Here is a 55,687-nt window from a genome sequence, read left to right on the forward strand (position 1 = left end):
ACAAGTCAGTCAAATGAAAAGCCGGATATATGTCAGCAACCAATACCTCATCATTGTTTACCCTTGCAATCTGGGAGGTGTTCATATATGTCCCGCAGATTGATTTTATTCCTTTGATATAATTGCTTGAATTTATTGCTAAATAATTCGAAGGAAAAATGAAACAGATGCAAATATTATATTGATTACATACGCTGAGTGCCTGCTTTCTCGTATATTGAGTTAAATTTACTTTTCGGTATTATTGAATATAAACAATATTTGGAATACTCTTCGCTAAATCGAGATAAAAAACAGACGCGCTAGTATTTAATTCAGGTTGCGTCAGAATCAACTGTTAGGCTAAAAAGGAACTTCAATGAAATATTTGACCGTAGTGGTAATGGTGTTGATTTCATTAAACGCTAACGCAGAGTCAGTTGGAGACTGTAAAGGAACTCCGAGTTCAGCAGTAACGTCTTTGCCAGAGCCGCTAAATAAGTGGGGACAAATAGTCTGCACACCATACGGCCACATCATAACAAACAAAGAGGGTTGGATTTGGTCAAATCCTGGAAGCTATAGCCCTGTAATGATTCCATCTCAAATGGTCCGCGATAATCCAGAACCACTCGCTAACGAATCATACTTTATCAAGATAGAAATGGGCGAATTATCAGGTAAAGAGGCTCAAGAATCAGTGAATCTATTTGAAAAGGGTTTTGATACATCCGAGAGCAAGCCCAGTGTTTACTCCCTTAATGTCACTTCTAGTTCAGGTAAGTCGCTTGATTTTAAGTTCTTTGATTATGGTAATTCTCAGTGGGGTATGTGGTGCAACAAAGAGTGCGATCCAAATTCGAAGTTCATGCTATTAAATATGGCCAAAGAGCCTAACCAGTAAAGGCACAGGACGCAGCAAAACTGCGTCCGTGCTTTAGACGTTAGGCATTAAGAGGAGTATCGATGTTCGTTCTGAAGCATCAAGATGGAGATATAGAATTTGAAACCAAAAAGGGTGGTTTTGCCGAAGTTGATTCAAAACTATATCTGTCGGTTGAGACGCAAGTGATTGGTGAGGATGCTTTTCCCGATTGCTATATGTTTGTACTTGATGGCTTTCCATTAGATGGTTCGCTTGAAAACTCTAATATTGATATTTCAACTAATCCCAATGATGAGCCGCCAAATGTTTATGTATACACAACATTTCACGCTTGTGAAGTTAAAGCAGACTTAACAATTAAAGTTCTATCCGAAGACGAAATTTCAGTAAAACTAAATGTTATTTCTGAAGATGTAAATTATTACAATGAGAAGGCGAAATCGAACCTATTTACAGGTGAAGTAAATTTGCAGCGGAAAGCTATAGGTGAAATGTGGATACCGTCATAAAGCCTAACCAAGCGTGGCAAGACGACAAATTTTTCGCTAAGTCGCTCGCAATTTTCGTTTGCACTTGGCGTTAAGGCTCAATAATGAGACACATTGCACTTTGTTTAATAGTCCTATATCAGAAATATATTTCGCCAAAGAAAGGGTATCGTTGTGCGCATAGAGTTCTGCATAATGGTCCTTCTTGTTCGAGTTATTGTGCAGATAATCTACGTAGACATGGATTTATCAAGAGTATTGCTAAAATGCGGTGGAGATTTCGCGAGTGCAATGAGGCTGCGATGGAGCTTAATGAACGAAAGAAAAATCCGCGAGAGAAAAGAAAGCAAGACGATGACGCTGACAAAGCATGCTGGATTGCAGAGGGTCTAAGTTATGCCTGTTGTTTTTCGCTTAGCTAGCCTTAACAAGGCCAGTCAGTTTGACCTCCATAAATTGCTGGCGGCGTTATGTTCGTGAAGGGAGTATATGGATAGCCTTGATAAAATAAATTCAAGTATTGAGAAAATGGTAGAACGGCTAACTTCTCAAATTGGGCATTATCTTTCGGATGATAAATTAAGTTTAAGTAAACTAGCCTCTAATTTAGAGTGGTTTTTAACTTGGCGTATTAAGCTTGAAGATCTAGAAGATAGAATGTGGTGTGACGGTGTAATAGATCTTGAAGTATCTAAGTCGGGAAGGCACTCTATCAACCTGAAAGGTCGCGCATATGTCGGCCCTGAAAGTGATGTCATGACTATTTATAAGTGTAGTCTTGAAGGTCAGATCGAATTATCAACAAAACACGATTTCATAGAGTATTATAACTTCAAAGCTGATGTAAATGGAAAGCTCTTTGAAATCGTCAAATGAACATAACCAATCAAGGCAGCATATGCTAACTACGCCATTCTGCTTGAGGCGTTAGAAACTTATGAAGCAAGAAAGTATTTCATCATTATTGGTTAGGTTGAAAAAGGCTCCTAAATGGGATTATAAGTCTCTGATTGTACAAAGCTCTAAAAGATATGCAGATCTCACTTTAGTCTTAAAAGAGGGTTATATACAACTGCAGTATTCTGATCCAAGATTTCTTGGCTTTATAAAAAATAGTAAGTTTAAAAAGTTTTGTTATACAGAAGGAATTGGTTGTAAGAAGGAAAGTAGTGGAATGATTAGCGAAGGATTGCCATGTTCTAATCCTGACAAACTACAAGCCCTAGTGTGCCGCTACTTTTCTAGTGTACATAACTTAAATGGTAATTTTCCTGTTGTTTTAACAGGAATAAATATATAGATTTCTAACAAAGCGTTGTTAAACACCTCAAAAGGCGCGGTCAACTGAATTTACAGAGAAAATTAAACATCCATAACTTAGTGCATTTCATTTTAGAAAATGCGATGAGTTATACATTTCTCAAAAACATAGCATCGAATTAATAAATAATTGAAGGAATAAAGATGTTTGAATCGAAAGATCCAAATAAATCAGATAACAACTCAAATATAGGCCTAGGTATTGGGTTGGGAATGAGCATTGGCAGTGGAGTGGGTACTGCACTTGGAGTAGCAATGGACAATATTGCAATGGGCCTTCCAATAGGTATTGGTTTTGGTATTGCCATCGGTGTGGCTTTTACTAAATCAAAAGAAAAGCGCTAATATTCAAAGTTATATGCCAAAATCAAACATTCTGTTGTGCGGCTGGCTATAAAAAAACAGTGTTGTTTGTCTTCAGCTGTGACAGCCATTTTGTTGAAATATTGAATCTAATATTATTGGTTGAATAAGTGATGCATGATCTATTAAATTAACTTCTATTAAATACGCTTTCTCTCCACCTTAATCGTTAATTCAGCAGGAGCGCGACGCAATGAAAGACATCTCCGGGATCGATGAAGACGGTAATCCTAAGAATGGCCCTTTTAAACTCTTCTTCAAGAACGGTCTTATCTCTTGTCAGGGTGAGTTCGACAACGGAAAGAAATCAGGAAAGTGGAAGTATTTTCTCAATAATGGCCAGATGCAGTCCTCTGGCAGTTTTAAGGATGGAAAGATTGTTGGTCGGTGGAAATGGTTCTACAAGACTGGCGAACCACGGGCGACCGGTGGCTTCGACGATGAAGAGCAGAAGCATGGTGCATGGAAGCGTTATCATCCCAATGGTCAACTCTGGGACGAAGGACGTTTTATACACGGCAAGAAGAGTGGTGTTTGGAAAGTTTACGATGAGGCAGGTGAGCTTCTAAAGGCGCAAACTTTCAAGTAGCGGACTCTAGGAGCGTGGCTTTAATTGTGCTTGCTTCAAGATAAGGTGCGGTCAACCCTCTGTGTCGTCTTGGTTGTTTACTTAAGTCCCATTGTTCCATGAGTTCCATTGCTTAATTATTCCCCGTGGGTGCTTAAAGTTGAGGGTGACCGCAATCTGTTGAATCATTGTTTTGTTCGTTATCTGAATTTTTAATAGAGCACCCTAACAAGAGCGCTCTAATTAAATTCAAACTTCTGAGTTAGTGGGTTATTAGCGCGCCTACCACAATACCAAAGGCGACTTCTTCCCAACCCGCTCGATAGTGCCAGTGCGGGCAATAATGATCGTGGTAGTGATCGTCTAAGTAATCGTAGTAGTAGTCGTAAACCCATAATGGATAATGCGCGACCAGTCGAATGTAATGATTACGGTACGGACGATAGTAATAGCCATTGTGATGATAATGACGATACGCATGCCCACGATGGTATTTTTTACGCCAGTGACTTAACCGATCCCGGTGCCAGCCATGACGTTTCTTATCAAACTTTCGATATTGTTTAACCGCATGACGTTGATGTTTCTTTTTCCATTCACGTCGATGATTTCTATCCTGCGCAATTTGATTGGAACGGCTGTGTCTTACTTTTCTGCCATCATCATGGCGATTGTGCCGATTATTAACTGTACTGTGTCGTCGGTTGTGTTTGTCCTTGTCTGCACCGCGTTCATTTCGAGTGGTGTGGTTTCTGCGCTGCGAATGGGTATCGTTGCTGCTGCGAACATTGCTGTCTCGAAAGTCTGAACGTCTATCATCCGACATTCGGTTAAACGGCTTTCTGTCGTCTCGGTCGGCACGGTGAACATGGCGCTGCTCACGTTGATTAACGCGGTGCGCAGGTTTGGTTCGGTGCTGCCGAGCATTGGAGTGCTTTTGCCCTTGAGATGAGCGTACTTTGCGCTCCCGATCACCAGAGTCTCGGGCTTCAACAGTTGGTATGGAGAGCGCTAGACCCAGCAGAGCGCTCAGCAACAGTGGCAGGGTTTTCATCAGTTGTTACCTCTTTATTTCCACGATGTGGATCATATTAGGCAAAGTAAACTGAATTGAGGCTGAATTGGCGTACTCAAAGCCAAAAAACTCTCAGTTTGCCATTTATGTGCATTGGCTAGTAACTAACAGCTATTTAAAAGTGGCTGCTAAATAGCTAATAATATTAAAAAATACATCTGAAGCTATTGGCTCAACAGAATAGAGTGAATTAGCCTGTTTCTATTGATAACAATACCCCATTAAGCGAAGAATAATTGTTCGAACAAGCGTTTATGGGGCAGAGCCAGAATTTATGGCGCAAGAATTTCGCAGCAAATATTATGGAGCAAACGTATATGGAACAATTGATTAATGAACAAGAGTTCCCACGAATCAAACGATTACCCCCTTACGTCTTTAACGTTATTGGTGAGTTAAAGCAGGCCGCGCGAGCTCGTGGTGAAGACATTATTGATTTGAGTATGGGTAATCCGGATCAGGCGACCCCGCAGCATATTGTCGATAAGATGATTGAAGTGACGGCGGATCCTCGCACCCACCGTTATTCACAGTCGCGCGGCATTCCGCGCCTGCGCCGCGCTATCACCAACTGGTATCAGCAACACTTTAATGTTGATCTGGATCCCGAGTCAGAAGCCATTGTGACCATTGGCTCGAAAGAGGGCCTGGCGCATCTGGCGCTGGCGACTATGGAGCGCGGCGATTCGGTGATTGTGCCGAACCCTGCCTACCCGATTCATCCTTACGGTTTTGTGATTGCCGGTGCTGAAATATTGCACGTGCCATTGACCGATCACGAATCTTTTTTTGAAGGCGTAGAGCAAACCCTTCGAATGACCTGGCCAAAGCCAAAAATGTTATTGCTGAATTTTCCGGCCAACCCAACCACCGATGTGGTGGATCTGGCCTTTTTTGAACGCGTTGTCGCGATAGCTCAGCAGCATAAAATATGGGTGGTACACGACCTGGCTTATCACGACATTGTGTTTGATGGCTATAAAGCGCCCTCCATATTGCAAGTGCCCGGAGCGAAAGACGTGGCCGTGGAATTCTATTCGTTATCGAAAAGTTACAATATGGCCGGCTGGCGACTCGGTTTTTGTTGCGGTAATCCAACACTGATCAAAGCCCTTGCAAGATTAAAGTCGTATCTTGATTACGGTATTTTTACACCCATTCAGGTTGCTGGTATCGCCGCCTTGGAAGGCCCACAGGATTGTGTTGAAGAAATACGACTGCGCTACAAATCACGGCGTGATGTGCTGTGTGATGGATTAAATAAAATCGGTTGGCCAGTGAAAAAACCGAAAGCCACCATGTTTGTCTGGGCGCAAATTCCAGAAGCCTATCGTAAAATGGGCTCACTGGAATTTTCTAAATGGTTGTTAAAAGAAGCCAAGGTGGCAGTATCGCCAGGCATAGGTTTTGGCGAGTATGGTGATGAGTATGTGCGTCTGGCGTTAATTGAAAATGAGCAACGATTAAAGCAGGCATTAAAAGGCATACAACGTGCGTTTAAATCATAATTAAAAAGCTTTAAGCTTTAAGCTTTAAGTTTTAAGTCTTAAGTTATAGGATTTAAGTTGTAAGTCTCAGTAAATAATTCAATGTCTGTAATTCTATTGGGGGCGTGCCATTCTATAGGGATGAAAATAGGGGGGGACTCTTCCTTGAGTCAGAGAGGTAACTCCTTGGTTGATCGGCGATGAGCATCGCACTTGGTTGAGGTTTATTATTGATAAAAAACTGATAAAAGATTGATTAAAAACGTTTATCGGTTGCTCGACGAGTCTGTAACTTCTGCACTCTGCTTGGTTGGATCAGCCGATAACAACTCAATTTCAACGCGACGATTTTTTCGCTGCATCAGTTCGCTTGAGCTGTTAACAATTGGTCGGGTTTCACCATAAGCGTGCAAGTTAATCGTAATAGGGTTGTTCAGCAGTTCATTTAATTTGGCTTCAACCGCTTTTGCCCGTCTTTTCGATAAATCAAAGTTATAGTTTTCGCTGCCCACTTCATCGGCATGGCCATGCAACGCAATTTCCTGTGCATTAACTTTATTTAAATAGTCGATCCATTCGGCCAGTTTTTCCGCTTCCATGCTGCTGATTTCAGTGGAATCAAACGCAAACTGAATTTTACTGGTTGGGCCTTGTACCGGTTTTGAAACTTTCACAGGTTCAGGCTGTTGAGTTTCTACCGGACGGGTTTCGGTGATCGCCGAAGACGTTTGAGAGTCGGTAGACGAACACCCGGTGATCAGTAAGGCTGTCATCGTTAAAGTGAGAGAGATAGTTTTCATTATAATTTCCTTAGTTGATAGTCAATGCGTGTTGACGATTATTATTTGCTGATGGAATGCATTTTATTTTGATTATTAAAAAAGTGATGCGCTCTATGCAGAGTGTCGTGATAAATAACCTGACTGCTGGCAGCATTTTGTTGTGTGTTATTGGTTATGGTGACAAGAACATCATCGTCCGACTCTTCAGAAGGTCGTCGTTGAGTAATAAATTTTTCCAAAGGACGAAACGGTGAAATCACACATAAATAATTTCTTATGGAGTCCACTCCGTCGAATTTTTTAACAGTGCTATTAACCTGCTTTTTTTGTTTTTCGTGAAATACAATGCCAGAGATAATGGCGGTTGAGCCTTTTATTTCTACCCTTACATAAGGGCGCCCCGTTGCTGTTAATATTCGACTGTTCATAATAGTGTACCTCGCATAAAAATTGAGTAAGGGCACCCAGGGTGCCCTTTGCGCTCGAACGATTATTTGATTTCTTTAACGAACTGAGCGTATTCTTCTTTGCTGATTTTTTTGTTGTTGTCTTTGTCAAACTCTGCAAACATTGCCTGAAGTTGTGGCAATACTTGAGCTTCTTGTGCAGAGATAGAGCCATCGACATTCTTGTCAATTGTTTTAAAGCTTGGCGCTTTAGATTTTGCGTTCTTGCCAGAAGCCAGATCACCAGCATTGGCTACAACAGAAACAGATAGAAATAAGCTTGTCAGTAGTAATGTTTTCATGGATTTCTCCTATTCATTTATTTAAGTGAACTTAACAATGGTTCACCTTGGTTATTACAGATACCGTGCCAACTTTGAAAAATATTTAATTATCAATAAGTTAAGTTTGTTTTACTGGTGAGTTAGAAAAATTATTTAGAAAAAAGCCAGAAAACTGGGATGGGGTTACTGTTTTCGTTGCAAAAAGGCAACTAGAATGGCTGCAATTATTAAAACCCTATGTAAATCAATCATCTAAGGTGTTGCCAAATAGCAACCGGCAATCCAATTCAGCATCGGGTTAACCGTGAGGGCGTATGAGTAAAGGGAAGATTGGTCGATTATCCATTTTGCAACGTTGGGCAATTTCGTTGGTGTTGTCGCTGTTACCGTTTACTGCAACCGTTGCTTATGCCATCTGGACCATCGACAGTCAGAGCCGCAGTCAGTATCGCAGTACTCAGGAAGTATTGGCGTTAAAGCAGGCCAGTTATCAGCTATCGGAGCAGCTTAACGGTCTGGAGCGAACCGCACGGCAATACGTGGTGTTAAAAGACGAGAAAATACTGCAACTGTTAAATACCCGATTGACCGCGTTTGTTGAAACGCAGAATCGCTTGTTAGCCAACCCGCTGATTGAGCCCAAGGTTAAAGTGAGCATGACGCAGCTATTAACCTATTTAAACCAGCAGCTTCGGGCAATGACAGAGAATAGTCATTCGGCATTGTCGGAAAACAGCAATAACAACCAGCAAGTAAAAACTAACGGCAAGAATGGCGAGCCATCAAACAGTAAGCAAAATAATAAAAACAAGTCCGCCTCTGAAACAGAAAATAAGACAAATGAAAAAGCGATAGCCGACTCAAAGCTATCGACGCATAAATCTTTTATTGAAAACAAAGACAGGTCAGGAAACAAAGACCCGGTGTCTGGAAATAATGATCGGGTTTCTGGAAACAAGGGCTCTGCCAGTAACACGGAATCTCAAAGGTCGAATGTTTCAGAATCCGCTAATACAAAAACTTCGTTAAATGAGCAAACAAAACAGACGCCATCGGTCGAAGCGCTTTTTAAAGATTATTTCAAAAAGCTGGCGGTGATTGATGTGCTGGTTCAAGACACCATTACCAATCACCTTCAACAAACCGAGCGACATCTTAAAGATGCGGAGCAACTGATTTTATTGTTAGGCGGGCTGATTATTCCACTTTCAATTCTGTTGTTTATGATCAGTTCCCGCACCATTATCCGGCCGATTCATGCGCTAAGTAATGCGATTAATCAACTGGGACGAGGCCGCTGGCAGCAAAGCATTAATATTGAAGGCCCCATTGATTTGATGGTACTGGGGCAGCGGCTGGAGTGGATGCGCCGAAAACTGAACAGTACCGATCGGCAAAAGCAGTTGTTTTTGCAACACGTTACGCACGAATTAAAAACGCCCCTGTCAGCCATTATTGAAGCCGCATCGTTATTATCCGATGGTGTCCCAGGCGAGATAAATGAGCGACAGTCAAAAGTATTGTCCATTTTGATGAACAATACCGAGACCTTGAACACCCTTATCCAGCAGCTGCTCAATTACAATGCTGTGGTTACCAAACATCCGGTTCAGTTTACAGAAACCAATATTAATCAGTTAACCGATAAGGTGGTAAGCCAATTATCTTTTGAACGTAAAACGGTTACCTGGAACTTGCCTTCGGAGCAAACGACGGTGTTAACCGATCAGCAAAGAATAGAAATGGTACTGAAAAACTTATTGTCCAATGCGGTTTATTATTCCGGGAATGACGTCACCATTGATATTAAAGTGGAAATTAATGCGTCGTCCTGGTGTCTTATTGTTGAAGACAATGGGTTTGGCATTGAAGAGGATGAAGTAAAACAAATATTTGAACCTTTCTTTCAGGGCCGTTCAAAAAGAACGGGGCCGATTAAAGGTACCGGTATTGGCCTTGCCATTGTGAAAGAATGTGTAAACTCGTTGCACGGAAAAATTAGCGTTGACTCTAAACCCGGTCAAGGCACTCGATTTGAATTAACTTTTCCTGAAAAAGGAAGCTATATATGAATGCGATAAAAATAATGCTAATACTGAGTATTCTGGTATTAACCGCCTGTCAGTCACAGCGAAACAACAGTGGTAATCACTTTGCAACGCCGTTAATGCAAAGCGAACAATCACTGCCAGAACTCTCCGAGGTCTTGTTGTATCGCAGTCAGATATGTCAGAGCGATGCTGATAAACAGGAACAATGGTTGCAACAATATCGAACCATTGAAAAGCGCTGGGCCGAACTGGAACGACTTATTATTGCCAGTTGTCGGCCGGATATGACGCCAGGCATATTAAAAAATCAACTGGTTAAATTAAAAAAGCAGGATAAATGGCCGAGCGATTATAAAGCTTTGTTTGCACTGATGAGTGCGCAGCTTAATGCATTAAACAACAGTGTTGAGCAAAAGCAGCAAACCATCGATCAACTCAATAAAACCATTGAAGCACTAACCCGAATTGAACAGGACCTTGAGTCCCGAGAACGATAAAGCCCCGTTAGGAAAATGAATATGTCGCAATCCGATACAGTCGATCCATTATCCAGTCAGATAACTAAGAAAGCATCGAAGACTTCATCGTCTCAAAATGGCACGTCAGGAAAATCGGTGCTGGTAGTGGATGATGACAGAGGCTTATTGCAATTAATTGAAATGCGCTTGCAGGCCGAAGGTTATCAGGTGCACTGCGCCGAGTCGGGCGAACAGGCTCTGGATATGTTGGAGCAAATTTCGCCGGCTGCGGTTATCAGCGATTTAAAAATGGATGGTATGGATGGCCTGGCCTTACTGGAAAAAATTCATCAGGTTCGCCCGGTGTTACCGGTTATTATTTTAACCGCGCACGGTTCTATTCCCGATGCCGTTTTAGCCGCACAAAAAGGAGTGTTTGCGTTTCTCACCAAACCCATTAATAAGCAGGAGTTGTTTTCCAGTCTTGAGCAGGCTTGCAAAATTAATGGTAACGAGCAGGAGGAGCAATCAACCTGGTGCGATTCGATAATTACCCGAAGCGCGAAAATGTTTGAGTTAATGGAACAGGCGCAATTGGTCGCAAACAGTGATGTTAGTGTGCTGGTGCTGGGTGAAAGTGGCACCGGTAAAGAACTTGTCGCCGAAGCCATCCACAACAGTAGCCCTCGCTGCGAAGGTCCATTTGTGCCCATTAACTGCGGTGCAATTCCGGCGGAATTATTGGAGTCGGAATTGTTCGGTTATCGCAAAGGTGCATTTACCGGAGCGACAAAAGATTACGATGGTTTATTTGTGCAGTCGAACGGCGGCACGTTATTTCTGGATGAAATTGGCGATATGCCGATGTCGCTGCAAGTAAAATTATTACGAGTGTTGCAGGAAGAAAAAGTCAGGCCTCTGGGCAGTGGTCAACAAATTAGTGTTAATCTTCGCGTTATCGCAGCGACCCATCAAAAACTTGAGCAATCGATTGCCGACGGAAAGTTTCGGGAAGATCTCTATTATCGATTAAATGTAGTGAGTTTACAGTTACCACCTTTAAGTGAACGAAAAGAAGACATTCCTTTATTGATTAACCACTTCTTAAAAAATATTGCCAATAAAACAGACAAGCCGTTAAAAAAATTCGCAACGGAAGCTATGAAACTCGCCATGCAATATCACTGGCCGGGCAATATTCGGCAACTGCAAAATTTGGTGGAAAAAACGGTTGCGCTTTGCCCCGGTCAGGTGATTTCAGAAACGCTGGTTGCCAATAGTTTGCCGACACAATCGCAACAAGTGTCGCCGTTAACGGAAGCCAAACAACACTTCGAAAAAGACTACGTGAAACACCTGTTAAAACTTACCGATGGCAATATCCCGGAAGCTGCCGAAATTGCCGGAAGAAATCGCTCCGACTTTTATAAAATAGTTAAACGACATGGTATTGATGTCGATCGGTATAAGTTTTCATCGGATGAAAGTTGACAGCTTGTGTCATTAAATGTTGCGATGATAATAACGCTAGGTACAAAAAGTATTTAAATCTAACAGGAGTAACATATGTCAAAAGTTATGTTAATTACCGGTGCATCCAGTGGTATTGGAGAGGCGACCGCTCGAAAAGCGGCGGAGCAAAACTATAAGCTGATTTTGACTGCTCGGCGTGAAAAGGTACTGCAGCAAATGGTTTCTGAGTTTGGGGATGACAATGCGATTGCTATAGCCGCAGATGTTACCGATTTTGAAGCGTTAAAAAAGGTTGTGGAGTCAGGGGTTAATAAGTTTGGTCGCCTTGATGTTGCATTTGCCAATGCTGGTGCGGGCGTATCACAACCCGGTACAGAGCAAGGCGATGTCAAAGAGTGGGATGACATGATTAACTTAAATATAAACGCTCTGTTATACACTGCTAAATTAACCTTGCCGTATTTACGCAACAGCACCGGTCATTTTATGATGATGGGATCGGCTGCCGGACGCAACACCATAAAAGGTTCCATTTATGGGGCAACCAAGTGGTTTGTACACGGATTTGCCAATAATTTAGCGGAAGAAATGAAAGAATGGAATGGACGCTGCACCACGATTGCTCCAGGTATGGTTAACACACCTTTTTTCGATGAGCCTAAGACCGATAAGCTTGATCCTGATGATGTTGCTGAAGCGGTGCTCTATGCTGCGAGTGCAAATCCGCGAAATACTGTAAGAGAAATTTATTTAATGCCATCTTATTAAAATACTTTTTACGATGGGTTGGTAGCGGTGTAAAAAATATTTATTAGCAAAGTCATTATTAGCAAAGTATTAATTATTAAAGTATTAAAGCCTATTGGCTGATTAACTGATGTAAGCTGAGTTTGAAAATAAAAAGCCAGAGCTTCAATATTAGAAGCTCTGGCTTTAACCGCAATTAAGCAACTGTTGTTGTGGTTAAATTTATATTCCCGCGCTTGATTATTTATCGCATGGAGCTGGATTTACCGACATCTTGAACCAGCGTTATTATTCTATCGGCGACAATTTCTTTCTCTTCAAACACATCGTAATCCATTTCGCCGGAAACTTTAACCACATCGCCAGTATCGAGGCGCTGGAAGCCTTTGTTGTCCAGCGGGTTGTAACTCAGTTTGCGGGTATCTACGGTGATATCGGACTTACCCATGTCAACGGTAAATTCACGGCCGTTCACTTCGGTTATTTCACCGGTCACTTCGATATCTGGCGCTACGCTGGTCGGGTATACCAGATTAAAGTTGAGTGACTCTTCATCGGCTGCGCTGGCGTAAAAGTAAGTGTTGAGTCCTTCTACGTAAACGCTATCGGCTTCAATGGTTTTGGCTTCATATAACCCATCATCGACAATGCCGTTAACGGTTACATAATCGCCAACCAAAATAGTTTTACCTTCTTTAAACCAATCCCAGTCATCCATTTCGACTCGAATTTTTCCATCACCATAGTCGAGTAAAAATGTATTGGGCGTGGTTGATGTCACTTTACCATTTATGGTGATCCAGCTGTCATCGGGGCGTATTTCTGGATCGGCTGCTATGGCACTGACTGCAAAACTGCCAGCAATAGCTGCGGTTAATATTTTGAATGTAGATGTAGGGTTAAAGTGTTTTTTATATCGTTGCATTGTCATGGTTCACTCCTTCTCATTGTTAACGAAAATATGAACTGTGACCGACAAACAAAGTAATAAAACACATTGACTTACTTTGGTCGTGAATACAAACCTTTTACAAGTAATATTTAAAAGATTGTATTCATCGCATAACCCTTTAGTGACAGGCTTAATCAATGGTTTTAAAATCATGTTCAAACCAGAGTAGTGCTAACTTAAGGGTTTTGCTAATCAGCTGAATGTGTCAGCTGTTCACTCTGAACTCTCTGTTCACTGAGAGCTCTCTATCTGAGTCAGAGCAATCAAAATGCCAATGTAGAAACCTGCTGTAAGTGGCTAAGCCAGGTAAGTGAATATGAATGGCTTTAATCTGTTTTGGTGCAAATCCACAGAATAAACCGTTGATTTAAACCGCTTGTTTTATTGTCACATTTGCAGTTTAAAGCAGTGATTAATGCATCTGCCGATTAGTTTGATGGTGTAGTATTCGCACAATTATTTTTTAACCCAGCAATCGTTATCATTTTTTTCGTAGCTTTGTTTTACCGCCGACCAGGCAACTTTATGCGCCACGGTTTCGCGGCTGTCATCGCCTTTGCGATCATCCTTATCTTTATATTCATCCCAGGCGCTGTTAAAGGCTTCTTTATAAATTTCCTGCGCGTGTTTCGGCAGGTTGTCACTAACGGAGTCAGGCAATTCGCTGAGTGATTGATAAGGCATATAAAATATCCTCCTGATTTATTTGTCCGGTGGATTGTCTGTGTGCTCGGCCAATACTTCATTGGTGGTTAATACTTTGGCGTAGCGACCTTTAGTGGTCAGAATGGTGGCTCTATGAAGTTCTGGCGAAATTGCGGCGGTTGCATCGGACACCAGCGTTACTGAATAACCCAGGTCGCTCGCACCACGTACTGCACTGCTGACGCACTCATTGGTATAAACGCCTGCGACCACTAAATCGCTAATACCGAGGTTTTGCAGAACATAATGAATATTGGAAGCCGCAAAAATACCACTGGCGGTTTTATTGATAATGATTTCATCATTGATTGGTGCAACATCAGGTAGAAAGCTTGCCAGTTTTGAGCCTGGCGCAGCGTGCAAACCAAGCCGTTTATGTTCCGGGCTTCTGTCCCGGCCATCGTCGGTGAGTGATTGTATGCGCGCGTGGATAACTTCCCAGCCTTTTTGCCGGTAAAACTGTTGCATTTTTTTTACATTAGGAATAACGGTTTTCCAGACCCGATCTAGGTAATACTCGATGGCGTCTTCCGAGATACCGGATTTTCGATGATTTTCAAAAATACCGTATCCTTCAATAGCACCAAGGTACTGAAGATCGATACTCAGCAGGGCGGATTTTTTATTCATAACCTGTATGTTTTTAATCTCCAGAGATATTGTGTCGGTCAATTATTATTTTTTATCGAGCATTGATGAATTAAGTTATCAACAAACAATTTTTGTGCCAGCATTAAAATTCATCATTTTATCCAGTTCATCCAACGAGCCAATTACAGCAGGTTGCTGGCGTTGTTTAACAAACCGGATTGCAGCAGCTATTTTGGGTGCCATGGTGCCAGACTCAAATTGCATGGCTTGTAACTGTTTAATGGTAATGTTTTTTATTTTTTCTGATGTTTCACTTTGCCAGTTACGATAAACGCCATCGGTTTTGGTGGCAATGATAAAACGATCCACCTTCAGTTTAATGGCCAGTAGCGCACTGGTTTTATCTTTATCGATAACCGCCTCTACGCCAATAAGGCCATTGTCGCTACGGCTGACGGGAATACCGCCACCGCCGGAACAAATAACCACGGTATCATTTAGCAGTAAGGTTTCTATCGCCGGTGATTGCAATATATCTTCTGGCTCTGGCGAGGGTACAACTCGTTGCCATTCATTATCTTTCGATTTAAACGACCAGTTGTTTTTATCTTCTAACGACTGTTTTTGCTCAAACTGATAACTGGGACCAACAGGCTTGTCCGGTTCAGAAAAAGCCTTGTCGTTAGCATCGACCTGCACCATGGTTAACAATGACGCCGTACGCCGGTTTTCAGGTAATTGATTGATCAACTCCTGCTCAATTAAATAACCGATCATGCCTTCGGTTTCTGCGTTTAATACATCCAGTGGAAAGGGCGCTTTAGTAGATTGGTTAGATTGATCGGATGATTGATTAGCAAGACTTTGTTGTGCCAATAGGCCCACTTGAGGGCCATTACCGTGGGTAATAATTAATTCATGCTGCTGTGCAATCTTTGCCAAAGGCGCCACGGCCTGTTTGACACGCTTACGTTGATTTTGCGCGGTAATAGGTTCATTTTTTAAACTGAGAGCATTGCCGCCAAGCGCGACCAGCACCCGCATAATTACCTCCTTATTGAATGTTAAGGATAGAAAAGTTTATTGAAAATTGCGAATGATGATTAAGACTTTACATTTGTGTCGGTTCGCACAAAAAAGCCGTGCAAACCCTACATGGGATGATTTGGTAGGGTGCGCATGTTGCGCACCGAATTTAAATAGAAATAGTTAAGGTTTAACAATCGTATTGGTTCGCACAAAAAGTCGTGCAAATCCTACGTAAGATGATTTGGTAGGGTGCGCATGTTGCGCACCGAATTTAAATAGAGATAGTTAAGGTTTTTCAATCATTTTGGTTCGCACAAAAAGCTGTGCAAACCCTACGTGGGATGATTTGGTAGGGTGCGCATGTTGCGCAGCGAATTTAAATAGAGATAGTTAAGGTTTTACAATCATTTTTGTCCGCACAAAAAGCTGTGCAAACCCTACGTGAGATGATTTGGTAGGGTGCGCATTTTGCGCACCGAGGAAATTACAAGTTAAGTGCAAATGAAATGATTGTCACACATGAGGCTTTGCCCGTTGAATAATAGCATTGAAGTCGGTGTTATCATCAAGACAACCAAGCATTAAGTTGGTGTTTTGCAATCGGTTATTGCAGAATGCTTTAGCAACATCGTTTGTGGAATACTGTATTAGTGTTGACGCCTGCCACAGTTTCGCCATGGACTCGGTCAGTCGTCGCAGTTGAGATTCATCAAACTGAACACTGTCTTGTTTAATCGTCAGTTGTTGTTTTAAGTTTTTAAGTTGTGAATCAAATATGTCGTATTGACTGGTTGCTTTTTCAAGCTCGTGATAAAAGCTGTTGATAATTTCAGGCTCTTTAATAATAGCCCGTGCCACATCGAGGCATTGAATATTGCCGGACCCTTCCCAGATTGCATTAACCGGTGACTCGCGATAAAGGCGCGCAAGGACATTGTCTTCCACCACGGCGACACCGCCAATGCATTCCATGGCTTCTGCGGTATGTTGCGCGGCGCGTTTACAAATCCAGTATTTTCCGAGTGCTGTGCCCAGTCGAAATAGATTTTTTTCATGTGTTTCGTTGATATTTTCTAACGCTTTACTTAAGCGAAAACTTATCGCCAGCGCTGCTTCCGATTCTATTGCCAGATCCGCAAGTACATTTTGCATCAATGGCTGTTCGTGTAATGATTTGCCGAAAGCTTCGCGGCCGCCAGTGTGATGAATCGCCTGTGCAGTGGCCAGCCCCATAATTGAGGCTGAACCAATCATGCAATCGTAGCGCGTCATGGCGACCATTTCTAAAATGGTTCGAACACCCCGCCCAGGCTCGCCTATCATCCAGGCAAATGCCGAGCGAAATTCAACTTCCGAAGACGCATTGGAAACATTTCCCATTTTGTTTTTTAGCCGCTGAATAAACATGGTGTTTTTATCGCCATCGGGTCGCCAGCGTGGCAGCAAAAAGCAAGACAAGCCCTGTTCTGTTTGCGCCAGCACCAAAAAGGCATCGCACATGGGCGCGGAGCAAAACCATTTATGACCGGTAATTTCATATTCTTGTCCGGCACCGGGCTTTGATATTGGTATAGCGCGCGTAGTATTCGCGCGAACATCGGAGCCGCCCTGTTTTTCGGTCATTGCCATGCCAATGGTGACGCCGGATTTTTCATAGTAGGGCACATTACGTCCGTCATATTGATTGCTTAATATTTTTGGTAGCCAGACTTTGGCAATTTCTGGCTGCTGTTTTATGGCCGGTACCGAGGCAAAGGTCATGGTTAGTGGGCAGCCTGACCCGGGATCGGCCTGAGTGTGCAGGTATTCAACGGCGGCACGTATGACCTGTGCGCCCGATGCTGTATTTTGCCATGGCAGGGCATGATGACCGGCAGCAATGGCTGACGACATCAACTGATGATACGCCGGATGATAATTCACCTGATCGATACGATGACCAAAGCGGTCGTGGGTTTGCAGCTCGGGTTTATTGGCATTGGCGGCGAAGCCTGCGGTTAATAATTCACCCCCCACTAAGGCCCCATAATTTGATAGTATGTCTTTATTGGGATCACCCCCGAACACCGCCACATAATGTTGCAGCACCTTGTCCGACCGGTAAGCATTATGGTTTTCTAGCGGCGTAGGTTGATTAAACACCCGATGGGTTTCAGCGTTATTAGACTCACTATTGGATGCTCCATTGGGCGAGTCGTTGTGCGAATGTGAATGTGCCATAATAAAAACCTTAGCGTCATTGTGTCGATGGGTGATGGGTTGTAAGTTTCGCTCAGAATTCTGTAGTACTCGTTTATTATTGTAGTGATAGATATAGGGTAATAACTTAAGTATTTTAGTGACGAGTAAACCCGTTATTAAAGCATTTAGTCCGTATATCTATTGAAAAGTAATTTAAAAGTAAAGTCCAGTTGATTTAGTGGTCGATCGTTATTATGGATAAATTTAAAAAAGCCGAACAAGCTCAAACATCACAGTATTCAACCGATACTAATCATGCTGATTGTGATCCTAGTGATAAAAATAAAAGCGGACAAAATAACTGCGATCAAGCTAATAGTAAACAATCTAAAAGCGATCGCACAACAACAGTAGAGCAACTGAAACGGCTGGGTGTGTTTCAAATAAAGCTGGGCCTGGATGCTTTACGGGATATTTTATTAAGCCCTTTATCAATATTATTTACGCTTATGGACTTGGCGGAAAAAAACAAACCAGAAGACAGTCATTTTAATAAGTTACTCGCCTTTGGCCGTAGAACGGAACGAAGAATTAATTTATTTAATCAGCACGATGATGATATTGAGCAGGCAGAAGCCAAGCAAAAGGTGCAAACGGTAGACACACTGGTCACACAGATCGAAGACATCATCAAAAAAGAGTATAAGCAAGGTGAGCTGTCGATGCGGGCAAAAAGTGCATTGGAGAAAACGGTAAAAATTGCTCGCCGAAAAAATGCCGCCAAATCAGAAGAGTAGTTTCTAATTAATAATAATGTGTGAGTGACCGCCATGATCCGAGCTGCACAACCTGACGATGCCGAATCAATCGCTAATATTTACAATCATTATATAGCGAATACGCTGGTTACTTTTGAAGAAGAGCCTGTATCCGGTGCCGAAATGCTATCGCGCATTGAAGACGTCACACAGCAATCGTTGCCCTGGTTTGTCTACGTGCACAATAATGATATTTCAGGGTTTGCTTACGCCAGCAAATGGAAAGGACGATGTGCCTATCGCTATTCAGTTGAAGTCACCGTTTACCTGTCACCAAACGTTATTGGAAAAGGCCTTGGTACACAACTTTATCAGGCGTTATTCGAACAATTAAAACAACAGTCCTTCCACACGGTTATCGCCGGGATCTCTTTACCCAATGAAGCCAGTGTTGCCCTGCATAAAAAGTTTGGGATGAAACAGGTGGCTCTGTTTGAACAGGTGGGGTATAAGTTTGATCGCTGGGTTGATGTGGGCTATTGGCAAAAAGTGCTTTAAATACAAATAATTACGATCATTAGGTTGAGTGGTGTCAACCATAGTTATCACCTTTCCATCCCGTTAAATATGCCTTTATTAGTTAATTCTAATTGTTTTGTATAATTTATATTGACAACTGTAGAGATCGAAAGTAGGCTTAACGCAACTATATCGACAAGTGTAGATTTATGAGGCTTTCAGAGTTTGAATTAGAAGTGATGCAATTATTTTGGGTCTGTGCACAGTTATCTGCACCGGAAGCGCATCAGGAAATTATAAAAAACAAGGATGTTACTTATTCAACGGTCAAGACGATCATTGATCGGCTTGAAAAGAAAGGTGCTATAAAACGCACCAGTCAGAAAGGGCGAACTATTTTTTATGGCGCAGCAATACAGTCTGATGACATTAAGCAACCACTTATAAGTTCATTTATTAAAAAAGTGTTTGGTGGTGAAACCCGTCCTTTATTTAATCATCTGGTTAATGAAGAAAAACTTTCAAGAGATGACATAGCTTATCTTGAAGAGTTGTTGGAAAAGAAAAAGAAAGAGTTGGATTAGTTATGAAACTATACTTTTTTATAAATGGACTTATTTCATTAACCTGCATTATTGCTGTGTACTCGATGAGTAATGCACCACACAGGACTCGCTTTTATTTATGTGCACTGGCGTTAGCAGCCTGGTGTATACCTTGGCAAGTGTTCAATATATTTGAAGTTACTCCGCCTAATAATATTGTATTTAATTCGATTCAACCGGTTATTCAGGCGCTGACCAAACCGGTTGTTATAACGGAAGCCAAAGTGTTAGACGTTCAGAGTATTTGGAAACCAGAGTTACTTGATATTTTAATTATATTGTCTTCACTTGGGGTGATATGGCTTTGCCGTGATTTACTTCAGCATTTTTCCCAACTAAAAACATTAAAGAAGTATGCAAAGGGTAAGCGTAGTGTTGTTAGTGGAAAGCGCAGTATCGATATTTATGCTTCTCAAAAAATACAAGGGGCATTGTCATATGGCGTTTTTCGACCTGTTATTTTTATCTCTGATAACTTGAGACATTCCCATCGAAATGTTGTATTAGAGCATGAGCTAACCCATGTGGAACAGTACGATCCAGTATGGCTATTACTCATTCATAGTGTTAGTCGAATTTTTCTGTGGAATCCGATTGTTTGGTTTACAGCTAGACGAGCAAAAGAACTGTTAGAGTTAAGTTGCGATGATAAATGCAAGTATAAACTTGGCGAAAAACACTATCAGACAACGTTAGCTGAGCTTGCACTAAAAGTTAAAGGAGCTCAGATATTACCTATGGTTTCGCACTTTATTTTTGAAGGAAAGAACTTTGATATTAAACGTATAAAATTATTAAACATGGAGCTTAGTATGACATTTAAAAATAAAACATTTCTTTTCGTCGCAATTCTTTTACTTTCTTCGATTGCTGTATTGCCAATTTACAGTGGGCAGGGTGACAGTACCAGTCATGCAACAAAAGCCCGAGAAAATATAATAAGCCCTTTAGGCGATGGTAGCTTTCGGGTTAAAGTCGACAATATGCCCTATAGAAGTCTTGGTATTTTATTGATTGATGCATTTAATGCGTCTGCAGTAAAAATAGAAAGTAGTCTATTAAATAAATTTTACTCAATCGATCTTGAAAAAGTTAATCTATCGCAACTGATAACAACGATTAATAACAAAGGAGAGGTTCGCATATTTAATGAAGGTGAATACTATTTAATTGCTAACGCTAATACCTCATCTGCTGATGAAGTCGACTCCGACAATTTAATCTCTATTGAGCGTCAAACACGAACGAAATTAACCATATTAGATGGTGAAAAAGTAGTGTTTGATAATGTTCTATACCATACCAATCAACACTGGACAGGACTTCATATTAATGGTTATGAGCTACAGTTTCTTTCGACACACGCTATGCCCCATGTGAGTTACAAGTTTAGAATACTAGACGAAGATGGTAGAGGCAGTGTTAAGTCGCCAGAAATAAGAACACTCATGAAAAAGGAAGCCGCCATAGAGTTATCGGTGAAGGATAAAAAACTGACGATTCAGGTTACACCAGAGAACATGCGAGCAGTGAATATTTAACATACCTAACGTACCTGATAAAAGATGCTGTTTATTGTTGTACGGCATCTTTTATATTTGAAGTATACAGCGGCTAAAGTAATGCTTATAACGAAAAATCTTATTTAATAGCGCCACGTGCCCATAATATATATTTATCCCGATCCAATGGATTAATCCCCCGATATTCTGCCGTTTTACCGTCTTCAATAGCACAGGGAGCGTATCCCGCCAGTCGTGTTATCAGTTTGGCGTTGCCATTGCTGGTTGATGCTAATTGAATCGGATATTCAATTGAGGTTGCTGCCGGTACGGTGCCACGGAGAATAACCCGGTTGCCTGAAAATTCGGGGCTATTAAATTGGCCGCGCATTTTTGTGATGTCGCTGGTGATGGTGCCGAGTAATTCAGCATCGGCATTAATCTGAAAGTCCAGAATCGGTTCCAGTAATTCGGTATCGCTTTTTACAAGACCGTTCATAATCGCCATAGGTGTTGCGATAATAAAATCACCGGAGCGACTGTGAATATTATGATCGGAGCCTTCAATTAAGGTGATTTTTATATCGGTAAGCTGCCAACCTTTAATGCCTTGTTTTAATGCGGTATTAATCGTGGCTTCTATTTCATTTTGATACTTGGCAGCAATGTCATTGACGCCAACTTTCGATTGATAAACAACACCACTGCCGCGAGTACCGGGTTCGATTAAAAACTTTACAATCGCCCAACAGGGTTTTGGCATCCAGTAGCGTTCGTATCCTTCAGCGGAATTTTTTGGCGTTTCTTTATAGATAATGCTCGGTTGTTCAAAGGTTGCTTTAAGGTTAAAGCGATCGGCTAAAATGGTTTCCAATATTTCAACCTGTATCCATCCACAAATATTAATGTGCAGTTCGCGTTGCTCGGTTAGCCACTCCAGATTTAATAGCGGATCTTCATCGGCCAGTTGCTTTAATGCATTGGCAAGGTTGGCGTAGTCTTTTTCTTCAACCGGTTTTACCTGCACGGTTAAAAGCGGCATCGATAATCGATAGGCATTGGGCACTTTGGAATCGTCGCCCAGCACATCGCCCACTTTGGCAATGGACAGGCCACTAACCACACCAATCTCTCCGGCGCTTATTATATCTATGTCCTGATACTTACCGTTGTAAACCCGTTTTATCTGGCTGACTTTTTCTTCAACGGTCTGCTTATCAGTACTTCGTGTGGAGTTAACGATTTTATCACGGGCTTTAATTTGACCATTAAAAACGCGGATGTATGCGGTTTTGCCTAAGGTTTTATCGTGTTCAATTTTAAAGATAACCGCTGACAATGGTTGCTCAGTATCACCTTGTGCGCAAGGCAGGTAGTTTGTTATTGCGGTTAACAGTTGCTCAATGCCTAAAGCGTTTTTCGCAACACCGGTAACGACAGGGTACAAACGTGCTTCGTGAATGCTTTGTGTCAGCTGAGTATTGAATGTTTCAAATGAAATGGTTTTGCCATCAATTACCTGTTCAAGTAATTCGTCGTTGTATTCGGTGAGCTTTTCAATCACAGGTTCAATAAACATTGTGCTGTCGGATGGATCTGTTTGATGTTGGTTAAAAGATGAGGCATTCCAGTCGCAGGCGATGTTAGCATCGCTGCTTTCACCAACGTTTATCGTGTGTTGCAACAACACGCAATCACGGCTGAGCTCTTGATGGATTTCTGTAAGTACCGCATTAACATTAGCGCCCATGCGATCCAGTTTATTAATAAAAATAATGGTGGGGATCCGTAGCGTGTTTAAGGCTTCAAAAATACCACTGGTATTGGCTTGTACACCTTCTACCGCACTGATCACTAGAATCGCGCAATCCAGCGCTCGTAACGATCGCTCAACTTCAGCACTAAAGTCCAGATGCCCCGGCGTGTCGATTAAGTTGATTTGACAGCCTTGCCAGTCAAAGGTTTCCGTTGCGAGTCGTACAGAAATACCGCGTTCACGCTCCACCGCTAAGGAATCGGTGGCTGAGGTACCATCGTCAACACTGCCTGCAGAACGAGTGGCTCCCGCTACATAGAGAAGCTGTTCGGTAAGCGTGGTTTTGCCTGCGTCTACGTGCGCAACAATGCCTATGTTTCTGGTTGATAAAGTCAATGCTATTCCAGAGTTGGAAAGTTGTTTTAATAAAGGCGAGTCATTTTACAGGGTTAAGACGAATAACTCTAATCGCACTGGATTTTGATCGTGATCATCGCATAGACTACTGCATAGTAGATTCAAAGAATGTTAAATTAAGGCAGTTATATTTTCATTTATGTATAACCGATAGATCGTATTTTTAGCAACAGTAGTTCCTAAATCAACAATGGAGTGACGTTTAATGGATAGTATAGTCATAATTATTTTTATAATTTTAGCCGCATTAATTATTTATGGTCTGATTTCAAAAAAGGGCAAAGAGTTAATGTTTGGCGGAAAAATAATCAAGACAATGGAAAACACACCTAAAGGTGAAAAAATAAGGCTCGTTTCATCAGGCGTTAAAGTTCATGTTGTGGAAGTGGCACCACAATTAAAGAATGTTGGATTGGAAATATCTCAACATGGCCTCTTTAATTTTTCAATGGTTCCTGTTTCGTTATCTTTCAGTGATGCCAAGCTGCTGGCTGACACCATTTATGATGCAATTGGGCATAATGAAAAAAGAACAGTGGAAGACTAACAGAGTTTTGGAATCATAAGGATTGGGGAACTTTTGGGTTCCCTATGCCGGTGAGCAAGAAACGGATGAAGGAACCCAAACTAATTTTCTGGAAGGATCCCATAGAGAGCTTCAAGTATTGCGAAAGAAATTTTCGAGTAAACAATTTTCGAGTAAACAATGGAATATGATGATTCGCATTAGCGCTATTTATCAAGAAGAGAAGTATGGTGCTGAGATATTTTATCCAGAAAAAGCGGTGGATACGGATAAGTCAACCTGGGCTACTTTTTCATTTTCTGAAAAAAACTGATAAGGTTGGTTTACCACTGAGTAACCAGCCTGACTGCGGAGTCGCAAGTGAATATTGACTACAAGATTAATCAAGCTATTTCTGCGGAGCAGTTTGCTGACCTACTAAGACGCTCCACGCTCGGTGAGCGTCGACCGGTTGACGATGCCGAGTGTATTAAAGGTATGATCACAAACAGTAATTTAGTGATTACAGCCTGGGATGACGAAACATTGGTGGGTATATCGCGCAGCGTTACCGACTTTCACTTCTGTTGTTATCTTTCCGATTTGGCCGTTGACTTAAGTTATCAAAACCTTGGTATTGGAAAACAGTTGCAAATCAAAACACAAGCGCAATTAGGCCCTAAGTGCATGCTCATATTGCTGGCGGCGCCTGCTGCAAATTCATACTATGAGCATATTGGGTTTAAACAAAATGATCGCTGCTGGGTGCTCAATCGAAGCGAAAAAATTAAAATATAGCGATTTGCTGTACCAAAGTTATTCGAAACTATCTCAAAAATTCTACACTTGAAGATATGGCGTTAAACTTCGACTCAAAATGCTTATTTACTGTGTGTAAACAGTGATTTCTCGCCAAAACTTTCCTTGTCTCACCGTCGCTCGCTATTTTTGAGATGGCTTCTAAATAAAAAACTATGGATTTAAATTTACTTTGAGCAACTGTTCATTAACAAGGTGTTTCGCGTGGTCAAAGTCAACTTGTTCAATGGTATCTATTGACTGGGTTAATTCTTTTAAAATTGCCTTCTGAGTTTCGCCACGTTGTTGTGCATCTCTATAAGGCAGGCGATGAAACATCACCATGGAATAGCGGGGGACAAATTGATCCGGCCAGCGTTTTTCCAGTTCAAACGCCAACTCTTTTTGAAGCACAAATTTTGGATCGTTAACCGAGTCGCGCATTTCAATGTAATTTTCAATCGCCATGTCGGCTATGGCATTGCCATTGGGTTGGCGAAGTTTGTCGGTTTCTGAGAACACCGCTTGCCAATTAAATTGAGCGGTCTGACAATTGTTATGCTGATCAATTTGTGCCATTAACTCGGTAATGTCTTCAAAGCCACAGTTCATCCCCTGCCCATGAAATGGCACTATGGCGTGAGCCGCATCGCCAATCAGTAACGCTAAATCTTGATAGTGCCACGGATTGCATCTTACGGTAGCCAATCGACCTGTTGGATTATTAAAGTATTCGGTTTCAAGATTGGGCAGCAGAGGAATTAAATCGGAAAACTGCTGTTTAAAAAACTGTTGCAAGCGGTTTTTATTATCAATGCTATCAAAACTTAACTCACCTTCGTTCGGCATAAACAGGGTAACGGTAAAGCTGGCATCTTTATTGGGCAGAGCAATGATCATATAGCCGCCCCGTGGCCAAATGTGTAATGCCTCCGGTTCCATTTGAAAGTTGCCTTCGCTGTCGGGGGGAATGCTAAGCTCTTTGTAACCATGACCCAGTGGCTCAACAATGTTTTGTTGACTGTGGCGTGCGTGAATCGCATTGCGAACGGAAGATGCACTGCCATCGGTTCCAATCACCTGTTCAAAACTATGTTGCTCGTTTTGTTCGGTTAACTCGTTATAAATAGTGAGTTGTTGTTTATCAAAATCAATCGCATCACAGCGGCTATTAAAATGAATGGTTACATTGCCGTAAGCTTCTGCGGCGGTCATACAAAGTTTATTTAAATCACCACGGGATACCGAATAGATAACTTCTTCTGCGCGTTGTCCGTAGGGTTGTAAATGTTGTTCACCGTTTAAGTCGTGGATCATTCGACCACGCATGGGCGTTAACATGGGCTCAACCTGATCCATCAAATCTGCCTGTTTTAATGTATGAATGCCACGATTCGATAAGGCCAAGTTTATCGAGCGACCTGCTGACATGGATTGCTCGCGCATGTCAGCACGACGTTCAAAAATAACGACGTTATAACCGCGTTTGGCCAATAATACCGCGCATAAACTGCCCACCAGTCCGGCACCAATTAAAGTAATCGTTGGTGCCTGGTTTTTTTCAGCGACTTGATGAGACGATGATTGTTGATTGGTTTGAGTCATAAATGGCTCCGCGACTCGTCGCTAATGCAACGAGGCTTGATCAATTAATTTATTGTTGCAGGCTTTGTTTTAAAATTTGCACAAAGTGATAACAATCTTCGAAACTGTTGTATTGAGGCACCGGAGCCACCCGGATCACATTGGGGTAACGCCAGTCGCCAGTCACGCCTGCCTTTTCAATGCGCTCAAACACCACTTTGCCGTCGAGACCATGGGTATCCACTGTAAGACTTAACTGGCAACCGTGCTCAGCTTCATTTTCCGGCGTGAGAATTTTAATATCGTCACCCAGTTCCTGATTCAGTAAAAAACGAAGGTAGCCGGTTAACAACAAGGATTTTTTACGCAGTGCAGAAATTCCGCCTGCCTGTTTTATGGTATCGAGAGAAGCGCGAATCGCCGCCAAGGATAAAATGGGCGGGTTGGACAATTGCCAGGCTTCTACGCTCTCGGTGGGATCGAACTGGTTGTCCATTTTAAAGCGAGTTTGTTTGTTATGTCCCCACCAGCCAGCAAAACGTGGCAAGTCTTTATTTTTATGGTGAGTTTCGTGAACAAAACAACCGGCAACGGAGCCTGCTCCCGAGTTTAAATATTTATAATTACACCAGCAGGCAAAATCCACCTGCCAGTCGTGCAGTTGCATTTCAATATTGCCACTGGCATGGGCCAAATCAAAACCCACCTGACAGCCTTTATCGTGACCGGCTTTTGTGATGGCCTGCATATCAAACACCTGACCGGTGTAATATTGAACGCCTGGCAACAGAATAAGTGCAATGCTGTCACCCTGTTCTTCAATCACTTTTAATATGTCTTCCGTTCGAAAAGTGCTTTCACCTTCACGAGGCTTGATTAACAGCATGGACTGTTCCGGATCAAAACCATGGAACTTGATCTGCGATTCAACGGCGTAGTGATCCGATGGAAATGCGTGATCTTCAATGAGTATTTTATGTCGCTTTTGGGTGGGGCGATAAAAACTGACCATCATAAAGTGTAGGTTGGCAGTTAATGAATTCATTGCTACCACTTCGCTGTTTTTTGCGCCAACCAGTTCGGCAAAGCCTTCGGTTAAAAACTCGTGATAGGGCATCCAGGGATAGTCGCCACTAAAATGCCCTTTAACGCCCAGTTTTTGCCACTGACTTAATTCGTAACTCAGGTATTGTTCGGTACGTTTTGGTTGCAAGCCCAGTGAGTTACCGCAGAGATAAATTTCATCTTCGCCGTTAGATTGTTTGGGAATGTGGTATTCGTTGCGAATTGCACTTAATGGATCCTGCTCATCCATTTGTTTTGCAAAAGCTAATGAGTTTTCAAACCTGTGTGTCATAGTGATTTCTCGAATAAGGGTTTTAGTGGCTAATAGTAATCGGTGTCTAAATGCTCAACACTCTCTAACGGATAAAGCACTGGCCGCGAAGGCGCAGCATCCAGATGAAAATGGGCAATGTTTAAGCTCAACAGGTAATGACCATCTATCACATTGTCGGGAACATAAATCATTTCGGTAATGGTTTTATGCCGAGCAGTTTTGTCGTTTAACTGATGCGACAGTTGCTCAACATTCCAGAAGTAATGATGATTCGACAGCTTGCCTTCGTCGTACATTTTATCGATGGAAGGAATGTCGACCAGTAAATGGTCGACGCCTTTATCCACCAGATACTGAATAGCCTGATGAGTAAAAAACGGCGGTTCAATTTGATCCGGTTCACTGCCGTACTGTTGAAACTGTTTTTCTTTCGGGTTTGGCAAGGTTCTGATCACCAGCGCTTTTACCATGTCCGGTTCAATGCTGGATAACTCGGCGACTAGGCAGTGTTTACTGATCACTCTGTCGTTTGCTTGCAGTGCCGGGGTGTAACTGTCCGGTGATTGTTCACCACTTTCGGGGCGCACACTAATAACTGTCGCCGGTAAAAGATCAACCGCCAAATTCCCTACAGCAACTAGCGGATCAACAATGTGCGAAATCGATTCGGTATGAGTGCCATTGCAGTGAGGTGTCAGAGTAATGGTGGAAACATTGCAGCTTCCACCCTGTTTGGTGTCACCAATAAAATCGCCGGCACGGACAACTTCTGATTTGGCATTATTGACACCAAAATGATTCGGTTGCTTACCAGTAAACTGCAACGGAATTGCCAGAGAAACCGACTGATCCGTTATAAGCCGAAACGTCTGATTGGCGAGAGTAACAGTGATGTTCACTGTTCGAACTCGTATTTATTGTGCGGCATAACGGTGCCGCATTTATCACAGGTGCGTTTTTCTTCGCTGGATAAAAAGCGGTTAAATACCGCACCAAAATCGTTTTCAATATCCCGTAGTGGGAAATACTCTTCATAAAGTTTATGGTTGCAGTTTTCGCAAAACCACATTAGGCCATCGGTTTCTTCCGGGCGTCTTACCTGCTCTATAACCAGACCAATGGAATTGGCAAATCTTACCGGCGAATGAGGGATTTTTGGTGGCAATAAAAAGACTTCACCCGCTTTAATGGGGTAATCGATGACTTCATTATTTTGCTGGGTACGCAATAGCATTTCGCCTTCGAGTTGATAGAAAAACTCGGGCCCTTCGTTGTAATGAAAGTCTTTACGACCGTTTGGTCCGCCCACCACCATAATGATCATATCGCCTTCGCGATAGACTTCTTTATTGCACACGGGTGGTTTTAGTTTATCGCGATTTTCATCGATCCACTTTTGAAAATTAATGACCTGCATTGGTGCACTCATAATCGCCTCCTGATGAGTAATTGTGATGGCATCAGCCGAACTAGTCGATGGTTGCCACACATTTTAATTCTATTGCAATGGGCGTTGGTAACGCAGTGATTTCTATGGTGGTTCGACAAGGCTGGTTATCTTTAAAATATTCTGCGTAAACCTCGTTATAGGTTTTAAAGTCGTCTTTCATATTGGTTAAAAAGACTTGAACATCCACCAGTTGATCCCAGCTGGAGCCAGACTCTTCCAATATCCAGCGCACATTATCAAACACGCTGCGGCACTGCTCGGCAATGTCGTAATCGGTAATATTGCCGTTTTCGTCCAACGTTACGCCGGGTATCGATTTGCTGCCGCGTTGACGTGGTCCCACACCCGATAAGAATAATAGATTACCCACACGACGTGCGTGAGGATAAAGGCCAACTGGCTCTGGCGCTTTTTTTGAGTCTACTCGTTGGCTGGTTGTTGGGTTATTGGCCGTCATATTTGAACTCCTGAATCTGAGCGATGTATTGAGTAAAGTGGAGTGATTTAAACTTAAATTACACAATACGGGGTTAAAACTGTCTGAAATAATCGAGAAAGACGAGCATAGAGCTCAAGGCAAATGCGAAAGACGATTTGCCGAATGGTTCCTGCTAGGCCAGTACGCTTTTGCAGCCATTGCGGCTGGCAAAAATAGCCCCGGAAGATATTTGTTTTATGGAAATGCAGTTCATGGGGGTATTTATACGATGGTTGGAGGCGATTGTAAATAGGAGGAATCAGACCTTGTAAGTAAAGTTAAATACACAAAGCAATGCCTTGTTTTGTGAAAGAGTACCGAAAAAACCGAAATTAAGTGTGCGCCAGTTCAAAAAGAGCTAGTATCTCGCTTCTTCGGCCCCGAGTATGCTGGCATAATCCTGCCGAAAAAATAACCAGCCTTTTTGTCAGGTCTTGATTTAAGACTGTTAGGCGTAATAACAAACCAGTTTCGGGGAATTCATTCACCATGAAGGGTAGTTTACGTTCGATCCTGCAATGTCTGTTTTGGGCGGTTGCTTTATACAGTTTATCCGGTGTCGTTATTTATCTGGCAGTGAATTACACCTATACGGTGGACGACTCTATGGCGTCGGTACGGTTATTTATTTTCTGCCTGTTGTTGCCAATTGCGGTTAAGTTTTTAATTCAACTGTTGTCGTCACCCTTGTATGGCGTGGTTGAGCGGGTGCGTCGACGCGGGCAAACGTCGGCTGATAATCCTTCGGTGTCGGTGTTGATCCCTGCCTGGAACGAAGAAGTGGGGATATTAAAAACCCTTAAATCTGTGGTTGAGGCCAATTATCAGCGATTGGAAGTGATTGTTATCAACGATGGCTCCACCGATAAAACCCACCAATTGCTAAACAACTTTATTAAACAGCATAATCGCTCTCGTTCTACTGAATTAACAAAACATTCCATTTCAAAGCTTTCAAACTCAAAAGGCTTAAACTCACATTCAAAAGCCTCTGTTTCACGCTCACTACACAGTGAAAATAAAGCAGTAATTAAATACCTGAAGCTGCCAAATGGTGGTAAAGCAAAAGCCATGAATCAGGGGCTGGCTATGGCCAGTGGGGAGTTTATAGTCACTATTGATGCCGACAGTGTGATGGATCCTGAAGCGGTTACTCAGCTGATTAAACGATTTACCGACGATAAGGTCGCTGCCGTTGCTGGCAATGTGGTAGTTGGTAACCGCCGCAAGCCTATTGAGTTGATGCAGCAGCTGGAGTATCTGTATGGCTTTTTCTTTAAGCGTGCGGATTCAATTTTTAATTCTGTGTACATTATTGGCGGTGCTGCCGCGGCCTATCGAAAACAGGCGTTACTCGATGTGGGCGGTTTTGATGAATCGATCATTACTGAAGATATCGAAATGTCGACCCGGTTATTACGATACGGTTATAAAACTCGTTACGCGACGGATGCTGTTATTTATACCGAAGGCCCATCGGACTGGAAAGCGCTGTGCAAACAACGACTGCGCTGGAAATACGGTAGAGTTTTAACATTTATAAAACATTCCAGTCTGTTTTTCAGTTTGCATAAATCGCACTCCAAGTATTTAACCTGCCTGTTATTGCCCTTGGCGGTTTACGCGGAATTTTTATTGTTAATGGAAGGGGTGTTGCTGACCATTTTTTACGGTTACACCATTATCACTTTCGATTATGTGCCGCTGGTGTTTGTGATTCTGTTTTTAACCTCGATCATTGCCATGCAGATAATGTCGGATCCCAAAGCTAAATTTCATTTAAATCTATTATTAGTTGCCCCTGTTGCCTGGCTGATCTTCTACATTGTCGATATTGTTGAGTTTCAAGCTCTGTTTCGCAGCCTTAAACGCCTGATCAAGCGTGAGCAGTTGCAGTGGCAGTCCTGGTCACGTGTCGGTATTGCATCGTCCTCGCTTCAATAGTTCGATTCCTTAAGCTGGGACTTGACGCTGGCGGTGTTTATCGCGATATTGATGCCCTAAATATGACATCAGACCCGACAATAAATACTTCAGGAGCTATCGATGCCGGACAAGAATTCCCCTGAGCATGATTCTAATAGAGAAGCATCTAATAAAGAAACGTCTAATCAAGAGATCTCTAATCAAGAAGCGTCTAACCAAGAATCCTCGAATATAGAATCTTCCAATCAGGAATCCTCTAATCAGCAACAGACAAACCAGCAGCCTGGTGGATCGAATAATCCTTACCAGTCCCCCGATTCCAGCCTGGATGTTGAGCCAGAAGGGGCGTCTCTTAATATGTTGGCTGCGCCACGAGCGGTTTCATTTGGTCGCTGTGTTGGCTGGATAGGCGATGGATTTGGTTATTTTAAACAAAGTCCGGGTCAGTGGATCCTTATCTTGTTTTTGGGGCTCGCCATTATGATTGGCCTGAGTATGTTGCCATTGATAGGTCAACTGATAATGGGCTTAACATCCTATGTCTGGTTTGCCGGGTTAATGCTTGGCTGTAAAGCTTTGTATCAGGGACGGGAGTTTTCGGTTAATTACCTGTTTGCCGGATTTAAAGAACCACTGGTTAAACTGATTCTATTATCGATTATTACCGGTGTGCTGAATGCGCTGATTATGTATTCGGTTATGGGGGATTTTTATCTGGAACTGTTAAAGTCGAGTGCCGACGCTCAGCAACAGCAAAGTCTGATTATGGAAGATCCGGGCCGTTTTTGGCAGCTGTTTTTCTTTGGAATGCTGGCGATGATACCGGTAATGATGGCGTCCATTTTTGCTCCGGCATTAATTGCCATTCATGACATTTCAATTCTAAAGGCGATGCAGTTTAGTTTTCTTGGCTGCGTAAAGAACATACTGCCACTGTTTGTTTTCGCCGTAATTATGCTGCTGCTTTATATTGTTTCGGTGATCCCAATATTCCTGGGTTTACTGGTGTTTATGCCCACCGCTTTTGCTGCAATATTTTCTGCTTACAAAGATATTTTTACCGAGCCCCATGCCGCTAACGATCGGCTGGAGCTGTAACTTTTAAGTGCAAGTGGTTAAGTTTTTCTGTTTAAGATTTAAATCATGCACTTAAAAAATAAGCTAAAAACAAAAAAGCCTGATCATTGGTCAGGCTTTTTTATGAACGCTGTATTGAAATAAACCTTTCAATGAATCGCTGTAATATCTAGCCACTGATAAGTGATGGCTGACCAATCAGGATCAGTGCCGTATTTAAAATCACCACAGATACACCATACAGAGCCCAGTAACGCTCTCTGGTTTTATGCCAGGTTAATGCGCAGCCAAGAGCCTGTGAAATAGCGATCAACACCATGACCCACAGAGCCGCCTGTGTCATTTGTCCCCAGTGAGTCACTAATACGGTTATCTGTACCAGCAGCATGGCGATTAAATAATAGAGTGCAATATCGGGTCGGCCTTTTAAGGTTAATATGGCAAGTGGCGAGGCCAGTAATAGAACTGGAATCGCTAAGATACTGATAAGTAAAAATATTTCCATAGTAATTGGCCTGGCCTGAGTTTATGATTTAATGAATTTCGACCGCGAGTCTACATAAGGGTCAGGCGATAGTCTAAAAAATTTAAATAAATAGGGAATAAATGGACGATGGCAACGTTATACCCTCAGTGGTTAATTAAATGACGAGAATACGAGTGGTTAATCAACTTATTCAGCAACACTCTCAGGGGGCGTACGCCATGGCGGTGCAAATGCTTCGCTGTAAAGACGACGCCCAGGATGTTATGCAGGATGCCTGCTACGCGTTACTGCGTCAGGCGCGGTTGCCAAAAGATTCCAGTCAATTTCGTATGTTGCTGTTTAAAGTGGTGCGCAACAAGGTTATTGACCGGGTGCGTGCGCAAAAAGTCAGACGCAGTGAATCATGGAATGAAGAGAGTGTGGCGGCTAATGAGCAACAAAATCCAGAGACTTACTGGCAACAACAACAGGCTCAAACTTCAATAAAAAAAGCATTGGCAGCCCTGTCTCTGGAGCATCGGGATATTATTTTATTAAAAGACTGGCAAGGTTTCAGTTACGCAGAGATTGCCAATATTCTTGAGATAGAAGCCGGAACCGTTATGTCGCGATTGCATCGGGCAAGACTCGCTCTGCGTCAACAAATGAAATTAAGTGAAGGTGAATCATGACTGAGCTATGCAGCAGTATTGAAGCTAAGTTATCGGGTTATCTGGATGGCGAGTTAACCCAACAGGAGTCGCAACGTGTGCATAATCATTTGCAGCAATGTGAGCAGTGCAACCAGTTATACCGCGACTTAAAGTCCATGCAACAGGACGTTGCCCAATTGGAGAAAAAGACCATGAGTGAAGAACAACTGGAAACCTTAATGACGGATAAACCGGCAAAAACATTTGAGTGGGCCGGCTGGTTGTTATTGATAGGTGGGATAGCCGTGATTGTTGGCTACCTGGCGTATCAATTTTTTACCCAGGACACTACCGCGCTTTGGTTAAAATTAACCATCAGTGCCATATACGGTGGCGTAGCCTTTTTATTATTAACTGTATTGCGGCAACGATTGATTGCCCGAAAAACCGATCGCTATAAAGGAGTGGATTTATGAGTCATATTATTGTTTCAACGTCGGACGAATTACCGGGTTACACGGTTGAGAAAACCTTGGGTTTGGTGCGGGGCAATACCATAAGGGCCCGACATATTGGCCGAGATATTTTGGCCGGCTTGCGCGGAATAGTGGGTGGTGAAGTTCATGAGTACACCAAGTTATTGGCAGAAAGTCGCGAGCAGGCGTTAGACAGAATGATTGAAGAAGCGCGCAGCATGGGTGCCGATGCAATCGTCGGATTGCGCTTTTCTACCAGCTTAATGGCTCAGGGCGCTGCCGAGTTATTGGCCTATGGCACCGCGGTTAAGTTAGCGAAATAAAGCTGTAAGGACTACAGTCAATATTCTTTCCGTTCAATAGCGGAAAGAATATATTGTTAACTTTGCAAGAGGATTTTAGCAAGTGGCTTTTAGTGAAAATGGATTTGAAATTGTAGAAAACATTCTTTCGATGGATGACATTGAAACGATTAAACGTGAACTAACCACTTTAGAGCTTAAAGGCGGTGGAATTCGTAATGCTGAGAAAAAGCTGATATCCGTCGCAACTTTAGTAAAAAGCCATTGGCTATTAGATCTAGCGTCTGATTATCTGAATGGAAAAGCCAAGTTTGTCCGCTCCATAGTTTTTATCAAATCTATTTCTAATAACTGGCTTGTCAGTTGGCATCAGGATAAAACAGTTTCAGTCTCTAAGAATATTAATAGATTAGGTTGGAGCAACTGGACTGAGAAAGATGGCGTTTTGAATGTACAGCCTCCTATTGAAGTATTAGAGAATATGATAACTTTTCGAATTCATCTAGACGAAGCAACGGAAGAAAACGGCTGTCTAAAAGTGATTCCAAATAGTCATAAAGAAGGGGTTTTGTCGCAACAATCAATTACTCACTATACAGAGCATCATAAAAGTATTCACTGTAAGGCACCTGCTGGCTCTGCTTTAGTTATGCGTCCGCATGTTTTACATGCATCAAACAAATCAACATCGACACAGCCCAGAAGGGTGCTACACATAGAATTTAGCTGTTATCAACTGCCTGATGGTGTGAAGTGGGCGTAGAAAATGTTAAGTTACTTTAATAGTAAAGACAGGATAGTTAACAAGACAGAGTGCTTGTATAAAAATAGGAGAAGGTTTTGAAGTCAATTCATTATTTAGGGTTAATTGTTCGACTTTTTGCAATAGCTTTATTTGCTTTTGGTGTTAAAAACGCAACATTTTTTCTTGAAACTTTATTTTATTATTCTGAAGATGCCGTGAGGTCGACAACACTTTTTATGGCATTATCGGCATTGGCGCCCTTGATTATTTCTGTAGTACTTTGGTTTTTCCCAATGACAGCAGCCAGCAAAATTATGACTGATAAAGAAGCGTCGGTAGAGGTGTTATCTTCTGTACAGCTGTTATCTATTATAATCGTTGGAATTGGTTTTTATACGCTTTACTATGCATTAGTTGATGCTGTGTTTTGGTTGTCTTTTAAAAATATGGCTTCAAATGGAATGGCATCAACAATAAATGGGTTTGATAGCAGCCCCCAAGATAAAGCAAATATGATCGCAACTGCTGTGGCTTTCCTGCTTTCCCTTATACTGATATTTAAAAGTAAGACTATTGCCACATTCATTTCCCGAACGGTGAGATGATGAAGTCTTTATTAAACTGAGTATTGAGGGATAATTCCTTTCTCTGGCCACTTGCTGGATAGTTTTCTTTTATTAGAGTCCATAAAGGTACTATCAAATTTTAGCTATAGATTTTTGCAGTAACTGAGCAGATTAAGAACTAGTTCAGAAACAGAAGTAAACCTGACTTAGGATATAAGTTAGTCATAATAGGTACTGCAATAAAGCCATTACAAAAGCCTTACCTTTCTTGATAAAGGAGTGCTAAGTACTTTTGTTGCCATTAAAATGTCTATGAAATTAGCCGCAGGTAATGATTTTTACGTTGCTTGGGCTTAATTTAACCTTCAAAAATCAAAGTTTTTTCTATAATTTAACGACTTTTCGCCGCTGATTATCCCAGTTTGGGCTGGTTTTGGGTATAATTGCCGGCTATCGAAACAATGAATTTACAAAAAGCGAGTCGATTGGGCGATCGTCTCGCTTTTTATGCCTTTGGTAAAGGGCTTTAACCGTGGTGCTCGGGTCAAGGGGTTAACTTGGCTCGAATCCATCCATGATTCATTCAATATCATCCGCGCCAAAACGTATTTCCATTTGGCGTGTTGATGAGAAACATCAATTGACATTCTCTTGGCCCAATCAGTAAGTCGGGGCTTTTAATCACCAGGAGTACAGAAATGAAGCAAGTAGAAGTAGGCATAATAATGGGGTCACAGTCAGATTGGCCAACGATGCAACGGGCTACCGAAGTGTTGGATGCGCTGGGTATCGCTTATGAGTCCAAAGTGGTTTCTGCACACAGAACACCAGACCGGCTGGTTGCTTATGCTAAAGGTGCTTCTGAACGTGGTTTAAAAGTGATTATAGCTGGCGCTGGTGGTGCTGCGCATTTGCCGGGGATGGCTGCGTCCATGACCGAGTTGCCGGTGATAGCCGTACCTGTACAAAGCAAGGCGTTAAAAGGTATGGACAGTTTGTTATCTATAGTGCAAATGCCGAAAGGTGTCGCGGTTGCCACACAAGCAATTGGTGAGTCAGGCGCTTTTAATGCCGGACTGATGGCTTCTCAAATTATTGCACTGTCAAACAATGACGTGAAACAACGTCTGATCGAGTGGCGCAGCAATCAAACCGACTCAGTATCTGAGGAGGTTGAGTAATGCATATCGGGATCTACGGTACTGGCCAGTTAGCCCGGATGATGGCGCACGATGGAAAAAAGCTTGGCGCAACCTTCAGCTTTATTGCTGAGCCGAACGATGATGTGTCTGCCATTAAAGGCCTGGGTGAACAGGTTATGTTTTCGGGGAGTGAGTCTGCCGAAGCGATCTTTAAAGCGCTGGGCGAGCCTGAAGTAATCACCGTAGAAAAAGAAGCGGTGGATGTGCCGTTGCTGCGCGATCTGCAAAAGCTTTGCCGGGTGTCCCCCAATCCTGACGTGCTTGAAATTACCCAGCACCGTTTAAGAGAAAAAAACTTTCTTAATAAAATTGGCATTCCTACTGCCGGTTACGCTGAAGCAAACAGCGCAAGTGATGTAACAAAAGCAATTGAAGCGTTAGGGATCCCGGTTGCCGTAAAATCCATTGAGCAAGGTTACGATGGTAAAAACCAGTGGCATTTAAAAACCGAAGCCGATGTTGAAAAGTTTTTAGAAACCTACAACAGCAGCCCGTTAATTATCGAGCAATGGGTGCCGTTTGAAGCCGAAGTGTCTTTAATTGCAGCGCGTTCCTTGGCCGGTGATATTGCCTTTTATGCAATGGCGTACAATGAACATCGTGGCGGCATTCTTATTAGCTCAATTGTTCCTGCGAAAAACTACCAAGAAAAGTTTACCAAGCGTGCGCAAGAATATTTGAGAAAAATACTGACTGAATCGGACTACGTTGGCGTTCTCTCAATGGAATGTTTTGTGAAAGGCGATGAGTTATTGGTTAATGAGTTAGCACCAAGAGTTCACAATAGCGGTCATTGGTCACAGGCGGGCACCGCTTGCAGTCAGTTTGAAAACGCCATTCGTGCGGTTATGGGTATTGAGTTAGGCAATACAGAATTAAACGGGCCTACCGCCATGCTTAATTTGCTGGGAAAGGAAGTGGCTCAGTCTGACATTACTATTCCAAACGCTCAGTTGCACTGGTACGACAAACAATGCAAACCCAAGCGAAAAGTTGGTCACATTAATTTTCAGCACGAGGATTATGCCGAGTTGGAAAAAAATCTGGCAGCGCTTGAAAAGCAGGTTTATCAGGACAATTAATATTTAGTGATGTTGAATCTGATTCTTTAGACAGCCTTTCTATTAGTTAGATAAAAAGGCTTATTCGATATCTGTTGAAAAATATTTTTTGCCTATTGGGACTTTAAATACAGGCTTGATACTTCTACGTACGATTTGACGTACGTAAAAGTATGGCATAAACTGTTTGTAAATTGAGCAGTTCAGAGGTGTTATATGAGCGGCATTACAGCAACAGAGGCTCGAAGCAATCTTTATCGGTTGATAGATGAAACCGCAGAGTCCCATAAACCAATAATCATTAGTGGTAAGCGAAATAAGGCGGTTTTACTCTCTGAAGAAGATTGGACTGCCATTCAGGAAACCTTGTTTTTACTGTCTGTACCAGGTATGCGAGAGTCAATTCGTGACGGAATGGAGACTTCCATTGACGATTGCGACGAGGAGCTCGACTGGTGACATGGAAATTGGTTTATACCAGGCAAGCTCAAAAAGATGCCAGAAAGCTTGCCTCTAGTGGACTAAAATCAAAAGCACAAAAACTGCTATCTATAATTTCAGAAGATCCCTTCCAAAAGCCCCCTCCATTTGAGAAACTCATTGGCGATCTTGCTGGTGCTTACTCTCGACGAATTAATATTCAGCATCGTTTAGTTTATCAAGTACTTGAAGAACAGCGTGTCGTGAAAGTTCTCAGGCTTTGGAGTCATTACGAGTAACAGGTTTGAATTGATGACCAAAAAACGATCCGCAACTCTCTCCGATGCCAGGCAATTATCTGAGCTGGCGGAGCAAACCTTTCGAGACGCCTTTACTGAAGCCAATAACGCAGAGGATATGGCGATGCATTGTGCATCGACCTATGGCGAGTCGATTCAAACCGCGGAGCTATCCGATCCCAATTACGATACCATTGTGGTTGAAGATGATGGTCAATTGGTGGCTTACGCGCAGCTCCGGCAGGGGCATTATCCTGAATGCGTAACAGCGATTTCACCCGGTGAAATTCAGCGTCTTTATGTGGACAAACAATGGCATGGAAAAGGATTAGCGCAAGCATTAATGACTGAGTGTTTAAGTCGGCTGCGCGAAAAAAATAATGATGTAGTGTGGCTTGGTGTATGGGAGCATAACCCAAGAGCCATCGCTTTCTATAAAAAATTAGATTTTCAACCGGTTGGTAAGCATGTCTTTAAATTAGGCAATGATCCTCAAACCGACATTATCATGATGCGCAGGATTAAAGCTGAATAAACAATTAGAAGATAAGTAAATGGACTACTCAAATTATAAGTACAACGAGCTCTTAGAAGCATTAAGCTCTATAGATAAAGAGCTTTACCCTGAAAATTATAAGAAGTTAAAGGCTGCAATAGATAACTACTGTCCTGACAGATTTCGAAAAGAAGAGTTTCTTAAAAATATTGCTAGTATCTCTGTTGAAAAGCTGGAAGAAATTTATAAAAACACTGACGATTCTTCTGTTAAAGCTCTCTGCAAAAGTTACATTACTAAAAAAAAGAAAAATAAAATTTGGCGTAAGTATGCTATTCCATGGGTCCTTTTTAGCGTATCAATTGTTCCTAGACTTGATGTTGAAAAATATTATTCAATTATTTTAATTCTTGCTGTGTCAGGGATTTGCGCCGCTTTAGTAATGAAGGAAATAAACAGGTTAACTAAAAATAGTAATCAATAAGTGTTAGTAGCTCCTTTGGTTCTGTATCTACACTTTGTATGATTAAATATTTGATATTACTTGATTAATCGAATCCATAATCGCTTTCCAGGGTTGGTTTTTCGGTTGTGAGACGTGGGTACATAAGTAAATGTCTCGTCGCATCACTGGCGCATCTTCAACCTGAAATAACCTCGAAGAACACGCATCAACCAATCGGCTGGGCAAAAAGGCAAAGCCGCCTATGGTTGATAAGTAACTCATCGCCATATTCCAGTCACTGGCGTGAAAGCGCGGTGAGCGTATCTGCGGTAAATACTTTGCGTGCAACGCAGAAAAACTCTGTCCGGCATCCACCAGCACATAATCCTGTTCATTTAAATCGCTCACTTGTTTGTTCTGCTCAGAGCTGTACAGCTGTAAGTCGAGGGTTAGGACTTTTTTAGCCGAAATCTCGTCAACCTTGGGTGCATCAAAGGTAAAGCCGATATCCAGTGTTCGTTCTTGTAAGCGGCGTAGGGTTGTGGCGGCGTCGAGAGATTCGGTGCGGACCACTATATCGTTATTCGATTGTTGCAAACTCACCGGTAATGACGACAGGCAAGCCTGCCAGATAGGCTGAGAGGCACCAAGTGTCAGTTGTGCCGAAATGCCCGGACGAGAGACATCTTGCAAGGCTGTTGACCAGGTTGCCAGCATTTGCTCGGCATGAGGGATCAGCCGTTCACCCTGTGGCGTGAGCTGTAAGTTATTGCGGAATCGTTGAAACAGCGGAACGCCTAAAATATCTTCCAGTTGCCGAATACGAGCACTCACCGCAGACTGCGTTAAATAAAGGTTCTCAGCGGTTTTACCAAAGTGCCGGGTATGGGTTAGCGACAGAAAGGTTCTGAGTAAACTGATGTCGAGGTTATGCAAATTTTTTTCTCGTTAAGAGTAAATTATTTCGTTTTATCTTAACTGATTATTCGGTCAGTATGCTATCGCATTTAACTTGAGGAGATGCATTAGATGAAGCGTTATCCATTATTGACGGCCAGTTTATTGACTGTTTTCACATTGTGTTCCGTGGCTAAGGCTGACGACGGTAGCCGCTTAAATGAAGGGTCTACCGATGTGACACAGGTTTGTCATAATTCAGGTGTAAAAACAGGGTTAGAAGGTGATGCCCTGGCGTTTTTTGCCGATGTTTGCAGCGATGCATTGGACGGACTGACATTTGCCAGTGAAGATCCTTTGAGCGATGATGAAGCCGCCGACATTGAACAGAAGTGTGCCGAAGAAGCGCAGGACAGCAGCGACTTTGATGCCAGTTTTGAACAATGTGTGTCGCGTGATCTAATCGATGCGTTGAAACAAAAAAGTCAGTAATCAGTTGTATCTGTTAAACCAGAAACCAAACCGGAGAAACAAATAATGATGCAATCACGAGATTATTATTTAAGCCGTCGTTTTTTTGATGACAAGCATTACCCATACGGGTTTTCCCGTTCTGGCGACTTTACCTTGTCCGAGGTGCAAGCGTTAGAAAAGCACGGTGTACTGTTTCAAGCGTTAATGGAAGCTAAGGTATTGGACACCAATGAAGAGGATAAACTTTTCATTAAGGTGATGAAAGGCAAAAAGCAGCCACAAACATTGGCGCAAAAAGCCTGGTTAAAATACCTGAAGTGTAGCAAGCGTGCACCGGTTTGGTTAACGACTCGAAAACTTGGTGCGAGTAATGATCAGTTATACAGCGTTGATGATGATTTCGATTTAGAAGATGCTATTTAGCTTATCGATAAGTTAAACGACCGCCGCGTATTTAAATCTACAGTGAATTTATGCGGCGGACTTTCTTTACGCTTTTTGTTTTTTATTGTCTTCACTAACCGAATCAGAAAGAACATACTCAAGCTCCGGATCAATCAATAAGCGACCGGCCATGGCTTCACGGCCAAGCAACATTAAATATGTCATACCCGAACGATCCGTCAGTGTTAACTCTATGGTCCACTCATCGTCACCCAGTTTAATCAGAGTATCAATAACGTAACGATGCTCTTTGGTTGCATTGGAACTTTTAATGGTTCGTATGGCTTTTGCTTTCGCTTTGCGCCGAACAATTTTTTCAACGTTGTGGTAATCGGGGTGAATATCAAAGCTTATCCAGAGCTCTTTGCCTTTTTTAAATTCCTGTAAGTTGTCCACATGCAAAGATGATGTTTTGGCTCCACTGTCAACCCGCACATGCAGTTCTTTTATTTCCAGTTCTGGCAAGTCACACAGTTCAGTAATGCCTACGAGTTGTTTTTTACTTTTGGTCATAAACGGTCACCTGTTATGTCACATTGCTGTCAATCATTCCGGTTGATTGACGTTAACGCTATCACCATGGTGTTCATGGAATTGCTCAATGCTTTCAATAACGCTGTTGGATTGTTTGCTGCTGGATTGATTAAAATACGCGATATGATAAACCGCTTCGCCCTCATGGACTAATGGGATGTTTTGTTTACCAATGATCACACCTTCGGCATTACTTTTTATAATATCGATAACTTCGCCATAAGGATCTTTTACTTTCGCTAAAATATCACCTTTGTGAACATAATCACCGAGCTTATGTTTGTGCGAAATAAAGCCACTGTCGGTAGCTCTTACCCAGCCACTTTCTCGGGCAATGTAGGGTTCAACGGGATCTTTTTTACTGCGGCGTTTGGTGACCATGCCCAGATGACGCATAACATTTAATATGCCGCGGTAGCCTACCCGTATGCTGAGCTCATCAAAGCGAAGTGCTTCCCCTGCTTCGTACAGCAACATACTGATACCCAGGTCATTGGCGCTTTCGCGCAATGAACCGTCGCGTAAATTAGAATTGATTAATACCGGAACACCAAACGCTTTTGCCATCGCCAGTGTTTTTTTATCATCTAGATTGGCTCGAATTTGTGGCAGGTTACTACGGTGAATTGCTCCTGTATGAAGATCAATACCATAGTCGCACTTTTTAACAATTTCATTCATAAAAATATGCGCAATACGACTCGCCAGCGATCCCTTTTTGCTGCCGGGAAAACTTCGATTAAGATCACGACGATCGGGCAGGTATCGCTCATGGTTTAAAACGCCATAAGCATTCACCAATGGAACGGCAATTAAGGTGCCTTTAAGGCCACTGATATTTTTACTATTAATTAACCGACTTATTATTTCGATACCGTTTAATTCATCGCCGTGAATTGCAGCACTAACAAATAAAGTTGGACCCGGCTTTTTACCGCGTTTGATAAAAACCGGCAAAAACATACTGGTATCAGTGTATAAACGCACAATAGGGATTTCCAACTTCTTGGTTTCCCCTGGCGCAATGCGAGTGCCGCCTATTTCAAAGTCATCCGCCACAGTAATTAACCTTTACCTTTAGTACGCGTTTTATTGGGCTTGGCTTCTTTTTCAATAAACTCAAATAATAAACCGGCAATGTCTTTGTCGGTTGCTTTTTCTATCCCTTCAAGACCGGGCGATGAATTAACTTCCATCACAACCGGGCCACTGTTGGATCGTAAAATATCCACACCACACATATTTAGCCCCATTGCTTTGGCGGCCTGAATGGCGGTTTTTCGTTCAGATGGTTTAAGCTTTATAAGCTCGGCACTGCCACCACGGTGTAAGTTGGAACGGAACTCGCCAGGCGCTGCTTGTCGTTTCATTGCGGCAACAACTTTATCGCCAATGACCAGGCAACGAATGTCAGCACCGCCGGCTTCTTTAATGTATTCCTGAATTAATATATTGGCTTTTAATCCCATAAAAGCTTCGATGATACTTTCTGCCGCCTTGCGGGTTTCTGCAAGCACAACACCAATACCCTGAGTACCCTCAAGTAATTTGATAACCACTGGCGCACCGCCAACATTTTTCAATAAGTCATCAATTTTATCGGGGTTACGAGCAAACCCTGTACGTGGCAAACCAATGCCTTTGCGTGATAATAATTGCAACGAGCGAAGTTTATCGCGCGAGCGACTGATAGCCACCGACTCATTAATCGAATAAGTTCCCATCATTTCAAATTGCCGTACCACCGCTGTGCCATAAAAAGTAATGGAAGCGCCAATACGTGGAATGATGGCGTCGTATTTAGGCAGGGCTTCACCTTTGTAACGAACCGTTGGGCGATTTGACGTAATGTCCATGTAGCAGTGCAACGTATCAATGACGTCCACTTCATGTCCGGCTGCAATGCCTGCTTCTTGTAAGCGACGAGTCGAATAAAGAGAAGGGTTGCGCGACAGTATTGCAATTCTCATAAATTTTTATCCTGTGCTTTGCGTGGGTAGATGGCGATTAATCAAGAGCAAGACATGCCTCGGAATTAATCACGAAAGTTATCAAATTGAAACGGCTGATCAAGTTCTGCTTCACGAACAATGGCCATGGTTGATTGTAAGTCGTCGCGCTTTTTTCCCGTTACGCGAACTTTATCACCCTGTATAGACGCTTGAACTTTTAATTTGGAATCTTTAATTAACTTAACCAACTTTTTTGCAATGTCTTTGTCGATGCCTTGAATAAAGCTGACTAATTTTGAATAGGTTTTTCCCGAATGTTCAACATCGCCAGATTTTAACGAGCGAGGATCAATTTTTCGTTTGGTACAATTGTTGCGCAAAATGTCCATCATTTGTTGTACCTGAAAATCACTTTCACTGATGACTTTAACTCCGTCATCTTTTAACTCGAAAGAAGCGTCAACATTTTTAAAATCGTAGCGTGTTGTTAGCTCGCGATTAGCGTTTTCTATGGCGTTGCGAATTTCGGTGTTATCAACCTCGGTCACAATATCAAATGAGGGCATAAAGTGTTCCTTAAATAATCAGTCGAATGCTTGTGTTAGTAAGTTTATAGTAATGGATTAAAGTTAGTTTAACACGAAGTTTTCGCAAGTGTTAAAAGCTAACCTGAACGATAATAGAGGGCGATGGGCTATAAAAAGCAAGATGTCAGGGTAAAAAGCAAGATGGCTGGGTAAAAAGTAAGTTGATAGGGTTAAAAGCTGCGCCACTGGATGAAAACCATGGCATGCTGTGGCACACTGCACAAAAATAGCCATCACAGCTTGTGATTATTCGGGTAGTATTATTCCAAGAAGAGCCGCGCTGCGGCTGCCTGAACCTTGCTTATTGAGTGATTTGGTAATAATGACTCAATTTTAACGACAAACATTTTATGTAAGGACTTTTTGATATGAACGTTTGGTTTAAATGGTCATTGCCTCTGTTATTGAGCGTGCTAATGGCCTGTGACTCAAAAGATGATGGCGTTAATGAAAGTGGCGACGAAACCAGCCCTCCATCATCCGTGGGTGAGCAACCCGAGCAAGTCAAAACCGATGACGAAAGTTATTCGGCACCGGAACAACAATTGAATGATTTGTTTGTTGACGCCCGTGAAACCTTGTTTCAGGCACGTCCTGTTGCGGCAACTTTATACGGAATGGCACAAAAAGATGTGGGTGACTATTACACCAGTCAGTTACCGGATTTTACGCCTGAGTCGGAAGCCGGGTTTCGCCAGTCATTGCTGCAACTGTCACAACAGTTAACGCAGTTAGAAAGCGCAGAGTTATCGCAACAGGCAAAAGAAAATAAACAGGTGATGGCGAATATTACCCGCTACTTTGCCGGTGATCCTGCGTTTTCCATTGGTTACATAGATACCTGGATGGGCTTATCGCCGTTTGTGATTAATCAGATCAACGGGCCGCTAATTGATGTGCCACGTACCATGCAAAACGATCAAAAAATTACCAACGAGCAAGAGGCGCTGGATTACATTGGTCGATTGGCGCAGTTTGATCAATTTGTTGCCGGTATTGAGCAAAAGTTTGAGCACGACATGGCAAAGGGATGGATTGCTCCAAAAGTGGTACTGCAAGGTGCGCATCGTTATCTGAACAAGTTTTTAAAGCCAGAGCCAGCGCGTCATCCTTTAATGGAAGAGTTCAAGCAAAAGCTCAATTCATTAGAAGACTTAACTCTTGAAAAGAAAAATATTTTAATCGATGAAGCCATGCGTCAGATGACTCAGGTGGTGTATCCGGCTTATCAGGGCATAACCGAGAAAGTGGCTTCGGCGATTGATAAAGGGCGTGATGAAGATGGCATTTGGGCTCAGCCAGAAGGTGCTGCTTATTATAAAGACGCGATACGTCAGTTGGGTGACAGTGATCTATCGCCAGAAGCCATCCATCAAATTGGTCTGGATGAAGTGGCTCGCATCAGTAAGGAAATGGATCAGATCCTTACGATTCAAGGTTATAAAAAAGGCTCTGTGGGTGAGCGAATGGTTTCCATTACTCACGAAGGGCGTTTTTTGTATGAAGATTCAAAACAGGGCCGCGCAAATTTACTGAATGATTTAAACGGTTATATCGATGAGATTAATCAGAAGATGCCAGAATTGTTCAAAACCAAGCCGCCGTATCAGGTTGAAGTGCGGGCGTTTCCGGTTGAAGTACAAGACGGTGCCCCAGGTGGACAATACACACCGCCGGCTGTGGATGGTTCAAAACCGGGCATTTACTGGATCAATCTGCGAGATATGACGGCCAACCCAAAGTTCAGTTTAAAAACTTTAACCTATCATGAAGCGAATCCCGGTCATCATTGGCAGGTGGCGTTAAATCTGGCACAGGATGACTTACCTTTTTTAAGACGTATCGCACCTTACAACGCTTATGTAGAAGGTTGGGCGCTTTATTCAGAACTAGTCGCAAAGGAAATGGGCATGTACCATCAGGATCCCTTTGGTGATTTGGGGCGATTGCAGGCTGAATTGTTTAGAGCAGTAAGGTTGGTGGTGGACACGGGTTTACACCATAAAAAATGGACCCGCGAGCAGGCCATTGATTATATGAGTAAAACCACCGGTTCTGCCAAGTCGGACGTTGTCTCTGAAATTGAGCGCTATATGGCGTGGCCGGGACAAGCGCTCGGTTATAAACTGGGCATGTTAAAAATTGTAAAACTGCGGCAACAGGCCGAGAAAGCACTGGGTGATAAATTTGATTTGGCCGAGTTTCATGATTTGATTTTACTTGGCGGTGCCGTGCCCATGACTGTACTTGAGCAAAAAATTAATCGCTGGATTGATTTAAAACAAAAAGGATGATCTAAACAAAAAGGATGAATCTAAACAAAAAATCAAATTGAAAAAATAATACATTTATCTGCCGTACACATTTATTGCTGATAGTTTCAATGAATGTGTGCGGCAGATTTAACTTAAGTTGTTTTTAATAGTATTGAATTACTCAACCAATAATATTCAGTCGCTCTAAAATCCAGAAGCCACCAAACAGTGCAATGGCGGTGGCGCTTGCAGGAATAACAATGCCTCTTGCGGTTGTAAATCGGCGCAGTAAATAAAAGACTGGCAACGTCAGCAGCACAATCACTAATTGACCCACTTCTACGCCCAAATTAAACGCCAGCACACCAAGCACTTGATTGTGTTGTGGCAATCCAAGTTCACCCAGCGCACCGGCAAATCCCATTCCATGAAGCAAGCCAAAGGCAAAGGTTAACCAGCCCAGACGAGTCACCCACTGGGTAATAACATTGATGGCGGCAAACATGACCGAAAGGGCAATGCCGGTTTCAATCCACTGTGAAGGCAGGTTGATCCAGCCAAGTGCGGTTAAAATTAGGGTTAACGAATGCGCCAGAGTGAAAAAGGTCACCAGCCAGGCGACGTGTTTCAATAATTGCAGCAGACTGCGATCATCGTTTGTCGATGCTGCTGTTTGAACGGTTGAAGAAGCGGTTTTGTTAGCGATTCTTCTGGAACTTTGGTAGCCAGCTAAAGGTAATATCAAGGCCAGTAAAAATAAAATATGATCGAGACCAATCCAGATATGAATGACCCCTTGCTGCCAGTAAAAGTTAAACGTATCCCAGGCAGTTTGCGGTTCATAACTGAATTCAAAAGATGTTTTTTGTTGCGATAATATTTGTTGTTGCACCGACGACTGTTCGGATTGTTCTGTGCGCCAGTTGATGAGTAATTTATGTTGCGGTAATCGAGCAAAAAATGCCTGATAACTGACTTGAATGGAGTCCGATGTTGCGCATTGAATACTTAATGGCAGGCGCAATAGCGTTTCGTCGTAACTGGTCATCAGTTTAGCCGAATCTTGCCAGCTTATGGCGCAGGGCGTTGCCTGTTTAAATTGTAGATTAGCGGTTAAGTAGTTATGAATATCCGGCAGTGATGTCAGGGTTTCTTGCCAGGTCAACTTGCCGTCGTTATTGCGATCAACGCCGACTTGTTGTTGCAAATCTTGCAATCGAAGTGCAATAAAACCGTGATGATTATTGTCCGCGTCTGCCTTTAGTGATAGCTGTGCGGTACTGAATTCATGGGCCGATAATGAATTGCAAAACAATGATGCTGTTGATAGCGCAAAATACAATGAAACGGTAAACAGAGTCTGCTGAAAAAACCTCATTATGGTGTCTCACTTTTTTGGTTTAAGGCTTGTTTCAAACGTTGAGGCTTCGCGGCTTGTTGCGGCGGTGATTCTGACAGGCGTTGGGCCTGACTTAACAATTGTCGATCAAAATATTCTTTTGCCCGTGCCCAGTTTTTATTGGCCCAGTGTAAAGCCTTATCGGCATCGGGCGAAACATAGACATAGAAATAAGCTAAATCGGCGGCGTGCTGTTGATCGTTTCTCAGGGCGCGTAATGCCATTTTTTTCGACAGCTTTTGCTGCCAGTAAGTCCCACGTTGAGTCAACAACTCCGCTCGTGCCAGTCGAACCAGTAAACTGTCTTCAAGCGTGTTTTTATTGTCTGCCAGTTGACTGATGTGCTGATAAACCTTTAATGGCTTATTGGCAAGAAACTGACTGTCGGCCCATTGCAGTAACTGACTGACCGGTGCTTTATTCAGCTCAAAAGCAAACCATTGTTGCGCTTCCGGAATTAAATTTTGATGCAAGGCGTTGTTGCCGAGCAATCGGTGCAACCATCGTGTAATTGTTACTGGTGCCGATGGGTACTGGTTTTTTAAACGCAATAACTGTTGATAAATAACACTGTGTTTTTGTTGCCACTGTTCGGTTGGTTTAGCGCTACTCACCTGTTGATAAAACAGCGCATCACTTCGGGCATCCAGCAAACACAGTTGAGAAATTAATAAATCGGCGGTGCCAATTAATCCGCGGCAAATTTGTTCTGCCTGGTTGGGATCACCCTGTATCTGTTGCAGTCGTGCTTTTGTCAGTTGAGCCTGCGGGTAACCTGATTGTTGTTTTGAAATCGTGTTTAACCAATGATGCGCCTGCTCAAACTGATGTTGCTGTTGCAGCACATTGGCCTGAGCGAGAATCGTTCGCTGTTTTTGTTTTTCGGTTAATTCAGTCAATTGTATGACGGCAGAGTTCGTTTGATTTATTGCATCCGTTTTCTGCGCATTATTGCCACCCTTGATCATAGTGTTTTTCGTCACAGGTTTACTGGCGTTTTGAAACTCGGCTGACTGTGTAATTGCTTGCAGCAATGGTTCTATCAACGCTTCAACATAGCCATAAAATCGACTGTTACCAGGCTGTACCGCCTGTTTTAAATAGGCTTCGATTAAATTAAGTCGTGCATCAATGTTTTGCGGGGATTGCTGAAAGTTTGTGAGCGCCTGTTTTACCGTGGCCGGTAAATTTTCCGTACTGTTGAAGTTGGCGATCACTGTGTCGCCACTCGGCGGTACCCAGACGTTTTCCTTTGCCTGAACCGGACAACACAACAACAGCGCGGTTAGCGCTGTTGTTGTGATATATCGGGATTTAATTTGAGATAACTTATTGAGAGCCACTGTCCACCAAATCCTGATATTCGTCGGTATTGTTAACGTCATCGATGAAGGTTCGCCCATTTACGCCCGTAGGCATGTCAGAGGCTTGCTTCTGATAAACATTACGGCTGTAGACACTGAATGTTTCCTGTTTTATGTCTACGGTAATGCTTACGGTTGCCGGAGTCGAATTGACCTCGCCATCGTTGATGACAAAGGTAAATTGATCGTCACCGGTAAACTCTGCTGCAGGTGTGTAAGTGAAGTTACCATCGCTGGCAACAGTTACACTACCATTGGCAGGTTCACTATCGAGTGCAAAGCTCAGGGGATCACCATTGGCGTCAAAGCCATCCAGTAAACCCTCAAGCGCCGTATCGGTCACGGTGCTAACCGACTGATTATAAGCCACCGGTATGGTATTGGGTTGTGGTTCGTCATTATCGCTGTCGAACACACCGCAACCGGTGAGCGACAACAGCACAGTGGCTGATGTCAGTTTCAGTAAAGTATTCATCAAGTCCTCCTTAGTTAGGTGAGCCAGCCAGTGGCGTCAACAGATAGGGGAATGATTCGTCAAGATCGGTCGCTGAAATTGGCGCACCATCAGTAAACGGCGCATCACCAACATTCGCATCTTCCGGCATACAATAGCCCAGATTGGTTGGTGTGCCTGCTACCGGGATTTCATGGCAAAGTCGACCCATTACAACGCGAAGGGCAATATCCACCACATCATCACCAGGACGACGGCCATTCGGGAAGCCGGCCAGGTCATCACCAATCACACCCATTGGCGACTGAGCGCCTGCGGCAACAGCAGGGATACCGGTATTTAAGCGGATCATTTCGGAACCTGTAACGGTTTGCTGCTGGTTAACCCCCGGAAATCCGGTTAAGAAGGCTGCAACCAGATCATTACGCGGAAAGTTTGTTGGCGCAATGGTCTCAAAGTTGGTATTTAGTGTTGCGTTAACAGCGTCTTTAAACAGAATGTTTAATAGCTCTGGCAAACTGGGGTGAGTCACATAATCAATAAACTGGCTGTCCTGCGATGGCGCATTCGACGAGAAGCGATCTTTGTCGGGTAGACCAATCACCAGCTCGTTGACCAGTGGATTACTTAAACGTGATACCTGAACCAGTGCACCGCCGTTCACTTCCGGTTTATCGAAGGTGGCGTTTGGATTCTGGATACGAGCCTGTTTTACGTGGGCTGTGGTCCATGCACCAATAACACCATTGCCGTCACCGGTAACACAGTCGGCCGGTAATTCCAGTGCCAGTGTTGTGACGTTTTTGCCACGTAAATCATCGTTTGCTGCGTCTTGTGTGATACCGCCAGGGAAACCATTACCGTCGCCAGCACCCGGGCTGCTGTCGCCTTCAACGGGGACATAGTTTACCAGGTCAAAGGTTTCGCCAAGGTTGACCACAAAGGGATCTTTACGTTGACCAACGAATACTTTACCGGCAGTGCTGCAACCGGGAACGTTGATATCGTATTGGTATTGATCGGCGTAGGTTTGATAATCAGCGGAGGAGGTAAAGGTTTTATTACCAATATAATCCCAGGGCTTGGTAAAGGTATCGTTACCGCCAGAAGAGGTTACCGCTTGCTGCGTACCGCTGCTCATGGGGCCTTCAACCAGACTGATTGAGTAGTTTTCAATGAAATTCAGTGCGGCGTTGTTGCCTGCACTGATGCCGCCGGCATTTTTAAGCGGAATGGCAATGTCTTTTTTACCGCCATCAGCGCCTATGGGTAATGTAATTCCGGCGCCATTGGCCGCCAAAGACTGGTTAAAGCGAAATTGAAAGGTCATATCTTCAATTGCATCGCCGTCGCTGTCGATGTGAATGGCATAAACTGCAGCCGGATCCATCGCAAAGTAATTTGGACCGCCTTGAGGGTCCTGCAATGGAATGTAATTGGCTAATAAGGTCACGTATCCGCTTCGACCAGTTTCGTAACTGTTAAATACATAAAAGTCAGTGGAATCCAAAGTCGGGTATCGTGTAATGTTTGGCGCTTCTCGGTGACTTGACGCTTCTACACTGGTGCAGAAGGTTGCGCCGGCCAAACCTAAGGCCACCGCACTGGTGAGTATTGAATATTTCATAACTGAGTACCTTCCTTTTGTTTCTGATGAATGTAACGTTTGATGTTTCTTATAAAACGATGTTTCTTATAAAGTTACGGGGCACCCGATGATCCGGATGCAAATATTTCATTAAACCCCTGAAAGTGTGATCCAGTTCGCAGTCAGGATCACCGGTCCCGTAGGGGCGCCCGTAGGTGAACCGCCTTTGGGTTCAACACTCACGGCGAGCCCGGCGTTAAATAATTCGTCGGGCATTTTGCTTTTCAGCCAGGCCAGTTGCCCTTTTTTCGGCAATAAACCTAATGAAATCGGAGCTTTGCCGCTTTGCGGCAGCATCCAGAGCTCAAAGTCCTGAGCACTGGTCGAACTGGGTACCTGCTGAGCGGTGACATTAACCTTTGGTCCCCGTTGTTGTAGCAACCAGGCTGATTTGTTCAGCTCAGTTTGCAGTACGGCAACGGCATTAACCGCCGCTGGTGGTGTTATCGAGGGTTGCGGCTGCAATGATTGCCAGCCAATCACTACGGCAACCAGTAAAGCAGCTCCCGCTGTGATCCAGCCCGATAACCAGCCGAGGCGGCCAGCAGGTGCTGTTTGTGATGCGGACTGAATGGCCGATTGCCAGCCAAGTCGTTCGGTGATCCTTTGCCACAGCGATTGATCCGGTGTTATTTCGGGCAGGGATTCGGTCATCGGGTTAAGCAGTTGTTCCCACTGCCAAACCCACTCTTGCAGTGAACGATGCTGCATTAATAACTGGTTAAAACGGCGACGGGCACCTGCGCTCATGGTGCCCAGTACGTAGCGTTTGGCCAGCTCTTCGGCGAGCTCCGATTTTAAATAATTCATGACTTTACGCACCGTTTTAGTGATTCAAGACCGCGGCGGATCCAGCTTTTTATGGATCCCAGTGGTGCTTCAAGATGCTTCATAATCTCTTGATGGGTCAGGCCGTAAAAGTAAGCGAGCTGAATGGTCTGTCGCTGCGCACCCTGCAATAAGTCCATGCAGCGATAGAGCTTACTGTCATTGTCTGTGGCAGTTTCCAGAACATTCGGGTTAATGTCGGCGGGCAAAGGTAAGTCATTGGAATGGTTATGATGTACTTTTTGGTGGCGCAGTTCGTCTATGCAGCGGTTGCGAACAATGCTGACTAACCAGGTCATCACACTGCCACGCTCGGTATGGTAGGTGGCAGCGTTGTGCCAGACCTTGATATAGGTATCCTGAACAATTTCTTCGGCTAAATCTTGTCGATTCAACAGTTTGCAGGCAATGGCCAGTAACTTTCCGGCAGAGGCTTCATACAGGTTTTGAAATGCTTGTCGATCTTTTTGTGCAATGGCATAAAGCCACTTTAAATATTGCTGATTGAGCTTTTCGTTATTGCTGCTCATAACGCCCTCCATTGTTCTTGTTGTATTACTTACGAGCAATGGATGCGATTAGATGCATTTTTTAACTGGTTTGATGAGTACATTATTTTTTGAGTTTGAAGTAGTGAATAAAAATGATTAGCCGCCTTACATGATGTTAGTGATTGAAGTAAGCTGATTTTGTTTTTAACGAAAGCTGAACAATCAGTATAGAAGGGATAAGAAAGAATGCATAAGAACAGGCCGATAACTTTGACCAAGTAAAGCATGTTGAGATGAAAGTTGAGGTAATTTTATTTAATGACAGGTCTGAATATAAGATTATTGCCCGGTAATTTTTATTTTTTTAGAATAAAATTTATCGGGCATAAACTCATTGAGTGATAGAAACTTAATGGTTTCTAATTTTTATCGTCTTTATTGTCGCGATATTTTTCAAACCAATGCAGAATATAAGCAACCTTCGACATTAAATTACTGGGTCGTTTATAAATTCCATGTGGCGCGTCCGGAATTCTAACCATGGCCGTTTCCACTTGTTGTAATTTCAGGGCCTGATAAAACTGTTCGGTTTCCGAAATAGGCGTTCGGTAATCGGCTTCACCGGTCAGTAACATGGTGGGGGTTTTAACATTACCCACGTAACTGATGGGGGAGCGTTTCATATAGTGTTCAACATCTTCCCAGGGTTTTTTACCGAACCAGTTTTTATAAAAAAACGGGTAAAAGTCGGAGGTTAAAACAAAGCTGTACCAGTTGATAACCGGTTTTGCCACCACCGCAGCAGCAAACCTGTCGGTATGACCAACAATCCATGCGGTTAATACGCCGCCACCAGAACCGCCGGTAACAAACAATTCTTTTTCATTGATAAAGCCTTTGTCGATCACCGCATCCACTGTTGACATTAAATCATCGTAATCCTGGCTGGGATAATTGTGATGAATGGTTTGCGCGAACTCTTTGCCGTAGCTATCACTGCCGCGAGGATTGGCGTAGACCACCACATAACCTTTTGCCGCCATCAGTTGTACTTCGGTGGAAAAGTGTGGACCGTAATTGGTTACCGGACCGCCATGAATTTCAAGAATTAACGGGTATTTTTTATTGCGATCAAATCCGGGCGGATAAGCGATCCAGGCTTGTATATCACGTTGATCGTAAGACGACTTAAGCCAAAGCTCTTCGATGGTTGCTATGTCTTTATGCCCCAGCGCATCTTCGTTTAATTGCGTTAAGGTTTTATAGCGATTGTTTTTTACCATCGCAACATCAGCCGGCCGTTGCGGATCGGAAATGGTAAAGGCGATGGTGCCATCGCTGGCAACATCAAATTCGCCGCCAGAATAAGGTCGACCAAAAGATTGCCCGCCAATGTTTTTGGCAACAACTTTTCGTTTTCCATTCAGCGGTTGGTAGGCGACATAGGTTGAACCTTTATCATCGTAAGATAAATATAATCCTTTGCTGTTGCTCGACCATTGGATGCTGGAAGCGGAACGATCAAAGTCTGATGTGGGGGTGCGTTTATTTGAGCCATCGACAGACATAATGGTGATATTGGTGTTTTCATAATTGGTGTATTGCTGATCGTAACCAAGGTAGGCAATCAGTTTTCCATCCGGTGATACTTTGGGTGATGAGTCTGGGCCATTTCGATCCGTTAGCTGGGTTAATTTTTTGCTATTAATATCGACCGAAAAAATTTCCGTATTAGTGGGATCTAAATCCTTATCCTTGTGACGGTTGGCAGAAAAGTAGAGTTTACTGCCGTCTTTTGCCCAGCTTAGTGCTCCCGAATGATCAAATTCACCGTTGGTTATTTGTCTGGCAGTGCCGCCGTCGGCGCTCATAATAAACACATGAGTGTTGCCACTTTTGGTGTAACCGGCGCCATCAAATCGGTAATAAACATCGTCAATGTAAACCGCCGGCTTTGCCCATTTGGCACCTTTCGGTTTTCCCGGTAATGACACTGGCGATTCGTTTTTACCCGGCACAAATCGGGTAAACGCAATGTATTGTCCATCGGGTGACCAGCTGATGTTTTGAGGACTGTGTGAAAAGTGTGTCATCTGGGCTGACTGGCCAGTGTCGAGCCATTTAATATGGATTTGTGATTTACCACTGGCTGTCGATAGGTAGGCCAGTTTTTTTTCATCGGGGGAAAGTGTTGGAGCGTAATCCGCAAATAAACCATTGGTTACCGGCGTCAGTTGTTTATTGCGATCAACGCGCCAGATATTTCCAACTTTTCGATCGGTGTGTCGATCCATATAATTGCGGACAAAGTAAATCTGCTCAGCATTATTGGATATTTCTAATCCGGAGGCGTACTCCAGAGTAAACACATCATCGAGTTGAAGGCGGTTTAAATCATTGGCCTGACTGACCGAGTACATCAACAAAGACGTCAGCAGTATGACTCCTGACTTAATTTGAGTAATCATTCACTTGCTCCCTGGTTTTTTATTGGGCGTTATTAGGCATATTTATTAAGCGTTTTTATTAAATCAGGGATGATGATTAGATGCAATCGAGACAATGATACAAGTTTTACTCAGTAACGAGTTATGCATTAAGGAATGTATCAATGGGTGTTCAGTGAAACCCATACATTATCCTGTAAAAA

General features: G+C 42.9%; 63 protein-coding genes. 35 read left to right on the forward strand and 28 right to left on the reverse strand.

What is annotated here, in order from left to right:
- The first annotated feature begins 358 nt into the window (after window positions 1–358).
- The 7 genes from C8D97_RS16330 to C8D97_RS16360 all read left to right on the forward strand — a co-directional run bounded on the left by C8D97_RS16330 (window position 359) and on the right by C8D97_RS16360 (window position 3,625).
- Window positions 359–883: a hypothetical protein gene (locus tag C8D97_RS16330; protein ID WP_109764876.1), complete on the forward strand. Its 525-nt coding sequence runs from the start codon at window positions 359–361 to the stop codon at window positions 881–883.
- Between the two features lie 62 nt (window positions 884–945).
- Window positions 946–1,374, forward strand: a complete 429-nt coding sequence (locus tag C8D97_RS16335; protein ID WP_109764877.1) for a hypothetical protein — start codon at window positions 946–948, stop codon at window positions 1,372–1,374.
- An 83-nt stretch (window positions 1,375–1,457) separates the two neighbouring features.
- The gene (yidD, locus tag C8D97_RS18615) at window positions 1,458–1,775 is read left to right on the forward strand and encodes a membrane protein insertion efficiency factor YidD (RefSeq protein WP_109764878.1); all 318 of its coding nucleotides are present in this window, start codon (window positions 1,458–1,460) and stop codon (window positions 1,773–1,775) included.
- A 67-nt stretch (window positions 1,776–1,842) separates the two neighbouring features.
- Window positions 1,843–2,229, forward strand: coding sequence for a hypothetical protein (locus C8D97_RS16345; RefSeq protein WP_109764879.1), 387 nt, complete (start codon window positions 1,843–1,845; stop codon window positions 2,227–2,229).
- A 61-nt stretch (window positions 2,230–2,290) separates the two neighbouring features.
- The gene (locus tag C8D97_RS16350; protein ID WP_109764880.1) at window positions 2,291–2,653 is read left to right on the forward strand and encodes a hypothetical protein; all 363 of its coding nucleotides are present in this window, start codon (window positions 2,291–2,293) and stop codon (window positions 2,651–2,653) included.
- 164 nt (window positions 2,654–2,817) lie between these two features.
- Window positions 2,818–3,018 carry a glycine zipper domain-containing protein gene (locus tag C8D97_RS16355; RefSeq protein WP_109764881.1) on the forward strand — a complete coding sequence of 67 codons (201 nt, stop codon included), beginning with the start codon at window positions 2,818–2,820 and terminating at the stop codon, window positions 3,016–3,018.
- A 211-nt stretch (window positions 3,019–3,229) separates the two neighbouring features.
- Window positions 3,230–3,625, forward strand: a complete 396-nt coding sequence (locus tag C8D97_RS16360; RefSeq protein WP_109764882.1) for a toxin-antitoxin system YwqK family antitoxin — start codon at window positions 3,230–3,232, stop codon at window positions 3,623–3,625.
- Window positions 3,626–3,866: 241 nt separating this feature from the next.
- Here C8D97_RS16360 and C8D97_RS16365 read toward each other — a convergent pair whose 3' ends face one another.
- Window positions 3,867–4,658: a hypothetical protein gene (locus C8D97_RS16365; protein WP_109764883.1), complete on the reverse strand. Its 792-nt coding sequence runs from the start codon at window positions 4,656–4,658 to the stop codon at window positions 3,867–3,869.
- A 338-nt stretch (window positions 4,659–4,996) separates the two neighbouring features.
- On the opposite strand from C8D97_RS16365, the gene alaC reads away from it, so the two are divergent.
- Window positions 4,997–6,187: an alanine transaminase gene (gene alaC / locus C8D97_RS16370; protein WP_109764884.1), complete on the forward strand. Its 1,191-nt coding sequence runs from the start codon at window positions 4,997–4,999 to the stop codon at window positions 6,185–6,187.
- A 245-nt stretch (window positions 6,188–6,432) separates the two neighbouring features.
- Here the strand turns inward: alaC and C8D97_RS16375 are convergent, their stop codons facing one another.
- The 3 genes from C8D97_RS16375 to C8D97_RS16385 form a co-directional block, all read right to left on the reverse strand.
- Window positions 6,433–6,966 carry an OmpA family protein gene (locus tag C8D97_RS16375; protein ID WP_109764885.1) on the reverse strand — a complete coding sequence of 178 codons (534 nt, stop codon included), beginning with the start codon at window positions 6,964–6,966 and terminating at the stop codon, window positions 6,433–6,435.
- Between the two features lie 41 nt (window positions 6,967–7,007).
- The gene (locus C8D97_RS16380; protein WP_109764886.1) at window positions 7,008–7,376 is read right to left on the reverse strand and encodes a BON domain-containing protein; all 369 of its coding nucleotides are present in this window, start codon (window positions 7,374–7,376) and stop codon (window positions 7,008–7,010) included.
- 62 nt (window positions 7,377–7,438) lie between these two features.
- Entirely contained in the window at window positions 7,439–7,696 is a 258-nt protein-coding gene (locus tag C8D97_RS16385; RefSeq protein ID WP_109764958.1) for an EF-hand domain-containing protein, read from the reverse strand.
- Between the two features lie 296 nt (window positions 7,697–7,992).
- On the opposite strand from C8D97_RS16385, the gene C8D97_RS16390 reads away from it, so the two are divergent.
- The 4 genes from C8D97_RS16390 to C8D97_RS16405 all read left to right on the forward strand — a co-directional run bounded on the left by C8D97_RS16390 (window position 7,993) and on the right by C8D97_RS16405 (window position 12,428).
- Window positions 7,993–9,750, forward strand: coding sequence for an ATP-binding protein (locus tag C8D97_RS16390; protein ID WP_109764887.1), 1,758 nt, complete (start codon window positions 7,993–7,995; stop codon window positions 9,748–9,750).
- On the forward strand, window positions 9,747–10,226 hold the full coding sequence (locus C8D97_RS16395) for a hypothetical protein (protein ID WP_109764888.1): 480 nt from the start codon (window positions 9,747–9,749) through the stop codon (window positions 10,224–10,226). Before C8D97_RS16390 ends, C8D97_RS16395 begins: the two co-directional genes overlap by 4 nt.
- Before the next feature lie 21 nt (window positions 10,227–10,247).
- Complete coding sequence (locus C8D97_RS16400; RefSeq protein WP_109764889.1) at window positions 10,248–11,678, forward strand: sigma-54-dependent transcriptional regulator; 1,431 nt, start codon at window positions 10,248–10,250, stop codon at window positions 11,676–11,678.
- Window positions 11,679–11,753: 75 nt separating this feature from the next.
- Complete coding sequence (locus C8D97_RS16405) at window positions 11,754–12,428, forward strand: SDR family oxidoreductase (RefSeq protein WP_109764890.1); 675 nt, start codon at window positions 11,754–11,756, stop codon at window positions 12,426–12,428.
- Between the two features lie 223 nt (window positions 12,429–12,651).
- Here C8D97_RS16405 and C8D97_RS16410 read toward each other — a convergent pair whose 3' ends face one another.
- From C8D97_RS16410 to C8D97_RS16430, 5 genes are all read right to left on the reverse strand, one after another.
- Entirely contained in the window at window positions 12,652–13,338 is a 687-nt protein-coding gene (locus C8D97_RS16410; protein WP_109764891.1) for a DUF5666 domain-containing protein, read from the reverse strand.
- Window positions 13,339–13,815: 477 nt separating this feature from the next.
- Window positions 13,816–14,043: a putative cation transport regulator ChaB gene (chaB, locus tag C8D97_RS16415; RefSeq protein ID WP_109764892.1), complete on the reverse strand. Its 228-nt coding sequence runs from the start codon at window positions 14,041–14,043 to the stop codon at window positions 13,816–13,818.
- Window positions 14,044–14,061: 18 nt separating this feature from the next.
- Entirely contained in the window at window positions 14,062–14,694 is a 633-nt protein-coding gene (locus C8D97_RS16420) for a cysteine hydrolase family protein (protein ID WP_109764893.1), read from the reverse strand.
- 78 nt (window positions 14,695–14,772) lie between these two features.
- Window positions 14,773–15,699, reverse strand: coding sequence for a carbamate kinase (locus C8D97_RS16425; RefSeq protein ID WP_109764894.1), 927 nt, complete (start codon window positions 15,697–15,699; stop codon window positions 14,773–14,775).
- A 498-nt stretch (window positions 15,700–16,197) separates the two neighbouring features.
- Window positions 16,198–17,904: an acyl-CoA dehydrogenase family protein gene (locus C8D97_RS16430; protein WP_109764895.1), complete on the reverse strand. Its 1,707-nt coding sequence runs from the start codon at window positions 17,902–17,904 to the stop codon at window positions 16,198–16,200.
- A 215-nt stretch (window positions 17,905–18,119) separates the two neighbouring features.
- Between C8D97_RS16430 and C8D97_RS16435 the strand changes: the two genes are divergently transcribed.
- The 4 genes from C8D97_RS16435 to C8D97_RS16450 all read left to right on the forward strand — a co-directional run bounded on the left by C8D97_RS16435 (window position 18,120) and on the right by C8D97_RS16450 (window position 21,288).
- Window positions 18,120–18,662, forward strand: coding sequence for a hypothetical protein (locus tag C8D97_RS16435; protein ID WP_109764896.1), 543 nt, complete (start codon window positions 18,120–18,122; stop codon window positions 18,660–18,662).
- A 33-nt stretch (window positions 18,663–18,695) separates the two neighbouring features.
- Window positions 18,696–19,181, forward strand: a complete 486-nt coding sequence (locus tag C8D97_RS16440; protein WP_109764959.1) for an arsinothricin resistance N-acetyltransferase ArsN1 family B — start codon at window positions 18,696–18,698, stop codon at window positions 19,179–19,181.
- Between the two features lie 170 nt (window positions 19,182–19,351).
- Window positions 19,352–19,726 (forward strand): BlaI/MecI/CopY family transcriptional regulator, encoded by a 375-nt coding sequence (locus C8D97_RS16445; protein ID WP_109764897.1) that lies wholly within the window; start codon window positions 19,352–19,354, stop codon window positions 19,724–19,726.
- 2 nt (window positions 19,727–19,728) lie between these two features.
- On the forward strand, window positions 19,729–21,288 hold the full coding sequence (locus tag C8D97_RS16450; RefSeq protein ID WP_109764898.1) for a M56 family metallopeptidase: 1,560 nt from the start codon (window positions 19,729–19,731) through the stop codon (window positions 21,286–21,288).
- A 100-nt stretch (window positions 21,289–21,388) separates the two neighbouring features.
- Here the strand turns inward: C8D97_RS16450 and C8D97_RS16455 are convergent, their stop codons facing one another.
- Complete coding sequence (locus C8D97_RS16455; protein WP_109764899.1) at window positions 21,389–23,401, reverse strand: GTP-binding protein; 2,013 nt, start codon at window positions 23,399–23,401, stop codon at window positions 21,389–21,391.
- Between the two features lie 226 nt (window positions 23,402–23,627).
- Here C8D97_RS16455 and C8D97_RS16460 point away from each other — a divergent pair, with 226 nt between their 5' ends.
- From C8D97_RS16460 to C8D97_RS16470, 3 genes are read left to right on the forward strand one after another with little or no spacing between them, the layout of a single operon-like run.
- A complete protein-coding gene (locus tag C8D97_RS16460) occupies window positions 23,628–23,969 on the forward strand; it encodes a hypothetical protein (protein WP_109764900.1) in 342 nt (113 codons plus the stop codon).
- Window positions 23,970–23,991: 22 nt separating this feature from the next.
- Window positions 23,992–24,261, forward strand: coding sequence for a hypothetical protein (locus C8D97_RS16465; protein WP_109764901.1), 270 nt, complete (start codon window positions 23,992–23,994; stop codon window positions 24,259–24,261).
- 47 nt (window positions 24,262–24,308) lie between these two features.
- On the forward strand, window positions 24,309–24,725 hold the full coding sequence (locus C8D97_RS16470) for a GNAT family N-acetyltransferase (RefSeq protein ID WP_109764902.1): 417 nt from the start codon (window positions 24,309–24,311) through the stop codon (window positions 24,723–24,725).
- 174 nt (window positions 24,726–24,899) lie between these two features.
- On the opposite strand, the gene C8D97_RS16475 is transcribed toward C8D97_RS16470, so the two are convergent.
- The 5 genes from C8D97_RS16475 to C8D97_RS16495 are packed head-to-tail and all read right to left on the reverse strand — an operon-like array spanning window position 24,900 to window position 29,555.
- Entirely contained in the window at window positions 24,900–26,330 is a 1,431-nt protein-coding gene (locus tag C8D97_RS16475) for an FAD-dependent oxidoreductase (RefSeq protein WP_109764903.1), read from the reverse strand.
- Between the two features lie 49 nt (window positions 26,331–26,379).
- Window positions 26,380–27,666 (reverse strand): kynureninase, encoded by a 1,287-nt coding sequence (gene kynU, locus C8D97_RS16480; protein WP_109764904.1) that lies wholly within the window; start codon window positions 27,664–27,666, stop codon window positions 26,380–26,382.
- 29 nt (window positions 27,667–27,695) lie between these two features.
- The gene (locus tag C8D97_RS16485; RefSeq protein WP_109764905.1) at window positions 27,696–28,547 is read right to left on the reverse strand and encodes a cyclase family protein; all 852 of its coding nucleotides are present in this window, start codon (window positions 28,545–28,547) and stop codon (window positions 27,696–27,698) included.
- A complete protein-coding gene (locus tag C8D97_RS16490; protein WP_210204977.1) occupies window positions 28,544–29,077 on the reverse strand; it encodes a 3-hydroxyanthranilate 3,4-dioxygenase in 534 nt (177 codons plus the stop codon). Before C8D97_RS16490 ends, C8D97_RS16485 begins: the two co-directional genes overlap by 4 nt.
- A gap of 40 nt (window positions 29,078–29,117) precedes the next feature.
- Window positions 29,118–29,555, reverse strand: coding sequence for a RidA family protein (locus tag C8D97_RS16495; RefSeq protein WP_109764906.1), 438 nt, complete (start codon window positions 29,553–29,555; stop codon window positions 29,118–29,120).
- 510 nt (window positions 29,556–30,065) lie between these two features.
- Between C8D97_RS16495 and C8D97_RS16500 the strand changes: the two genes are divergently transcribed.
- Together C8D97_RS16500 and C8D97_RS16505 are read left to right on the forward strand one after the other, a co-directional pair.
- Window positions 30,066–31,520: a glycosyltransferase family 2 protein gene (locus C8D97_RS16500; protein ID WP_109764907.1), complete on the forward strand. Its 1,455-nt coding sequence runs from the start codon at window positions 30,066–30,068 to the stop codon at window positions 31,518–31,520.
- 102 nt (window positions 31,521–31,622) lie between these two features.
- Complete coding sequence (locus C8D97_RS16505; protein WP_109764908.1) at window positions 31,623–32,600, forward strand: BPSS1780 family membrane protein; 978 nt, start codon at window positions 31,623–31,625, stop codon at window positions 32,598–32,600.
- Window positions 32,601–32,748: 148 nt separating this feature from the next.
- Here the strand turns inward: C8D97_RS16505 and C8D97_RS16510 are convergent, their stop codons facing one another.
- Window positions 32,749–33,084 carry a hypothetical protein gene (locus C8D97_RS16510; RefSeq protein ID WP_109764909.1) on the reverse strand — a complete coding sequence of 112 codons (336 nt, stop codon included), beginning with the start codon at window positions 33,082–33,084 and terminating at the stop codon, window positions 32,749–32,751.
- Window positions 33,085–33,224: 140 nt separating this feature from the next.
- Here C8D97_RS16510 and C8D97_RS16515 point away from each other — a divergent pair, with 140 nt between their 5' ends.
- The 11 genes from C8D97_RS16515 to C8D97_RS16565 all read left to right on the forward strand — a co-directional run bounded on the left by C8D97_RS16515 (window position 33,225) and on the right by C8D97_RS16565 (window position 39,749).
- Window positions 33,225–33,737 carry an RNA polymerase sigma factor gene (locus tag C8D97_RS16515; RefSeq protein ID WP_109764910.1) on the forward strand — a complete coding sequence of 171 codons (513 nt, stop codon included), beginning with the start codon at window positions 33,225–33,227 and terminating at the stop codon, window positions 33,735–33,737.
- Window positions 33,734–34,174 (forward strand): zf-HC2 domain-containing protein, encoded by a 441-nt coding sequence (locus C8D97_RS16520; RefSeq protein ID WP_109764911.1) that lies wholly within the window; start codon window positions 33,734–33,736, stop codon window positions 34,172–34,174. Before C8D97_RS16515 ends, C8D97_RS16520 begins: the two co-directional genes overlap by 4 nt.
- A complete protein-coding gene (locus C8D97_RS16525) occupies window positions 34,171–34,497 on the forward strand; it encodes a YbjQ family protein (RefSeq protein WP_109764912.1) in 327 nt (108 codons plus the stop codon). The genes C8D97_RS16520 and C8D97_RS16525 overlap by 4 nt, the downstream gene beginning before the upstream one ends.
- An 82-nt stretch (window positions 34,498–34,579) precedes the next feature.
- A complete protein-coding gene (locus tag C8D97_RS16530) occupies window positions 34,580–35,239 on the forward strand; it encodes a phytanoyl-CoA dioxygenase family protein (RefSeq protein ID WP_210204978.1) in 660 nt (219 codons plus the stop codon).
- A 77-nt stretch (window positions 35,240–35,316) separates the two neighbouring features.
- Window positions 35,317–35,826 carry a hypothetical protein gene (locus tag C8D97_RS16535; protein WP_109764913.1) on the forward strand — a complete coding sequence of 170 codons (510 nt, stop codon included), beginning with the start codon at window positions 35,317–35,319 and terminating at the stop codon, window positions 35,824–35,826.
- Between the two features lie 659 nt (window positions 35,827–36,485).
- Window positions 36,486–36,968 (forward strand): 5-(carboxyamino)imidazole ribonucleotide mutase, encoded by a 483-nt coding sequence (gene purE, locus C8D97_RS16540; protein ID WP_109764914.1) that lies wholly within the window; start codon window positions 36,486–36,488, stop codon window positions 36,966–36,968.
- Window positions 36,968–38,071 (forward strand): 5-(carboxyamino)imidazole ribonucleotide synthase, encoded by a 1,104-nt coding sequence (locus C8D97_RS16545; RefSeq protein WP_109764915.1) that lies wholly within the window; start codon window positions 36,968–36,970, stop codon window positions 38,069–38,071. Before purE ends, C8D97_RS16545 begins: the two co-directional genes overlap by 1 nt.
- A 195-nt stretch (window positions 38,072–38,266) precedes the next feature.
- A complete protein-coding gene (locus C8D97_RS16550) occupies window positions 38,267–38,509 on the forward strand; it encodes a type II toxin-antitoxin system Phd/YefM family antitoxin (protein WP_109764916.1) in 243 nt (80 codons plus the stop codon).
- Complete coding sequence (locus tag C8D97_RS16555; protein ID WP_109764917.1) at window positions 38,506–38,769, forward strand: Txe/YoeB family addiction module toxin; 264 nt, start codon at window positions 38,506–38,508, stop codon at window positions 38,767–38,769. The genes C8D97_RS16550 and C8D97_RS16555 overlap by 4 nt, the downstream gene beginning before the upstream one ends.
- Before the next feature lie 13 nt (window positions 38,770–38,782).
- Window positions 38,783–39,304, forward strand: coding sequence for a GNAT family N-acetyltransferase (locus tag C8D97_RS16560; RefSeq protein ID WP_109764918.1), 522 nt, complete (start codon window positions 38,783–38,785; stop codon window positions 39,302–39,304).
- 19 nt (window positions 39,305–39,323) lie between these two features.
- Window positions 39,324–39,749, forward strand: a complete 426-nt coding sequence (locus tag C8D97_RS16565) for a hypothetical protein (RefSeq protein WP_109764919.1) — start codon at window positions 39,324–39,326, stop codon at window positions 39,747–39,749.
- 42 nt (window positions 39,750–39,791) lie between these two features.
- Here C8D97_RS16565 and C8D97_RS16570 read toward each other — a convergent pair whose 3' ends face one another.
- Complete coding sequence (locus C8D97_RS16570; protein ID WP_109764920.1) at window positions 39,792–40,646, reverse strand: LysR family transcriptional regulator; 855 nt, start codon at window positions 40,644–40,646, stop codon at window positions 39,792–39,794.
- Between the two features lie 93 nt (window positions 40,647–40,739).
- Here C8D97_RS16570 and C8D97_RS16575 point away from each other — a divergent pair, with 93 nt between their 5' ends.
- On the forward strand, window positions 40,740–41,099 hold the full coding sequence (locus C8D97_RS16575; protein WP_109764921.1) for a hypothetical protein: 360 nt from the start codon (window positions 40,740–40,742) through the stop codon (window positions 41,097–41,099).
- Between the two features lie 45 nt (window positions 41,100–41,144).
- Window positions 41,145–41,504, forward strand: coding sequence for a MaoP family protein (locus tag C8D97_RS16580; protein ID WP_109764922.1), 360 nt, complete (start codon window positions 41,145–41,147; stop codon window positions 41,502–41,504).
- 66 nt (window positions 41,505–41,570) lie between these two features.
- Here the strand turns inward: C8D97_RS16580 and C8D97_RS16585 are convergent, their stop codons facing one another.
- The 4 genes from C8D97_RS16585 to C8D97_RS16600 all read right to left on the reverse strand — a co-directional run bounded on the left by C8D97_RS16585 (window position 41,571) and on the right by C8D97_RS16600 (window position 44,577).
- Window positions 41,571–42,038, reverse strand: a complete 468-nt coding sequence (locus tag C8D97_RS16585; RefSeq protein ID WP_109764923.1) for an ATP-dependent zinc protease family protein — start codon at window positions 42,036–42,038, stop codon at window positions 41,571–41,573.
- A gap of 33 nt (window positions 42,039–42,071) precedes the next feature.
- Window positions 42,072–43,118 carry a succinylglutamate desuccinylase/aspartoacylase family protein gene (locus C8D97_RS16590; protein ID WP_245411484.1) on the reverse strand — a complete coding sequence of 349 codons (1,047 nt, stop codon included), beginning with the start codon at window positions 43,116–43,118 and terminating at the stop codon, window positions 42,072–42,074.
- 5 nt (window positions 43,119–43,123) lie between these two features.
- Entirely contained in the window at window positions 43,124–44,029 is a 906-nt protein-coding gene (gene rimK, locus C8D97_RS16595) for a 30S ribosomal protein S6--L-glutamate ligase (protein ID WP_109764924.1), read from the reverse strand.
- Between the two features lie 65 nt (window positions 44,030–44,094).
- Complete coding sequence (locus C8D97_RS16600) at window positions 44,095–44,577, reverse strand: YajQ family cyclic di-GMP-binding protein (RefSeq protein ID WP_109764925.1); 483 nt, start codon at window positions 44,575–44,577, stop codon at window positions 44,095–44,097.
- A gap of 389 nt (window positions 44,578–44,966) precedes the next feature.
- Between C8D97_RS16600 and C8D97_RS16605 the strand changes: the two genes are divergently transcribed.
- Complete coding sequence (locus C8D97_RS16605; RefSeq protein WP_109764926.1) at window positions 44,967–46,892, forward strand: DUF885 domain-containing protein; 1,926 nt, start codon at window positions 44,967–44,969, stop codon at window positions 46,890–46,892.
- 142 nt (window positions 46,893–47,034) lie between these two features.
- On the opposite strand, the gene C8D97_RS16610 is transcribed toward C8D97_RS16605, so the two are convergent.
- The 7 genes from C8D97_RS16610 to C8D97_RS16640 form a co-directional block, all read right to left on the reverse strand.
- Window positions 47,035–48,231: a HupE/UreJ family protein gene (locus tag C8D97_RS16610; protein ID WP_109764927.1), complete on the reverse strand. Its 1,197-nt coding sequence runs from the start codon at window positions 48,229–48,231 to the stop codon at window positions 47,035–47,037.
- Complete coding sequence (locus C8D97_RS16615) at window positions 48,231–49,595, reverse strand: hypothetical protein (protein WP_109764928.1); 1,365 nt, start codon at window positions 49,593–49,595, stop codon at window positions 48,231–48,233. The genes C8D97_RS16610 and C8D97_RS16615 overlap by 1 nt, the downstream gene beginning before the upstream one ends.
- A complete protein-coding gene (locus tag C8D97_RS16620) occupies window positions 49,582–50,091 on the reverse strand; it encodes an Ig-like domain-containing protein (protein WP_109764929.1) in 510 nt (169 codons plus the stop codon). Before C8D97_RS16620 ends, C8D97_RS16615 begins: the two co-directional genes overlap by 14 nt.
- 10 nt (window positions 50,092–50,101) lie before the next feature.
- Window positions 50,102–51,697: a DUF4331 domain-containing protein gene (locus C8D97_RS16625; RefSeq protein WP_109764930.1), complete on the reverse strand. Its 1,596-nt coding sequence runs from the start codon at window positions 51,695–51,697 to the stop codon at window positions 50,102–50,104.
- Between the two features lie 111 nt (window positions 51,698–51,808).
- Window positions 51,809–52,528: an anti-sigma factor gene (locus C8D97_RS16630; protein WP_109764931.1), complete on the reverse strand. Its 720-nt coding sequence runs from the start codon at window positions 52,526–52,528 to the stop codon at window positions 51,809–51,811.
- Window positions 52,525–53,076 carry an RNA polymerase sigma factor gene (locus C8D97_RS16635; RefSeq protein ID WP_109764932.1) on the reverse strand — a complete coding sequence of 184 codons (552 nt, stop codon included), beginning with the start codon at window positions 53,074–53,076 and terminating at the stop codon, window positions 52,525–52,527. The genes C8D97_RS16630 and C8D97_RS16635 overlap by 4 nt, the downstream gene beginning before the upstream one ends.
- A 380-nt stretch (window positions 53,077–53,456) precedes the next feature.
- Complete coding sequence (locus tag C8D97_RS16640; protein WP_109764933.1) at window positions 53,457–55,505, reverse strand: S9 family peptidase; 2,049 nt, start codon at window positions 55,503–55,505, stop codon at window positions 53,457–53,459.
- Window positions 55,506–55,687 lie beyond the last annotated feature (182 nt).

The organism is Pleionea mediterranea, from assembly GCF_003148745.1.
Taxonomy (GTDB): domain Bacteria; phylum Pseudomonadota; class Gammaproteobacteria; order Enterobacterales; family Kangiellaceae; genus Pleionea; species Pleionea mediterranea.

What these genes read in the sequence shown, in the direction of transcription:
- C8D97_RS16350 (WP_109764880.1), top strand. Translation starts at nt 2,291, where the DNA reads ATGAAGCAAGAAAGTATTTCATCATTATTGGTTAGGTTGAAAAAGGCT.
- C8D97_RS16335 (WP_109764877.1), top strand. Translation starts at nt 946, where the DNA reads ATGTTCGTTCTGAAGCATCAAGATGGAGATATAGAATTTGAAACCAAA.
- C8D97_RS16490 (WP_210204977.1), bottom strand. Translation starts at nt 29,077, where the DNA reads ATGAGTGCACCAATGCAGGTCATTAATTTTCAAAAGTGGATCGATGAA.
- C8D97_RS16625 (WP_109764930.1), bottom strand. Translation starts at nt 51,697, where the DNA reads ATGAAATATTCAATACTCACCAGTGCGGTGGCCTTAGGTTTGGCCGGC.
- C8D97_RS16385 (WP_109764958.1), bottom strand. Translation starts at nt 7,696, where the DNA reads ATGAAAACATTACTACTGACAAGCTTATTTCTATCTGTTTCTGTTGTA.
- C8D97_RS16425 (WP_109764894.1), bottom strand. Translation starts at nt 15,699, where the DNA reads ATGCGGGTGCTGGTCGCGCTTGGCGGCAATGCTCTCAGTTTAAAAAAT.
- C8D97_RS16575 (WP_109764921.1), top strand. Translation starts at nt 40,740, where the DNA reads ATGAAGCGTTATCCATTATTGACGGCCAGTTTATTGACTGTTTTCACA.
- C8D97_RS16355 (WP_109764881.1), top strand. Translation starts at nt 2,818, where the DNA reads ATGTTTGAATCGAAAGATCCAAATAAATCAGATAACAACTCAAATATA.
- C8D97_RS16395 (WP_109764888.1), top strand. Translation starts at nt 9,747, where the DNA reads ATGAATGCGATAAAAATAATGCTAATACTGAGTATTCTGGTATTAACC.
- C8D97_RS16445 (WP_109764897.1), top strand. Translation starts at nt 19,352, where the DNA reads ATGAGGCTTTCAGAGTTTGAATTAGAAGTGATGCAATTATTTTGGGTC.
- yidD (WP_109764878.1), top strand. Translation starts at nt 1,458, where the DNA reads ATGAGACACATTGCACTTTGTTTAATAGTCCTATATCAGAAATATATT.
- C8D97_RS16345 (WP_109764879.1), top strand. Translation starts at nt 1,843, where the DNA reads ATGGATAGCCTTGATAAAATAAATTCAAGTATTGAGAAAATGGTAGAA.
- rimK (WP_109764924.1), bottom strand. Translation starts at nt 44,029, where the DNA reads ATGAGAATTGCAATACTGTCGCGCAACCCTTCTCTTTATTCGACTCGT.
- C8D97_RS16505 (WP_109764908.1), top strand. Translation starts at nt 31,623, where the DNA reads ATGCCGGACAAGAATTCCCCTGAGCATGATTCTAATAGAGAAGCATCT.
- C8D97_RS16550 (WP_109764916.1), top strand. Translation starts at nt 38,267, where the DNA reads ATGAGCGGCATTACAGCAACAGAGGCTCGAAGCAATCTTTATCGGTTG.
- C8D97_RS16440 (WP_109764959.1), top strand. Translation starts at nt 18,696, where the DNA reads ATGATCCGAGCTGCACAACCTGACGATGCCGAATCAATCGCTAATATT.
- C8D97_RS16360 (WP_109764882.1), top strand. Translation starts at nt 3,230, where the DNA reads ATGAAAGACATCTCCGGGATCGATGAAGACGGTAATCCTAAGAATGGC.
- C8D97_RS16605 (WP_109764926.1), top strand. Translation starts at nt 44,967, where the DNA reads ATGAACGTTTGGTTTAAATGGTCATTGCCTCTGTTATTGAGCGTGCTA.
- C8D97_RS16525 (WP_109764912.1), top strand. Translation starts at nt 34,171, where the DNA reads ATGAGTCATATTATTGTTTCAACGTCGGACGAATTACCGGGTTACACG.
- C8D97_RS16565 (WP_109764919.1), top strand. Translation starts at nt 39,324, where the DNA reads ATGGACTACTCAAATTATAAGTACAACGAGCTCTTAGAAGCATTAAGC.
- C8D97_RS16510 (WP_109764909.1), bottom strand. Translation starts at nt 33,084, where the DNA reads ATGGAAATATTTTTACTTATCAGTATCTTAGCGATTCCAGTTCTATTA.
- C8D97_RS16520 (WP_109764911.1), top strand. Translation starts at nt 33,734, where the DNA reads ATGACTGAGCTATGCAGCAGTATTGAAGCTAAGTTATCGGGTTATCTG.
- C8D97_RS16640 (WP_109764933.1), bottom strand. Translation starts at nt 55,505, where the DNA reads ATGATTACTCAAATTAAGTCAGGAGTCATACTGCTGACGTCTTTGTTG.
- C8D97_RS16620 (WP_109764929.1), bottom strand. Translation starts at nt 50,091, where the DNA reads ATGAATACTTTACTGAAACTGACATCAGCCACTGTGCTGTTGTCGCTC.
- C8D97_RS16365 (WP_109764883.1), bottom strand. Translation starts at nt 4,658, where the DNA reads ATGAAAACCCTGCCACTGTTGCTGAGCGCTCTGCTGGGTCTAGCGCTC.
- C8D97_RS16375 (WP_109764885.1), bottom strand. Translation starts at nt 6,966, where the DNA reads ATGAAAACTATCTCTCTCACTTTAACGATGACAGCCTTACTGATCACC.
- C8D97_RS16450 (WP_109764898.1), top strand. Translation starts at nt 19,729, where the DNA reads ATGAAACTATACTTTTTTATAAATGGACTTATTTCATTAACCTGCATT.
- C8D97_RS16500 (WP_109764907.1), top strand. Translation starts at nt 30,066, where the DNA reads ATGAAGGGTAGTTTACGTTCGATCCTGCAATGTCTGTTTTGGGCGGTT.
- C8D97_RS16390 (WP_109764887.1), top strand. Translation starts at nt 7,993, where the DNA reads ATGAGTAAAGGGAAGATTGGTCGATTATCCATTTTGCAACGTTGGGCA.
- C8D97_RS16410 (WP_109764891.1), bottom strand. Translation starts at nt 13,338, where the DNA reads ATGACAATGCAACGATATAAAAAACACTTTAACCCTACATCTACATTC.
- C8D97_RS16380 (WP_109764886.1), bottom strand. Translation starts at nt 7,376, where the DNA reads ATGAACAGTCGAATATTAACAGCAACGGGGCGCCCTTATGTAAGGGTA.
- purE (WP_109764914.1), top strand. Translation starts at nt 36,486, where the DNA reads ATGAAGCAAGTAGAAGTAGGCATAATAATGGGGTCACAGTCAGATTGG.
- C8D97_RS16560 (WP_109764918.1), top strand. Translation starts at nt 38,783, where the DNA reads ATGACCAAAAAACGATCCGCAACTCTCTCCGATGCCAGGCAATTATCT.
- C8D97_RS16330 (WP_109764876.1), top strand. Translation starts at nt 359, where the DNA reads ATGAAATATTTGACCGTAGTGGTAATGGTGTTGATTTCATTAAACGCT.
- alaC (WP_109764884.1), top strand. Translation starts at nt 4,997, where the DNA reads ATGGAACAATTGATTAATGAACAAGAGTTCCCACGAATCAAACGATTA.
- C8D97_RS16435 (WP_109764896.1), top strand. Translation starts at nt 18,120, where the DNA reads ATGGATAAATTTAAAAAAGCCGAACAAGCTCAAACATCACAGTATTCA.
- C8D97_RS16430 (WP_109764895.1), bottom strand. Translation starts at nt 17,904, where the DNA reads ATGGCACATTCACATTCGCACAACGACTCGCCCAATGGAGCATCCAAT.
- C8D97_RS16580 (WP_109764922.1), top strand. Translation starts at nt 41,145, where the DNA reads ATGATGCAATCACGAGATTATTATTTAAGCCGTCGTTTTTTTGATGAC.
- C8D97_RS16475 (WP_109764903.1), bottom strand. Translation starts at nt 26,330, where the DNA reads ATGACTCAAACCAATCAACAATCATCGTCTCATCAAGTCGCTGAAAAA.
- C8D97_RS16420 (WP_109764893.1), bottom strand. Translation starts at nt 14,694, where the DNA reads ATGAATAAAAAATCCGCCCTGCTGAGTATCGATCTTCAGTACCTTGGT.
- C8D97_RS16610 (WP_109764927.1), bottom strand. Translation starts at nt 48,231, where the DNA reads ATGAGGTTTTTTCAGCAGACTCTGTTTACCGTTTCATTGTATTTTGCG.
- C8D97_RS16585 (WP_109764923.1), bottom strand. Translation starts at nt 42,038, where the DNA reads ATGACCAAAAGTAAAAAACAACTCGTAGGCATTACTGAACTGTGTGAC.
- C8D97_RS16635 (WP_109764932.1), bottom strand. Translation starts at nt 53,076, where the DNA reads ATGAGCAGCAATAACGAAAAGCTCAATCAGCAATATTTAAAGTGGCTT.
- C8D97_RS16600 (WP_109764925.1), bottom strand. Translation starts at nt 44,577, where the DNA reads ATGCCCTCATTTGATATTGTGACCGAGGTTGATAACACCGAAATTCGC.
- C8D97_RS16495 (WP_109764906.1), bottom strand. Translation starts at nt 29,555, where the DNA reads ATGACGGCCAATAACCCAACAACCAGCCAACGAGTAGACTCAAAAAAA.
- C8D97_RS16515 (WP_109764910.1), top strand. Translation starts at nt 33,225, where the DNA reads ATGACGAGAATACGAGTGGTTAATCAACTTATTCAGCAACACTCTCAG.
- chaB (WP_109764892.1), bottom strand. Translation starts at nt 14,043, where the DNA reads ATGCCTTATCAATCACTCAGCGAATTGCCTGACTCCGTTAGTGACAAC.
- kynU (WP_109764904.1), bottom strand. Translation starts at nt 27,666, where the DNA reads ATGACACACAGGTTTGAAAACTCATTAGCTTTTGCAAAACAAATGGAT.
- C8D97_RS16400 (WP_109764889.1), top strand. Translation starts at nt 10,248, where the DNA reads ATGTCGCAATCCGATACAGTCGATCCATTATCCAGTCAGATAACTAAG.
- C8D97_RS16545 (WP_109764915.1), top strand. Translation starts at nt 36,968, where the DNA reads ATGCATATCGGGATCTACGGTACTGGCCAGTTAGCCCGGATGATGGCG.
- C8D97_RS16405 (WP_109764890.1), top strand. Translation starts at nt 11,754, where the DNA reads ATGTCAAAAGTTATGTTAATTACCGGTGCATCCAGTGGTATTGGAGAG.
- C8D97_RS16460 (WP_109764900.1), top strand. Translation starts at nt 23,628, where the DNA reads ATGGATAGTATAGTCATAATTATTTTTATAATTTTAGCCGCATTAATT.
- C8D97_RS16630 (WP_109764931.1), bottom strand. Translation starts at nt 52,528, where the DNA reads ATGAATTATTTAAAATCGGAGCTCGCCGAAGAGCTGGCCAAACGCTAC.